This window comes from Eisenbergiella tayi, assembly GCF_001881565.1.
Lineage (GTDB): Bacteria > Bacillota > Clostridia > Lachnospirales > Lachnospiraceae > Eisenbergiella > Eisenbergiella tayi.
Genome location: NZ_MPDJ01000003.1, coordinates 327537 through 382300 on the forward strand (window position 1 = coordinate 327537; position 54764 = coordinate 382300).

At 46.4% G+C, this 54764-nt stretch carries 56 protein-coding genes; 33 read left to right on the forward strand and 23 right to left on the reverse strand.

Annotated elements, in window-relative coordinates; all coding sequences use genetic code 11:
• The first annotated feature begins 65 nt into the window (after positions 1–65).
• From BLA28_RS12695 to BLA28_RS12755, 13 genes are all read left to right on the forward strand, one after another.
• Complete coding sequence (locus BLA28_RS12695; RefSeq protein ID WP_069159018.1) at positions 66–1517, forward strand: aminoacyl-histidine dipeptidase; 1452 nt, start codon at positions 66–68, stop codon at positions 1515–1517.
• A gap of 15 nt (positions 1518–1532) precedes the next feature.
• On the forward strand, positions 1533–2567 hold the full coding sequence (locus BLA28_RS12700; RefSeq protein ID WP_069159019.1) for a threonine aldolase family protein: 1035 nt from the start codon (positions 1533–1535) through the stop codon (positions 2565–2567).
• A 200-nt stretch (positions 2568–2767) separates the two neighbouring features.
• A complete protein-coding gene (locus BLA28_RS12705) occupies positions 2768–3088 on the forward strand; it encodes a helix-turn-helix domain-containing protein (protein ID WP_169897245.1) in 321 nt (106 codons plus the stop codon).
• 53 nt (positions 3089–3141) lie between these two features.
• The gene (locus BLA28_RS12710) at positions 3142–3696 is read left to right on the forward strand and encodes an RNA polymerase sigma factor (RefSeq protein WP_069159021.1); all 555 of its coding nucleotides are present in this window, start codon (positions 3142–3144) and stop codon (positions 3694–3696) included.
• On the forward strand, positions 3693–4625 hold the full coding sequence (locus BLA28_RS12715) for a hypothetical protein (protein WP_069159022.1): 933 nt from the start codon (positions 3693–3695) through the stop codon (positions 4623–4625). The genes BLA28_RS12710 and BLA28_RS12715 overlap by 4 nt, the downstream gene beginning before the upstream one ends.
• Before the next feature lie 100 nt (positions 4626–4725).
• Positions 4726–5196 carry a hypothetical protein gene (locus BLA28_RS12720; protein WP_069159023.1) on the forward strand — a complete coding sequence of 157 codons (471 nt, stop codon included), beginning with the start codon at positions 4726–4728 and terminating at the stop codon, positions 5194–5196.
• Positions 5197–5414: 218 nt separating this feature from the next.
• Positions 5415–6239, forward strand: a complete 825-nt coding sequence (locus tag BLA28_RS12725; RefSeq protein ID WP_069159024.1) for a helix-turn-helix domain-containing protein — start codon at positions 5415–5417, stop codon at positions 6237–6239.
• 344 nt (positions 6240–6583) lie between these two features.
• Positions 6584–7978 carry an ABC transporter substrate-binding protein gene (locus BLA28_RS12730; protein WP_069159025.1) on the forward strand — a complete coding sequence of 465 codons (1395 nt, stop codon included), beginning with the start codon at positions 6584–6586 and terminating at the stop codon, positions 7976–7978.
• A 95-nt stretch (positions 7979–8073) separates the two neighbouring features.
• Entirely contained in the window at positions 8074–8967 is an 894-nt protein-coding gene (locus BLA28_RS12735) for a carbohydrate ABC transporter permease (RefSeq protein WP_069159158.1), read from the forward strand.
• Positions 8968–8981: 14 nt separating this feature from the next.
• Positions 8982–9830 (forward strand): carbohydrate ABC transporter permease, encoded by an 849-nt coding sequence (locus BLA28_RS12740; RefSeq protein WP_009250683.1) that lies wholly within the window; start codon positions 8982–8984, stop codon positions 9828–9830.
• Positions 9831–9866: 36 nt separating this feature from the next.
• Positions 9867–10865: a Gfo/Idh/MocA family protein gene (locus BLA28_RS12745; protein WP_069159026.1), complete on the forward strand. Its 999-nt coding sequence runs from the start codon at positions 9867–9869 to the stop codon at positions 10863–10865.
• Between the two features lie 20 nt (positions 10866–10885).
• Positions 10886–11914: a zinc-dependent alcohol dehydrogenase gene (locus BLA28_RS12750; RefSeq protein WP_069159159.1), complete on the forward strand. Its 1029-nt coding sequence runs from the start codon at positions 10886–10888 to the stop codon at positions 11912–11914.
• Positions 11915–12108: 194 nt separating this feature from the next.
• Positions 12109–12822, forward strand: a complete 714-nt coding sequence (locus BLA28_RS12755; protein ID WP_069153876.1) for a 3'-5' exonuclease — start codon at positions 12109–12111, stop codon at positions 12820–12822.
• Positions 12823–12913: 91 nt separating this feature from the next.
• Here BLA28_RS12755 and BLA28_RS12760 read toward each other — a convergent pair whose 3' ends face one another.
• The 6 genes from BLA28_RS12760 to BLA28_RS12785 form a co-directional block, all read right to left on the reverse strand.
• Positions 12914–13366 carry a helix-turn-helix transcriptional regulator gene (locus tag BLA28_RS12760; RefSeq protein WP_044968124.1) on the reverse strand — a complete coding sequence of 151 codons (453 nt, stop codon included), beginning with the start codon at positions 13364–13366 and terminating at the stop codon, positions 12914–12916.
• 59 nt (positions 13367–13425) lie between these two features.
• Positions 13426–14286: an exosortase K gene (gene xrtK, locus BLA28_RS12765; protein WP_141702987.1), complete on the reverse strand. Its 861-nt coding sequence runs from the start codon at positions 14284–14286 to the stop codon at positions 13426–13428.
• Positions 14276–16324 carry a VIT and vWA domain-containing protein gene (locus tag BLA28_RS12770; protein ID WP_069159028.1) on the reverse strand — a complete coding sequence of 683 codons (2049 nt, stop codon included), beginning with the start codon at positions 16322–16324 and terminating at the stop codon, positions 14276–14278. Before BLA28_RS12770 ends, xrtK begins: the two co-directional genes overlap by 11 nt.
• 161 nt (positions 16325–16485) lie before the next feature.
• Positions 16486–17346 (reverse strand): metal ABC transporter permease, encoded by an 861-nt coding sequence (locus BLA28_RS12775; protein ID WP_069159160.1) that lies wholly within the window; start codon positions 17344–17346, stop codon positions 16486–16488.
• Between the two features lie 5 nt (positions 17347–17351).
• Complete coding sequence (locus BLA28_RS12780; protein ID WP_069159029.1) at positions 17352–18065, reverse strand: metal ABC transporter ATP-binding protein; 714 nt, start codon at positions 18063–18065, stop codon at positions 17352–17354.
• Positions 18066–18079: 14 nt separating this feature from the next.
• Positions 18080–19159 (reverse strand): metal ABC transporter substrate-binding protein, encoded by a 1080-nt coding sequence (locus BLA28_RS12785; RefSeq protein ID WP_071699216.1) that lies wholly within the window; start codon positions 19157–19159, stop codon positions 18080–18082.
• A 274-nt stretch (positions 19160–19433) separates the two neighbouring features.
• Between BLA28_RS12785 and BLA28_RS33750 the strand changes: the two genes are divergently transcribed.
• The 4 genes from BLA28_RS33750 to BLA28_RS12805 all read left to right on the forward strand — a co-directional run bounded on the left by BLA28_RS33750 (position 19434) and on the right by BLA28_RS12805 (position 23144).
• The gene (locus BLA28_RS33750) at positions 19434–19607 is read left to right on the forward strand and encodes a hypothetical protein (protein ID WP_169897246.1); all 174 of its coding nucleotides are present in this window, start codon (positions 19434–19436) and stop codon (positions 19605–19607) included.
• A 333-nt stretch (positions 19608–19940) separates the two neighbouring features.
• Positions 19941–21905, forward strand: a complete 1965-nt coding sequence (locus BLA28_RS12795; RefSeq protein WP_069159031.1) for a glutaminase domain-containing protein — start codon at positions 19941–19943, stop codon at positions 21903–21905.
• Between the two features lie 165 nt (positions 21906–22070).
• Positions 22071–22484: a DUF3795 domain-containing protein gene (locus tag BLA28_RS12800; protein WP_069159032.1), complete on the forward strand. Its 414-nt coding sequence runs from the start codon at positions 22071–22073 to the stop codon at positions 22482–22484.
• Positions 22485–22634: 150 nt separating this feature from the next.
• Positions 22635–23144 (forward strand): GNAT family N-acetyltransferase, encoded by a 510-nt coding sequence (locus tag BLA28_RS12805; protein WP_069159033.1) that lies wholly within the window; start codon positions 22635–22637, stop codon positions 23142–23144.
• Between the two features lie 93 nt (positions 23145–23237).
• Here the strand turns inward: BLA28_RS12805 and BLA28_RS12810 are convergent, their stop codons facing one another.
• Genes BLA28_RS12810 through BLA28_RS12825 form a run of 4 tightly spaced genes read right to left on the reverse strand, consistent with a single transcriptional unit; the run spans position 23238 to position 25025 of the window.
• Entirely contained in the window at positions 23238–23798 is a 561-nt protein-coding gene (locus BLA28_RS12810; protein ID WP_069159034.1) for a YIP1 family protein, read from the reverse strand.
• 3 nt (positions 23799–23801) lie between these two features.
• Positions 23802–24068, reverse strand: coding sequence for a hypothetical protein (locus BLA28_RS12815; protein WP_069159035.1), 267 nt, complete (start codon positions 24066–24068; stop codon positions 23802–23804).
• A complete protein-coding gene (locus BLA28_RS12820; RefSeq protein WP_069159036.1) occupies positions 24061–24606 on the reverse strand; it encodes an RNA polymerase sigma factor in 546 nt (181 codons plus the stop codon). Before BLA28_RS12820 ends, BLA28_RS12815 begins: the two co-directional genes overlap by 8 nt.
• A gap of 11 nt (positions 24607–24617) precedes the next feature.
• Complete coding sequence (locus BLA28_RS12825) at positions 24618–25025, reverse strand: hypothetical protein (RefSeq protein ID WP_069159037.1); 408 nt, start codon at positions 25023–25025, stop codon at positions 24618–24620.
• 390 nt (positions 25026–25415) lie between these two features.
• Here BLA28_RS12825 and BLA28_RS34550 point away from each other — a divergent pair, with 390 nt between their 5' ends.
• A complete protein-coding gene (locus BLA28_RS34550) occupies positions 25416–26510 on the forward strand; it encodes a GNAT family N-acetyltransferase (protein ID WP_069159038.1) in 1095 nt (364 codons plus the stop codon).
• 46 nt (positions 26511–26556) lie between these two features.
• On the opposite strand, the gene BLA28_RS12835 is transcribed toward BLA28_RS34550, so the two are convergent.
• The 4 genes from BLA28_RS12835 to BLA28_RS12850 form a co-directional block, all read right to left on the reverse strand.
• Complete coding sequence (locus BLA28_RS12835) at positions 26557–28506, reverse strand: ABC transporter permease (RefSeq protein WP_081330196.1); 1950 nt, start codon at positions 28504–28506, stop codon at positions 26557–26559.
• Complete coding sequence (locus BLA28_RS12840) at positions 28493–29251, reverse strand: ABC transporter ATP-binding protein (RefSeq protein WP_069159039.1); 759 nt, start codon at positions 29249–29251, stop codon at positions 28493–28495. Before BLA28_RS12840 ends, BLA28_RS12835 begins: the two co-directional genes overlap by 14 nt.
• A gap of 108 nt (positions 29252–29359) precedes the next feature.
• Positions 29360–30376, reverse strand: coding sequence for a sensor histidine kinase (locus BLA28_RS12845; RefSeq protein ID WP_071699217.1), 1017 nt, complete (start codon positions 30374–30376; stop codon positions 29360–29362).
• Positions 30373–31038 (reverse strand): response regulator transcription factor, encoded by a 666-nt coding sequence (locus BLA28_RS12850; RefSeq protein WP_069159041.1) that lies wholly within the window; start codon positions 31036–31038, stop codon positions 30373–30375. Before BLA28_RS12850 ends, BLA28_RS12845 begins: the two co-directional genes overlap by 4 nt.
• 235 nt (positions 31039–31273) lie before the next feature.
• Between BLA28_RS12850 and BLA28_RS12855 the strand changes: the two genes are divergently transcribed.
• Both BLA28_RS12855 and BLA28_RS12860 read left to right on the forward strand, forming a co-directional pair.
• Complete coding sequence (locus BLA28_RS12855) at positions 31274–31684, forward strand: helix-turn-helix transcriptional regulator (RefSeq protein WP_009250660.1); 411 nt, start codon at positions 31274–31276, stop codon at positions 31682–31684.
• On the forward strand, positions 31681–32280 hold the full coding sequence (locus BLA28_RS12860; protein ID WP_025484902.1) for an ATP-dependent Clp protease proteolytic subunit: 600 nt from the start codon (positions 31681–31683) through the stop codon (positions 32278–32280). Before BLA28_RS12855 ends, BLA28_RS12860 begins: the two co-directional genes overlap by 4 nt.
• Before the next feature lie 72 nt (positions 32281–32352).
• Here BLA28_RS12860 and BLA28_RS12865 read toward each other — a convergent pair whose 3' ends face one another.
• Together BLA28_RS12865 and BLA28_RS12870 are read right to left on the reverse strand one after the other, a co-directional pair.
• Positions 32353–32886: a flavin reductase family protein gene (locus BLA28_RS12865; RefSeq protein WP_069153894.1), complete on the reverse strand. Its 534-nt coding sequence runs from the start codon at positions 32884–32886 to the stop codon at positions 32353–32355.
• A gap of 46 nt (positions 32887–32932) precedes the next feature.
• Positions 32933–34015 carry an NAD/NADP octopine/nopaline dehydrogenase family protein gene (locus BLA28_RS12870; protein ID WP_069159042.1) on the reverse strand — a complete coding sequence of 361 codons (1083 nt, stop codon included), beginning with the start codon at positions 34013–34015 and terminating at the stop codon, positions 32933–32935.
• 143 nt (positions 34016–34158) lie between these two features.
• On the opposite strand from BLA28_RS12870, the gene BLA28_RS12875 reads away from it, so the two are divergent.
• The 8 genes from BLA28_RS12875 to BLA28_RS34425 all read left to right on the forward strand — a co-directional run bounded on the left by BLA28_RS12875 (position 34159) and on the right by BLA28_RS34425 (position 42461).
• Entirely contained in the window at positions 34159–35121 is a 963-nt protein-coding gene (locus BLA28_RS12875; RefSeq protein WP_044971279.1) for a LysR family transcriptional regulator, read from the forward strand.
• Positions 35121–35807, forward strand: coding sequence for a response regulator transcription factor (locus BLA28_RS12880; RefSeq protein ID WP_069159043.1), 687 nt, complete (start codon positions 35121–35123; stop codon positions 35805–35807). Before BLA28_RS12875 ends, BLA28_RS12880 begins: the two co-directional genes overlap by 1 nt.
• Before the next feature lie 123 nt (positions 35808–35930).
• On the forward strand, positions 35931–36863 hold the full coding sequence (locus BLA28_RS12885; RefSeq protein WP_069159044.1) for an ATP-binding cassette domain-containing protein: 933 nt from the start codon (positions 35931–35933) through the stop codon (positions 36861–36863).
• Complete coding sequence (locus BLA28_RS12890) at positions 36857–37621, forward strand: alpha/beta hydrolase family protein (RefSeq protein ID WP_069159045.1); 765 nt, start codon at positions 36857–36859, stop codon at positions 37619–37621. The genes BLA28_RS12885 and BLA28_RS12890 overlap by 7 nt, the downstream gene beginning before the upstream one ends.
• Positions 37622–37670: 49 nt before the next feature.
• Complete coding sequence (locus tag BLA28_RS12895; RefSeq protein ID WP_069159046.1) at positions 37671–38651, forward strand: sensor histidine kinase; 981 nt, start codon at positions 37671–37673, stop codon at positions 38649–38651.
• Between the two features lie 28 nt (positions 38652–38679).
• On the forward strand, positions 38680–39945 hold the full coding sequence (locus tag BLA28_RS12900; RefSeq protein WP_069159047.1) for an erythromycin esterase family protein: 1266 nt from the start codon (positions 38680–38682) through the stop codon (positions 39943–39945).
• 175 nt (positions 39946–40120) lie between these two features.
• Entirely contained in the window at positions 40121–42055 is a 1935-nt protein-coding gene (locus BLA28_RS12905; protein WP_069159048.1) for a WD40/YVTN/BNR-like repeat-containing protein, read from the forward strand.
• 283 nt (positions 42056–42338) lie between these two features.
• The gene (locus tag BLA28_RS34425) at positions 42339–42461 is read left to right on the forward strand and encodes a hypothetical protein (RefSeq protein ID WP_278336248.1); all 123 of its coding nucleotides are present in this window, start codon (positions 42339–42341) and stop codon (positions 42459–42461) included.
• 4 nt (positions 42462–42465) lie between these two features.
• Here BLA28_RS34425 and BLA28_RS12910 read toward each other — a convergent pair whose 3' ends face one another.
• The 4 genes from BLA28_RS12910 to BLA28_RS12925 form a co-directional block, all read right to left on the reverse strand.
• Entirely contained in the window at positions 42466–43059 is a 594-nt protein-coding gene (locus tag BLA28_RS12910; protein WP_069159049.1) for a uracil-DNA glycosylase family protein, read from the reverse strand.
• Between the two features lie 75 nt (positions 43060–43134).
• Entirely contained in the window at positions 43135–44046 is a 912-nt protein-coding gene (locus tag BLA28_RS12915; RefSeq protein WP_069159050.1) for a helix-turn-helix transcriptional regulator, read from the reverse strand.
• 70 nt (positions 44047–44116) lie between these two features.
• Positions 44117–44686, reverse strand: a complete 570-nt coding sequence (locus BLA28_RS12920; protein ID WP_069159051.1) for a TetR/AcrR family transcriptional regulator — start codon at positions 44684–44686, stop codon at positions 44117–44119.
• Positions 44687–44700: 14 nt separating this feature from the next.
• Positions 44701–45588: an alpha/beta fold hydrolase gene (locus tag BLA28_RS12925; protein ID WP_069159052.1), complete on the reverse strand. Its 888-nt coding sequence runs from the start codon at positions 45586–45588 to the stop codon at positions 44701–44703.
• Between the two features lie 416 nt (positions 45589–46004).
• Between BLA28_RS12925 and BLA28_RS33755 the strand changes: the two genes are divergently transcribed.
• Both BLA28_RS33755 and BLA28_RS33760 read left to right on the forward strand, forming a co-directional pair.
• Positions 46005–46673, forward strand: coding sequence for a hypothetical protein (locus BLA28_RS33755; RefSeq protein ID WP_169897247.1), 669 nt, complete (start codon positions 46005–46007; stop codon positions 46671–46673).
• Between the two features lie 14 nt (positions 46674–46687).
• The gene (locus tag BLA28_RS33760; RefSeq protein WP_069159054.1) at positions 46688–47311 is read left to right on the forward strand and encodes a hypothetical protein; all 624 of its coding nucleotides are present in this window, start codon (positions 46688–46690) and stop codon (positions 47309–47311) included.
• A 127-nt stretch (positions 47312–47438) separates the two neighbouring features.
• Here BLA28_RS33760 and BLA28_RS12940 read toward each other — a convergent pair whose 3' ends face one another.
• Positions 47439–48362: a cation diffusion facilitator family transporter gene (locus BLA28_RS12940; protein WP_069159055.1), complete on the reverse strand. Its 924-nt coding sequence runs from the start codon at positions 48360–48362 to the stop codon at positions 47439–47441.
• A gap of 196 nt (positions 48363–48558) precedes the next feature.
• On the opposite strand from BLA28_RS12940, the gene BLA28_RS12945 reads away from it, so the two are divergent.
• Entirely contained in the window at positions 48559–49719 is a 1161-nt protein-coding gene (locus tag BLA28_RS12945) for a radical SAM protein (RefSeq protein WP_069159056.1), read from the forward strand.
• Positions 49716–50336 carry a TetR/AcrR family transcriptional regulator gene (locus tag BLA28_RS12950; RefSeq protein ID WP_069159057.1) on the forward strand — a complete coding sequence of 207 codons (621 nt, stop codon included), beginning with the start codon at positions 49716–49718 and terminating at the stop codon, positions 50334–50336. The genes BLA28_RS12945 and BLA28_RS12950 overlap by 4 nt, the downstream gene beginning before the upstream one ends.
• Before the next feature lie 174 nt (positions 50337–50510).
• Here the strand turns inward: BLA28_RS12950 and BLA28_RS12955 are convergent, their stop codons facing one another.
• Positions 50511–51419, reverse strand: coding sequence for a DUF2268 domain-containing protein (locus tag BLA28_RS12955; protein ID WP_069159058.1), 909 nt, complete (start codon positions 51417–51419; stop codon positions 50511–50513).
• Between the two features lie 309 nt (positions 51420–51728).
• Between BLA28_RS12955 and BLA28_RS12960 the strand changes: the two genes are divergently transcribed.
• Positions 51729–53228: a catalase gene (locus BLA28_RS12960; protein ID WP_069153909.1), complete on the forward strand. Its 1500-nt coding sequence runs from the start codon at positions 51729–51731 to the stop codon at positions 53226–53228.
• Between the two features lie 174 nt (positions 53229–53402).
• Here BLA28_RS12960 and BLA28_RS12965 read toward each other — a convergent pair whose 3' ends face one another.
• Positions 53403–54365, reverse strand: coding sequence for an RpnC/YadD family protein (locus BLA28_RS12965; protein WP_069159059.1), 963 nt, complete (start codon positions 54363–54365; stop codon positions 53403–53405).
• Positions 54366–54764: the final 399 nt, after the last annotated feature.

The window sequence follows — 54764 nt, forward strand, 5'->3', positions numbered from 1 at the left end:
GAGTTTGAGTCATTAGCGTAATTAATACACATATAAAATGACCGGTCAAAAGGAGAATATAGGATATGAGCAAAGTAAGCCAGTTGGAACCCAAGTCGGTTTTTCACTTTTTTGAAGAAATCTGTGAGATACCCCATGGCTCCGGAAATGTGGAGAGAATCAGCAATTACCTTGTGGATTTCGCTAAAGAAAGGAATCTTGCTTATTTTCAGGATGAGCTGAAAAATGTGGTTATTATCAAGGAAGCCACTGCCGGATATGAGAAAGAGGAACCTGTGATTCTTCAGGGGCATATGGATATGGTTGCGGTAAAGAAACCGGACTGCGCCAAAGATATGACGAAAGAAGGCCTTGATTTGGATGTGGACGGAGATTATCTTCTTGCCAGGGGAACGAGCCTGGGCGGGGATGACGGGATCGCCGTAGCATATGGGCTGGCTCTTCTGGATTCGGAAAGCATTGCCCATCCCCGTCTTGAGGTGGTAATAACCGTGGACGAGGAAACCGGAATGGAAGGAGCCAATGGAATTGATCTTTCTATGTGCAGGGGACGCCGGATGCTGAATCTGGATAATGAAGAAGAAGGCGTGCTTCTGACAAGCTGTGCGGGAGGAGCCAGGGTTCACGGCAGGCTGCCGGTGGAAACAGAGAAAAAGCAGGGCTGCCGGCTTCTGATAGAAATAGGCGGACTGACAGGCGGCCACTCCGGGGCGGAAATTGATAAGGGAAGAGCCAACGCAAATTGTCTCCTGGGAAGGCTCATACATTTCTGCAGAAAAAAAGGTGACGTCAGGTTTATGTCTGTGGAAGGAGGCAGTGCGGATAACGCAATCCCTTCGGCTTCCAGGGCGGAGCTTTTTGCGGAACAGGATAATTGTGCGGATTTGGAAGATTCTTTAGGGCAGCTGGAAAAAATACTGCAGAGAGAATATACGGTTACGGATTCGGGAATCAGGATCCGGGTATTGGAAAAAGGACAGGGTGAATGGAAGGTATTTACGGAGGAAAGCACTAAAAAGGCGGAGATGCTTCTCTTTATGATGCCGAACGGAATCCAGAGCATAAGCGCGGATATCAGCGGACTGGTGCAGACCTCTCTGAATCTCGGTATCCTGCGGACAGAAGGCAGGGAAGTGGAGTTGGATTACTCCGTGCGCAGTTCCGTTATGAGTGAAAAAGAAATGATTATTGATAAGGTTTGCCTGCTTTTGGAATCCCAGGGAGGAAAATGGGATATTTCAGGTGACTATCCCGCTTGGGAGTTCAAACAGAATTCGCCCCTTCGTGAAAAGATGGTGAAGGTATATGAAGAGATGTACGGAAAATCCCCCCGAATTGAAGCGATTCATGCCGGTCTGGAATGCGGAATACTTGCAGGAAAGCTGCCGGGACTTGATTGTGTATCCATCGGCCCTGATATGAAGGATATCCATACACCGGAGGAAAGGCTGAGCATTTCTTCCACTAAGAGGGTATGGGATTATGTTCTTGAAATACTGAAGAAAAAAGAGAATTAAGGAGCGGGAATTATCATGATTTTATTTCAATGTGACTATAACGAAGGCGCGCATCCCAGGATTATGGAAAGAATGATGGAAACGAATTTGGAGCAGTCCCCCGGTTATGGGGAAGACGCGCACTGCCGCCGGGCAGCGCAGCTCATCTGTAAGGCCTGCGGAAATGACAGGCTTGCTGTACATTTTCTGGTAGGAGGAACCCAGGCCAATATGACAGTGATTGATGCGGCGCTTCGTTCCCACCAGGGAGTGATTTCAGCAGGGAGCGGCCATATCAACGTTCATGAGACAGGCGCTGTGGAATCCCTTGGACATAAAGTCCTGGCGGTACCCCATAAGGACGGCAAGCTGACCGCGGCTCAGGTGGAAGAACTGTACCAGTCTCATATCCATGACAGTTCCTTTGAACATATGGTTCAGCCTAAAATGGTTTATATATCAAACCCCACGGAATACGGGACCCTTTACAGCAGAAAAGAGCTGGAAGAGCTGAGCCGGGTATGCAGGGAACATGATTTGTATCTGTTTATGGATGGAGCCAGGCTTGGTTATGGGCTGGCGGCACCTGATAATGAACTGGATCTCCCTTTTCTGGCAGAGCATTGTGATGTCTTTTATATCGGAGGGACTAAGGTAGGCGCCCTGTTTGGGGAAGCTGTGGTAATCGTGAATGAGGAACTGAAAAAAGATTTCCGTTATTTTATCAAACAAAAAGGCGGTATGCTGGCAAAGGGAAGATTGCTCGGCATTCAGTTTGAGACACTGTTTGAAGATGATCTATATATGGAAATTTCCCGGCATGCAATCCGCATGGCGGAAAAACTGAGAGAGGCTTTCCGGGAAAAAGGTTATCCCTTTCTTGTGGAGAACAGGACAAATCAGATTTTTCCTGTAATGCCCGATTCCGTGCTGGAAAAACTTTCCGGCAGTTATGGGTACAGTTATCAGGAGCGTGTGGATGATACCCACAGCGCCGTACGCTTTTGTACCAGCTGGGCTACCAAAGAAGAAAATGTAAATAGTCTCATTGAAGATTTGAAGAATTGCTGACAGACCGTCCTGCGGATAGAAATTGCGGGAAGGGAGAGGAAACGCTCCCTTCTCTTTTTTACTATATAACATAAAATCATAATTAACAGGAGCATTTTTGAAGTAAATACAAACATATAGTTTCTAAAAAGCCATTCCTAATCACAGTATCATAATAACGTACAACTTGGAAAAAACTGGAAATGGGAGGGATTGGCGGAATGGCAGCAACTCAGGTATTAGTGGAAATGGGAGAACGTCTTCGCAGGCAGCGGAAGAAAATGAAGTTGACACAGGAAGAGACAGCAGAACTGCTGGAGATATCAACAACCTTTTATGGGGAAATCGAAAGAGGCAACAAAAGGCTTTCCATAGAAAAAATATTGCTTGTATACAAAAAAATGGATTTAGATCCTACATATCTTTTGACAGGAGAGATGACTTCGAATAAAATGCTGGTAGAAATATTTAAAGACTGCCCTAAAGAAAAAGAACACATTTTGGAGCAGATTCTTATATATTTGAAAATGCTGTGTAAATAAGTTTGACTGAAGAAGGGTTACCGGGACAGATACGAAAGAGGATATGGTGGACAATGGATAATAGCAAGGAATTTTTTGACGAACTATATAATTCTGAGTTTACTCAGATAGAAAAATATGTCCGCCGTATGCTTTATGACAGTAATGCCGTGGAAGATATTGTGCAGGAAACTTTTTTTGAAGTTTACAGGAAAAGAGAAGAACTGATGAAGCATCCCAACATCAAGGGCTGGTTACGTGTGACGGCTAAAAACAAGGTGATGAAATGGGAAGAAAAGCAAAGAAAGTACAGCCTGGATTTTGATTTCCTCATAGATAATACTGTATCGGATTTAAACCCTAAAGTCGATGATTTTAAAATGGTGGAGGTCTATACTGCGGTTAAAGAAATTTTGTCAGAGGAAGAATTGGAGCTTTTACGCTGTTATTATGAATATGGTTATACTTCGCAGGAAATAGCACAGAAGCTGGGCGTCACAGAGACCTGCTTTAAAGTACGTATTCTCAGGATGAAGCAGAAAATACGCAACAGCATGCTGCTGCCATTTCTTTTTGGTGTTTGCGGAGTATTATATCAGCTGATTATATTCATAGGAGACAAGATATGACACAGTCGAAAGAGCTTCAAAATGAAAAATTGATTAATGATCTGTATGAAAAGCTGCATTGGTATACGTTTGAAGCCAGCGATGAACAGTTTGACGCCGAAGAAGTGGATGCCATCGTGCAGCTTTTGGATGTATTGGAGCCGATGAAAGAGGACCCGCGGTTTCCGTCTGATCCTGCGGCGGCCAGAGAGCGGTTTAACAGGCGGTTTGGGGTGGAAGAAGATAGGGCCGAGCGTTTAATTGAGGGAGTGGCTGATGTAGAAGGGGATGAAAGCGTTAAAATATCGAATAGTATGTCTGTGGCAGGGATAGGTAGTGGTAAGGCAGGGATAAAAAAAGTCTGGAAGAGAAAAAAGGTGTTTGTTCGAATAGGTGTAGGAGTTGCGGCCTGTCTGGTGTTGATGTTGTCGGTGAATGTGGGGAGTTATGCTTTGAAGAAGAAGTCGTTCTTTGAGGTAGTTCAGGATGGGATTGGCAGAACAAAACTTACTGTAACGGGAAATGAAGATATTCTGACAGAAGGTAAAAGTGAAATAGAATTTTCTTCGTGGAAAGAGGTTGAAAATTATTTAAATGTAGAGTTATTAAAGCCTGATTATTTGCCAGCCAATTATGAACTTGATACAATAACACTATCGAAATCTGGAGCTAGAACAGTACTTTTGGTTATATATGAAAACCGATTATCAAGTAATGACTTATCAATTGAAGTAGATTTTTTTGAAGGTGATTATTCTGAACGTATTCTGGTAAATGATCCAAACTGGATACTACTAGATGATATTCATGATGGATTAAATTCAGAATATTATATGAGTGATACATATAAGAGCGTTAAAGTTATGTTTACTAAAGACAAAAAAATGTATATATTGTTATGCCAAGAAACTGTGCAGGAGTTGAAAAAGATAGCAGAAAGTATGAAATAGATATATATATCCAAATTGATTATGTAACCTTTTTGTAGATTTTGCGAATACACAGATGTGTAGATTTGAGGAGGTATACAAAAGAAAAGAGGTTACGGATATGGGAAAAAGATACTTAGTTTTATTATTAGTCATCAGTATATTTCTGAATGTTCCAATGAAAATTAATGCGGCAGAAATTATGGAATATAATTCAGATATGCAGGTTCTTAGCAAATCTATTGTTAGTGGTAATCGTACAAGAAGTGGGGAACCCTTTTTATTTGATTGCGAACTGGCAATTGGTATAGCGAAAAATGGGCTTGGTGTAGAATTCACAACAAGATGTTCAACAGATGCAACTGAAATAGGAATCAAAGATGCAGTTCTTCAGGAAAAAACGCTTTTGGGTTGGAAAAATATACCTATTAAGGATTATTGTGATTATGACCAGCGCATATATATCGGAGCTGTAGTATATGTTAAAGCTGAGGCTGGAAAGACATACAGAGTGTCCTGTACACATTATGCTATTATAGATGATGTAGAACTTACGTTAGATAATTATACAGATGAAATAGTTTATAATTAATTTATTTTTCCTCAAATTTACATTGTATTTATTGTCAGATTAATTTTGATGATTATTCGTAGATAATGAACTGTCATAATGCAGATATGCTGTTATGGCAGTTCATTTTAATTTATGGATTATATGATTATATGAATACGGAAGCCTCATTGTAGAAACTACATATCAGTGGTATAATAAATTTCGGATATCATTACAAATGGCTCATAGGAGGAACTATGGATCAGCATATAGAACAGCTCATGCGGATGGCAAGTTTGGAAATAGAGGCATATGATATGCAGACGAGGAGAGAAATGTCTTCTCTGAATCGAAGAATGCCCTGTTATGTTATGTCGTATTTACAGTTAGGAACAGCTATATTAGAAATTTACGACGAGGTTTATGAAGTCGGACCGGGCAGTATTGTTATTATTCCAGAGAACGTGTTACATAGCCATTATAAAACGGATTGTAAGCCCGCCACATTTTTGTGGTGGCATTTTTCTTTTAAAATTCAATATACAATAGATGCCCTGAAATTGTTTAACTTTCCGGTGGTATCTTATCTGAAAAATCGTGAGGAATTTGAAAAGATATTTCACAGGTTTTACGATGGAAGCAGGGAAATGAATAAATTATCGGAATTGTTAATGCATAGGGCCTGTGGTTTGGAACTGATGGCATATCTGTTTGAAGAACTGATAACGGATAAAAGATTATTGGTTAATGCCAGGATACCCGAGGCATTCTGGCAGATTTTCCGTATGCTGAACGGTGAAGATATTCAGCGAATTACATTGTCGGGACTGGCGCAGCAGTTTCATATGAGTCCGACTTATATTTCTAATCGATTTAAACATTATTTCGGAATTTCTCCTATCGCAATGAAAAACAGAATCTTATTTGAAAGGTCTAAGTTAATGCTGACGGACAGAGATATGACGATAAGTGAAATCGCAGAGGAGACAGGATTCGAAAGTATTACCGGTTTTACTCACTTTTTTTCACAGAGGGCTGGTCAGAGCCCCAGTGAATACCGTTCCCAAAATCGTCACTATTAAAAGCTGCTGATTATATAAAAATTGGACAAGTTTAAGAGCAGAATAAGGCAAGTGAAATGTATGGATGCATTAACTTGCCCTTTTTTTATACATATGAATATATTTATATTCAGCGATAAGAAAAAATGCACTATATTTTGAAATATATAAAAATAAATTATGCGAAATGACGAAGGAAAATATTGTTATAAATTATTTTCTGCCTGATTAAATAAATACTATTATGGATCAGAATATGTATTTTGAACAAATAACGAATAAGAATAATCATTCCAAAGGAAATCAGTCAAACCTATAATTAGTCTATCACATAAAAACAAGGAAGGTTATGAAAGGAGTCAACTATGAGAAGAAAAAGATTGCTATCTGTCACAGCATTGATGCTTACTGCATCTATGGTTTTTACCGGATGTATGAGCAGTACTGTGAAGAAGAACGCAGAACAAAACGAACCGGCATCTGCTCCGGAGGCAGTGGCAGAGAACAACACATCAGAAGCTGTATCAGATGAGGAAGGTGAGGCAGAGGAAGCCTATACTGATATTGTATTATGGGACGATTCTACGGATGGAGACGCTAATACTTTATTTCAGGAACTGGCAGATGGCTTTGCAGAGAAATATGGCGTGAATGTGGAGCGTGTTGTCATAAAGGGTGAGGACCTGCGTACAACGGTAAAAGCTGCTATTAATTCAGGGGAAGGACCTGATATCTTCACATATGACAGTGGTGCAGGGTATCTTGGGGTACTCGCAAAGTCAGGACTTGCCTATGATTTGACAGCAGTGGCAGAACAGGATAGCTGGAATGATTTGTTTAAAGAAAGTGCATTGGATGCTTGTACCTTTGATGGGAAATTATATGGTGTTGGAAACCAGCTCGAATCTGTCGGAGTATATTATAATAAGGATATATTTGATAAATATGGATACTCAGAGCCTTCTACTTATGAAGAATTTGAAGCAATATGTGCGGAATTAAAGGAAAACGGCGAACTGCCATTGATGCTGGATGATTTGGATCAATGGCCAGGTTATCATTATGAAAGTATATGGCTGAATGCGTTTGCTGGGTGTGATGCAGTATCTGATGTCCTCGCATTAAAGAGCCAATTTAATCAGGATGATTTTGCGCTCGGGCTTGATAAGCTGCAGGAGATTGTAAAAAATGGCTGGACCATTGAATCGCCGAATGCCATGGGGCATGATGATGCCAGAAAAATGTTTCTTTCCGGCAAGGTGGCCATGTATCCGACCGGTACTTGGGAAGTAGGAGCTTTTGGCGGTGAAGAAGGATTGGGGGATAAGTGCGGCTTTTTCTTCCTTCCCGCTCCGGAAGGAAAGGAAACAACGGGTGTGTTTGGTCTGGGACAGGCAATTGTGGTTAACGGCAAATCCGCGAATACATATACGGCTGTCAAATTCCTGGAATATATGTTCAGTGATGAAATAGTAAATAAATGGCTGGATGCAGGTTTTATACCGGCTACAAATAATACAGATATCACAGCATGTGATGTTACCCCTTTATTTGCCGATGCAGCGAATACCATTGTGACTGCGGATAAGATGGGAAGTAATCTGGATGTTTTGCTGCCTTCCAAAGTAAATGAAGTGACGGCTAATAATATACAGGAACTTCTGGCCGGGAAAAAGACCGGAATGGAATGTATGGAAGAAAAACAGAAGATTCTTGATGAAGAAGTGGAAAAAGGTAATTTTGAGGCGATTGTGAATTAAAAAGGATTGAATAAAAAGGCGCAGACTGCCTGCGGTATGTTAAGACTTAAATGCTGCGCCTTTTGTTTTGGCAGGGAGGAAAGGAGAGATACAGCGTGAATATCTCCATTAAACAAAGGCGCAAAATTGGAAAATGGTGCAGAGCTATGCTTTTTGTTGCACCTGCATTATTATGTTATATTATTTTTTCTATAATTCCTATTTTTAATACCATTGAGTTGAGCTTCTATGAGTGGGATGGGGCTTCCGCTTTAATGAATTTTGTGGGGTTAGATAATTATAAGGCTATTTTTCAAAATGAGATTTTCTGGAAAGCCCTCAGCCACAACATATTCTGGATTCTGTTCACTGTTTTTATACCCACAATTTTTGGTATTATTCTGGCGGTATTGCTGAATCAGAGTTTTGTAAAAGGCAGACTTTTATTCCGGGTTATTTTTTATATGCCTGCTATTGTTTCCATGGTTGCCGTTGGAATCGTCTGGAACTGGATTTTGAATCCGGAGTTTGGCATACTTAACAGGGCGCTCAAATTTATCGGCCTGGATTTTCTGGCATTTAATTGGCTGGGAGATGAACATACAGTTATGTGGGCGCTTCTGATTGCCGGAAGCTGGGTCCATTATGGTTTCTGTATGGTAATTACCATGGCAGCACTTTCCGGCCTGGATGCATGTTATGTAGAAGCGGCAAAGCTGGAAGGCGCAAATCCTGTACAGACATTTTTTTATGTGACACTTCCCCTGCTTAAAAATACATTTACACTGCTTGTATTGAATTCATTAATCGGTTCTTTTAAGGTTTTTGAAATTGTCTATATTATGACGAAAGGCGGGCCGTATCATTCCTCTGAAGTTATTTCGACATTAATGTACCGTACTGCATTTATGGACAGTGAATTCGGAATGGGATCCGCAGTAGCGGTGGTACTGTCGGTTATTATAGCAGTGTGTTCCGCTGTTTATATGAAATACTCAGAAAAAGAATAGGGGGTGTAATGATTATGAAGGAGCGAAAAAAATATCCGGTTAGAAAACTGGTAAAACAGATATTTACATATGCTGTCCTGATAGCTACATTTTTTATTTCCATACTCCCCTTATACTGGATGTGGCAGGCCGCACTGGTGCCGACAGATCGATTGAACATGGATCCGTTCGCCCTGCCTGTGAAAATCACGTTTGACAATATTATAAAAGCATGGACCGTAGGTAAAATGAGTACGTATATGATAAACAGTGTTTTAGTTGCGGTTCCCAGAGTGGCAGGGGTATTAATTCTGTCCTCATTGGCAGGTTATGCATTTGGAAAGCTTAAGTTTTGGGGACGTGATAAAATATTTTCCTTTATGCTTTTTGGAATGATGATACCTGTTCAGGCAATGGTAATACCATTATATTATAATCTGCAGAATCTGGGTCTGATTAACACCAGGTGGGCGATGGTTATTCCGTATTTTGGTTTATCGATGCCATTTGCCATATTTATGATGAGGGCTTTTTTCAAAGATTTACCGGAGGAGTTAATCGAGTCGGCTTCCATTGATGGATGCAATGAGTTCACTACATTTTATTATATTATGATGCCGCTCATTAAACCTGCATTATCAGCACTGCTGGTATTTGAATTTATGTGGTCCTGGAATGACATGTTTATTCCCATGCTGGTAGTGTATAATGATTCAGCGAGGACTCTGCCTTTGGGGCTTATGTTCTTTTTCGGAAAATATACGGTAGATCATTCTTTGGTTGCGGCAGGTGTAACCATATGTACATTGCCGGTTGTTATTGTATATACATTGTTTCAGAAGAGTTTTATTACGGGAATAACTGCGGGAGCAGTGAAAGGATAAGCGCAGAATAATTGAAGAAGACGGGAGAACGAAAAAATGGATAAAGTAAAGGTTGGAATTTTAGGCGCAGGTGGTATGGGAAATGTGCATATTGAAAATCTTCTTAAAATAGAAGAGGCCGAGGTTAAGGCTGTATGTGATATCGACGGACAGAAGGCAGAAAAACTGGCAGCTATGGCTGGTGCTGCGGTATATGCTGATTTTGATGAGATGCTTGAAAAAGAGGAACTGGATGTACTTTATATCCTTTTGCCGCCTTATGCACAAGCAGGACAGTTTGAGAAAGCTGCGGATAAAAAAATACATATATTTATCGAAAAGCCTATCGCCATTACAAGTGACAGAGGAAAAAGCATGGTGGATGCGGCAAGAAAGAACGGGATAAAAACACAGGTAGGATTTCATATGAGATATGGAACTGCTGTCAGTAAATTAAAGAGATTAATTGAAGATGGATCAGCCGGAAAACCTGTATTATTTAATGGAAGATATCAGTGCAATTCCCTGCATGCGCCATGGTGGAGAGATGTAAATTTATGCGGCGGACAGATTTTTGAACAGGCGATTCATGTATATGACATCTGTCGTTATATGTATGGACATCCGAAAGCGGTGGCAAGTTTTATGGGAAATGTATGCCATGCGGATGTGCCGGGCTATACAGTGGAAGATGTAAGCGTATCAATCAGCAGCTTTACCACTGGCGCGCAGGCATCTATCACGGCAAATAATTGTTCGGTTCCCGGCAGATGGGATGCTTTATTTGATATGATATTTGAAAAGGTCAGTGTTTTTTTCAAAAGCCCGGATGAAGCGGAATTCCATTATATAACCGGCGAAGGGGAACGGGTGGAATATTTTAATGAACCGGCTGATCATAAATTTTTGGAAGACGAGGATTTTATCAGGATGGTCAAAGAGAACAGAACGGAATTCTGTCCGGTAGAGGAAGGGCTGAGAAGTCTGCTGTATGTGGAAGCTTCCCTGTTCTCAGCTAAAATGGATGGAGAGAAAATGCGTGTGGAAAATTATTAAGAATGTGGGGAGTGGATGAAATGAGAGAATTACTGGCAAATGAAAATTATATTCCTCAGCTTTTTGAATATGAGGAAAAACCTCTTGAAAAAGGTGAAGTACGTGTAAAATGCATATATGGGGCTCCAAAGCATGGAACAGAAATGACAGGGATTAAGGAACAGCCTTTCGAAGAAAAATACTATGATGAAGAGATGAAGATATTCCTGCAAAGGGAAGAGAAGGTCAGTTCTGTATACAGCGGTTTAGGCAATATGTGGGTAGGAACAATAACGGAAGTAGGAAGTGATGTGGAAGCGTATCATGTAGGAGATCAGGTGGTCGGCTACGGGAATCTGGCACAGACACATACGGTTAATGCGCAGGAACTCCTTGTAATGCCGGAAGGGATGACCTGGAAACAGGCAATGTGTTATGATCCCATGCAGTTTGCATTAAGTGCAGTCAGAGATGCGAAGTTAAGGCTGGGAGATACCGTATTGATTTCCGGCCTGGGCGCTATCGGACAAATGGCGGCACAGGCGGCAAAAGCAGCAGGGGCTTCTCTGGTTGCGGTATCGGATCCGATTGAAATAAGGCGAAAAGCAGCTTTGGAAAACGGAGCGGACATCGCATTCAATCCGTTAGAGTGTGATATGGGAATGGAACTGCGTAAACTGACAAATGGTGTGGGAGTTGATGTGGTGATTGAAACGAGTGCCAATTATAAAGCTCTCGAACAGGGAATCAGGGCACTGGCCTATAATGGAAGCATGGCATTGGCAGGCTGGTTCAAAGAATGCCATATTCCCATACATCTGGGCAGGGAAGGGCATTTCAACCAGCAAAATATTTTCTTTTCAAGGGCCTGCAGCGAGCCGAACAGGGATTACCCAAGGTGGGATTTTGACCGGATATGCAAAGAAAGCTGGAAACTGCTGGGAACAGGGAAAATACAGTGTGAGAACATTGTATATCCAATTGTAGATTTTAATGAGTGTGACAAAGCGTACATTCATTACATCATCGAACATCCGGATGAAAGTATTAAAATGGGTGTAAAATTCTGACAGCAATACAAATAGGCCGCTTCTGTCTCCAAGGCAGGAGCGGCCCTTTCATACAAAAAACAATGGCCATATTATCCTTTCACTAAACGAAATAAAGACAAAATGAAATAAAAAGTAGAATAAAACCTGTTTCTTCTTTTCCTTTTCGTAGTATAATAAAGCCATCCAAAAGAAAGGAATGACCACAAAAGAAAATGTTAAAATCATACATAGCCTTCGACCTGGAAACAACAGGGCTGGATCCGGAGCAAAATGAGATTATAGAAATCGGCGCCCTTAAAGTAAGGGATGGAAAAGTGGAAGAGAGATTTATGGAGTTTATCCGTCCCTGCCAGCCTGTTTCCAAGACGATAACGGATCTTACGGGGATTACCAATGAGATGGTGGCGGATGCGGAGGACAGTAAGACTGTTATTCCCGCTTTTCTGGAATTCTGCGGGAATGATGTGTTAGTGGGCCATAATATCATATTTGACTATAGCTTCATGAAAAATCAGGCGGCCATTCTGGGCTATGGCTTTGAAAAGCAGGGAGTGGATACTCTGAGGATTGCGCGGAGGGTACATAAGGATATGCGTTCCAAAAGCCTGGAGGCCTTATGCTCCTATTATTCCATAGTGAATTCCGCCGCTCACAGGGCTTATCATGATGCTCTTGCGACAGCAAAGCTGTACCAGACGCTGGCGCATTATTATGAAGAAAAGGAACCCCAGGTCTTTCAGCCGGTGGTTCTTAATTATAAGGAAAAGGGAAGGGAGGAAATGCCTGCGACGAAAAAACAGGTGGATTTTCTTATGCGCCTGGCCGTACAGAAAAAGGCGGCTGTAACCTGGGATCCGGATAAGCTGACTAAGAGTGAGGCTTCCGGATTAATTGAAAGCCTTCTGTCCGGACAGGGAGGAAAGTAATCGTTAATTGCTTTTGAAAAAGGTTCTGTAAAGCAGCTGTACCTGCCGTATTTTCTATGGAAAAGAAAATACGGCAGGCAGGAAAACAGGTTTACTGGCCTTTTGCATTCCAGATATTTGCCAAAATATCTTTTAGTACAAGGAAGGCGTCGATATCATTATATCCATACTCTTTTTTTAAACGATCTGTCATTTCTTTTAATTGGTCCGCGTAATCCTTGATATTAACCTCATTCTGATAGGAGGTTAAAATCGGATATTTTTTACCCCAGACCTTTGTCCAGTCTACTTTCTTTTGTGTTTCTTCGCTTGTGTTTTCAATGACCTGTTCTATTTCTTTTAAATTTACGTCAAAGTCAATCAGTTCATCTAAAGACAGATGATACAGGAGCGCCAGTTTCTTTGCCTGGCGTATGTCAGGAAGGGTTTCATCTGTTTCCCATTTCGAAATAGTCTGCCTGCTTACCCCCAGTTTTTCAGCCACCTCTTCCTGGGATAAGCCGCTTTTTTTCCTTGCGTTAAATAAATTGTTTCCTAAGTTCATATATCTTACCTCCTCGTTTCGTATGAGATAAGTATAAGGGGGAAGGAAAAGAAAATCCATCAATTATGTTTTGCATTTATGCAATTATTATTAACATTCCTGAAGTTCTGTTTTTTCCTTTTAACAATGGAAAAAAAGGAGGGCAGGTAGGCGAGGAGAATAAGAATCAGGCATACGGTTCCCAAGGTGAGGGTATATTCTGTGAAATTCCTTTCGTTGCCCGCGTAGGCTCCATTCAGGAAGGGGATTCCCAGCGCAATGGCAAAGTACCAGAACACGGGCGGCAGGCATTTGCGCAGTGTACCAAGGATGAGGGAGGAGAAACGGCCGGGCTGCCGCACAGGGGCTTCTGTTCGGTGTATTTCCTCAGGCTTTCCCGCTATCAGGACGGCAAGGTTTCCGGCCGGTCTGTATAGGATAAAGAGGGCGGTGAAATATACGACGGCCCCTGTTATCGTATGGAGCCTTTCCGCTGTCATCCACCCGTTGTCCCACATATTCTGCGGAAGGGCCAGGGGCAGATAAATGGAGAGGACGATCCGAAGGCCGTTTATCAGGATCGTGTAAATGTAGGAAATAAGGAAGCTGAGTATGGTCCAGCATATTCCTTTTTTTCGTGTGGGCATTCTGTGTACGAAGGAGTAAAGCAGCGTTGCTGCGGTAATGAGCATGAACTGGACGCCGGAGCAGGAAGGGGCTATGATGAAACGGAAGGAATGGCTGACATAGCCGGAGCCGGGTTCATAGTCAAAAGGAATCCCGCTGAGGATTCTGACCCAAAGGGAGGTCGGGGCCAGAATCCATTTAAGGTCGGGGACGGAAGCTTTGCTGTAAAAAAGCTTGATGCCCAGAATGAAGAGCAGGCCTGTCAGGTAGAAAATCCCGTTTTGCCGCAGCATTGCTTTTGCATTATTTTTCATCTTGCGCTCTTTCTTTACTGAAAGCAGGTTTCTTTTTACTGTTTTGGTACCAGACATTTAGAAGCACTGCGGCGGCCATGAGAAGGACAAGAAGGAGGCTTCCCGGTTCCGAGCCGACAGTGTAGCCGTTTCCTATGGCCCATTCGGATACATTCATGGGGATAGGAAGGGGCTGTTTTACATCGGTACTTTTTCCTTCGGTGTTGCGTACTTTTTCGGTAACGGCAATGAAGGAGGTATAGGGGGTCATCATGCTGTAGCGCAGTCCCAGTTCCGTCACTTCTTTTTTGGCATTGGCCTGGAGGTCTTCTGTCATTCCGTAATCAGTCAGCCGTTCCACTCTGGTGCGTGCCCACAGGTATTGTATGATGTTATTGGCCTCCAGGGGAATCGCGGCAGATACAGGAATATCTTCCGCATAGTCCCGGCCGCCGGTCTTGCCGGTTATGTGTATGGTTCCGGATGGCTCTCCTTTCCATTTGCCGAAAAGGACGATGGGTCTGCTGGCAAAGAGGGTGGAAAGGGTGGGAGGCTCGATATCATAGACGTCAAAGCCGTCATAGGTTACCTGAACATCGGTCAATACGGGGGACTGTATATAAGTACGGAAACGATCGGCAGTGGCGGCGGCTTCCGAAGGATCGGTTACCACAAAGGATTCGCCCAGGCCGGTTTTGGCAATCCCGTCAATCAGATAGCGGTTGACGGAGCTTCCGATTCCGAAGGAGAAGAAATTGGTGGTGCCGATGTTCCTGCCGATGATATCGAATATCTCTCTTTCACCGGAGATATAGCCGTCGGTAATGGCAATGACGCTGCGCGCTGCGCCGGGGGAGGCAGGAATGGCGAGTGCCGTTTCCAGGGCAGGAGCCAGTTCGGTACCGCCGCCGCCTTCTTCATTGTCAATGAGGGCAAACGCCTTTTGTACATTTTCCGCTGTGGCAGGTACGGATTCCGGTGACATCTGAATAAGGGAATCGGAAAACAAAATGACATTAAAACGGTCGGTTTCCCGGAGGCTGCCTGCCAAATTCCGGATGAGTTCTTTTGAGGTATCAAGAGGAAAGCCGTACATGGAGCCGGATACATCCAGAATAAAAATATATTCTCTGGGAGGAATCGTTTCAGGAGTATAACGTTCCGGTGGCTGGACCATGAGCAGGAAGAAGTTTTCCGATTCTCCGGTACCCAGCATCAGGCCGCTGCTTATTTCCGTGCCTGTGAGCTTATAATCCAGGATAAAATCCCGGTTCCCGGCAAATTCTTCCGGATTGGAGAGGGAGATCCGGGCGGAGGTCTGATTGTCCCATGCCACATCAATTTTGTGGGAGCCGCACTGCAGATCCGTAATGGGTACGCCTGCGGAAAGATTGACATTAATGTTGTATTTTTCCCTGGGGGTATCTCCCAATCTCAGAAAAGGGCTGGCAATCCATGTTTCCGCCTTCAGGCTTTTGGGAACGGAAGGGCTTGTATAACGGGGGCCGGCCACGGTGGGAAAGACGAACTGATAGATGCCGTCGGTGGGAGTAATCATTTCCGTATAATGCAGTTCAATGCGGATGATATCACCGGGCATAACGTTTGCCACGTCCATGGTAAAGACATTGGGCCGCTGCTGTTCAAGCAGGGAAGCGCTTTTCCCTTCGCTTTTAGCCTGCTCATAATCATGTCTTGCTTCTTCCTTTTCCTTTATTTTGGCAGTGATGATCTCATCCCCGATTTCCATTTTCATGCCATGGATGGTTACTCTGGAGGAAGCCGGAAAGACATAGGTGGCGTTTATCGGTTCCTGGCCTTCGTTGGAATAGGTCTGAGTGACGAAGGTTTCGGCAAAAATGCCGTTGATATTTACAGACACATTGGTTTCCTTCAGCGGGAAGCTGTCTGTCGCCGTATCCATTCCATCGATCAGAAAGTATGGAGCGAGAGTGGCGTCGGTATCGTCATCGTATTGTGCTCCGCAGATAGTAGTAGAGTGTGCAAAGAACAGTAAAAGTGTAAAAAGGATGCATAGCCGGTGTTTCATTTTTCTCATGATATTTACCCCTCATTCGTCTGGCGGACTGCTGAAATTAAGTATCCGCCGTTTCTGTTTTTTCTCCGCGGAGGCTCCGGTCAGTTAAAAATGACTTTGCCTGCGGCGTTCTTTAAGGGTAGCGTATCATGTGCCGGCATCATAAAAGCATCAAATGTGCATCATTTTTGTATCATGGAAAACCGAACGCCTCCTTTCAGGATTCCCAATAGGGAAAACAGGGCAAAGGCCGCGATGTCAACGGCTACGATGGTGGATCCCACCGGCGTACCGGCCAGGATGGATATGAGGATTCCCGTCAATGCGCAGATAACGGAAAGTATGGCGGAACATATGGTAACGGACCGAAAGCTTTTAAACAGGCGCATGGCTGACAGCGCCGGAAAAATCACCAGGGCGGAAATAAGCAGGGAGCCCACCAGATTCATGGCCAGTACAATGATAACAGCGATGATGACTGCGATCAGAAGATTGTACATACCGGCTTTTACACCGGTGGCCTGCGCGAAGCCTTCATCGAAGGTGACGGCAAAAATTTTATTATAAAAAAGGATAAAGGTGATTACCACGATCACGGATAAAACGGTGCAGAGCCAGACTTCCGTTTTTGTCAGAGTCAGGATGGAGGTGGAGCCGAACAGGGTGCTGCACACGTCGCCGGATAAATTGGACGAGGTTGAAAACAGGTTCATCAGCAGATAGCCGATGGCCAGCGCCCCGACGGAAATCATGGCAATCGCGGCGTCTCCCTTTATTTTGGTATTCTGACCTGTGCGCAGCAGCAGTATGGCACAGAGTACCGTAGCAGGCAGGACAAAAAGCATGCTGTCGCTCAGGTTCAGTACGGCAGCTACCGCCATGGCCCCGAATGCCACATGGGACAGGCCGTCCCCGATAAAGGAGAAGCGTTTCAGGACAAGGGTGACACCGAGCAAAGAGGAGCAGAGGGCTATCAGAACACCTACGATAAGGGCATAGCGGACAAAGGGATACTGCAGATACAGTTTCAGAGTTTCTATCATTGTGCTCATTGCATTTCTCCTCCTTCCGGCATGGTAAAACGCCTGCCGATGTCACTTTCCATATATTCCTGCTTTGTCCCGAGGAAGATTTTTTCCCCCATATGCAGGATATGGGTGGCATAGGTCAGAGCTGCGCCTATATCATGGGAAATCATCAGTATGGTAATGCCGTCTTGCCGGTTCAGTCTGGCTATCAGAGCATACATTTCGGAAGCCACCTTCGGATCCAGGCCGGATACCAGTTCATCCAGAAGCAGCAGCTTCCGGGTGGCGCAGAGAGCGCGGGCTAAAAGGACTCTTTGCTGCTGGCCGCCGGACAATTCACGGTAACAGCGGCCGGAGAATCCTTTGATCCCCAATTTTTCCATGTTTTCTTCTGCAAGTTCTTTTTCCGCCTTCGTATAAAACGGCCTGCTTCCGCAGCGCCCCTGGCACCCGGAGAGAACAATTTCTCTCACGGATGCGGGAAAATCCCTTTGTACAAGGGTCTGCTGGGGAAGATAGCCAATCTCATTCGTCTTAAGGCCGTCACCTGTAAGGATGCTTCCGCTGACGGGCGGCTGCAGATGAAGCAGGGTTCTCATCAGCGTGGATTTACCGGAACCGTTTTCGCCTACAATGCAGAAATAATCGCCTGCATTTACACGGAAGTTCAGATTGCGTACGATAGCCTTGCCTGCGTAACCCAAGGCAAGATCCTGACAAATTAGCTGAGACATAGCAATTTCCTTTCTTACTGCAAAGCTTCTTTTAATACATCCAGATTGCTTTCCATAATGGAAAGATAGCCGGTGCCTGCAGCGACGTCGTTGGACGTGACGGACTGCATGGAATTAAGCGTTAAAATGTTCTGATTTTTTTCTTTGGTATTCTGTATAATCGTCTGTGCTATTTTCTGATCCGATGATTCTATGGTAAGAACGGAGGTAAGGTTGAATTCATCCACTTTATCGGCCAGGAAGGTGATTGTCCGGAAGCTGGCTTCTGTTTCCGCAGAGCATCCGGCAAATGCGGCATAATAGCTGAGGCCGTAATCATCCACAAGGTATCGGAAAGGGAATCTGTCGCCAAAGAGCAGTGTTTTCCGGGAGGCGGAATCAACCGCAGACTGATAAGCGGCGTCCAGGGCATCCAGCTTTTCGCTGTAAGAGGTCAGATTGGACCGGTAATCGGCTGCGTGGTCAGGATCAATTTCTGTCAGGGCGTTGGTGATAGCTTCGCAGAGAACCTTTGCGTTTCTGAGAGACAGCCAAACGTGTTCATCGTATTCGGGGCCTTCTTCTTCCTCTTCGTGCTCCTCGTCTTCCCCGTCACCGTGTTCCTCCCCGGCTTCCATGCCTTCTACGATTTCCTCCTCTTTGACGGCATCGTCCAGCACATCCAGAAGATCAATTACCTTCATATCTTTATTGGCTGCTTCCTGGAGAGCGTCAGACACCCAGCCGTCGGACTCGCCGCCTACATAAATAAACAGATCGCAGGTGGAAATTTTCAAAATGTCCTGTGCGGTGGGCTGGTAGCTGTGCAGATCGACACCGTTGTCCAGAAGCATAGTGAGGTCGGCGTTTTCCGCATTGTCTCCGAGAATCTCCCGCACCCAGTCATATTCCGAGAAAATAGTGGTCACGATGTTGAGATGTTTTTCGGGAACGGACTGTGCATCGGCTGTTACCATGGCAGAAGAAGCTTCGGAAAAGTCTTCCCCGGAAGATGGGGCAGAAGAGCTTGCGGCAGTATTATCCGCAGAGCTGCCGCAGGCAATAAGGCCCGTTAAGGCCAGAAGGGCAGCCAGAATAAACATACATTTTTTCATAGAATAAAAACCTCCATAATTTTGCTGATTAAAAAAGGGTGCAAAAATAACAGGGTATCTGACTATACCTGCCTGAAAAAAGAGTATAGGATACCCCTGACCGGAAATCGATTTTTATTCAATTATTCAGTCGTACCTTATGGCTTACCAGTGAAGCTGCGGGGATGAAGTGAAGAGCCCGCGGGAGAAAAGAAAGAAACAGTAAAATAAGAAATGCCCCGGATACCGCGCCGGAAAATCCGGTGCCAAGCTGCCGGAGGCTCTGCTCCGCATTATGAACACAGGCACAGACAGGGCAGTCCTCGCCCGTACAGTTATGATTGAGTTCATGACCAATAAAGGAGATGGAAAAAAGTGTGATGAAAAATATGACCCCACAGATAAGCAGAGCAAGGCTTCTTTGCTTCTTGGTATACACTGTTTTCCTCCTTTCATTGTGAATGTCTGAAAGCTGATTTTTTATTATAGCACTTCAGCCGGTAAAGTCAATACGGAACATGGTTGTAATACGGTCGGAAACAAGCTTAAAATGGCAGCGGGCATACAGGAAGGCAAGCCTCTGAGGATGGATGGGTATTTATAAAATAAGTTATAAAATGCGTGTATTCCTCACTCATATGCGGGAAAAACCTATTTATTGCCGCCGTAAACGGTTGTAAAATATAACTGTTTGATGTGTGTCCGGAATGTCAGATGCGCAGAGCGGCATAAGGGACAAGCGGAAATGATAATTTTTAATGTATAACATGTGGCGCGGACAGCGCGGAAAAGGAGTGACAGGATGAAGGTAAAAAGGGCAGCCAGCATACCGCTTATTTTGCATGATCCGTATTTCAGCATCTGGTCCGGAACGGATAAGCTTTATGATTCCGATACCGTACATTGGTGCGGAAAGAGACAGAAAATCAGAGGTTACATAACGATTGACGGGGAAAGCTTCTGCTTTATGGGGGATAAGGAATTTCATCAGGTGATTCCCCAGACCGGTATAGAGCTTACGGCGACAGGGACAAAATATACCTTTGAAAATGAAAAAGTAATATTGACGGCGGCATTTACCTCCCCGCTTCTGCTTGAGGAACCGGTGCTGGTATCCAGGCCGTGTACTTATGTGGATTTCGAGGTGGAGAGGAAGGCAGGAGAGGCCGATGTGACCATAGATGTGCAGATCTCGGCGGATCTAGTGCGTTTTACACAGGGAGCGGTAGTGGGAGGCTCTTATCGGACAGATGCCTTTTCCTATTCGGTGATGGGGAAGGCTGAGCAGAAACCTCTGGGACACAGCGGGGACAATATCACAATCGACTGGGGATATGTATATCTGGCGGTGCAGGATGCCTTTTCACAGGTGTGCTTCGATAAGGCAAACGAACAGCTTACGGCTTCGGTGAAGCTGGGAACACAAAGGGGCTGCGGAACGCTCGTGGCAGCCTATGATGATCTGCTGTCCATCAACTATTTCGGAGACTGGAAAAAGGCCTATTGGACAGAAACCTATGCCACGATTCTGGATGCGGTGGGAGCCAGCTTTGCGGATAAGGACAGTGTACAGGAAAAATGCAGGAAGCTGGATGCAAAGATTGAGGAACAGGCGGCGGCTATCGGCGGCGAGGATTATGTATTGCTTTGCTGCCTGAGCTACAGACATTCCATTGCAGCCCATAAGCTGATTGCGGATAAGGACGGCAATCTTGTTTTCCTTTCCAAAGAGAACGATTCTAACGGCTGTCTGGGGACGGTGGATGTGACCTATCCTTCGGTGCCGCTTTATATGCTTTATAATACGGAATATGTAAAGGGTATGCTGCGTCCGGTATTTACCTTTGCCGCCTGTGATGTATGGGAATTTGACTTCGCGCCTCATGATGTGGGACGTTTCCCTTACGCTACAGGCCAGGTGTACGGACTTGCGGGAGAAAAGAGCGGTTCCGCCTTTGACGGCAGCAACGGAACTGTGTTCCCGTTTTTCTATCAGTATCCTGCCGGAAGCCGGATTTATGATTTTAAATACCAGATGCCGGTGGAGGAATGCGGCAATATGCTGATACTGACTGCGGCGGTCTGCAAGCTGGACGGTTCACCGGATTTCGCGGCGCCTCATATGGAAGTACTGAAGAAATGGTGTGAATATCTGCTCACCTATGGTGCGGATCCGGGGGAACAGCTGTGTACCGATGACTTTGCAGGCCATCTGTCCCATAATGTAAATCTTTCTGCCAAGGCGATCATGGGAATCGAAGCCTTTGCCCTGCTGGCCCGCCAGATGGGACAGGAAGAGGTTTATAGGGAATATCATGAAAAAGCTGTGAAAATGGCCGGGGATTGGGAAAAGAGGGCCGATGCCGGGGATCATACCGCTCTCTCCTTCGGTGACAGGGATTCCTGGAGCCTGAAATATAACCTGGTATGGGATAAATTCTTTGGAAGCAGCCTGTTCCGGGAAGAGGTGTACCGGAAGGAAATCGATTACTATATTAAAAAGAGTAATGTCTACGGTGTGCCGCTGGATTCCAGGAAGGAATACACAAAGAGCGACTGGATTCTCTGGTGTGCTTCCATGACTGACGATAGGAAGAAGGTGGATGCGCTTATCGCTCCTATTGCAGCTTATGTGAACGAGACCCCTTCCAGGGTGCCTTTTTCTGACTGGTATGAGACTGTTACCGGCGAATACTGCCATTTTATTGCACGAAGCGTGCAGGGCGGGATTTTTATGCCTATGTTGATACATAAGAATGGAATTTGACGGATTCCTTCAGATTGATTGGGGTGGAAGAAGGAATATTTTTTGAACTTGAGCCGGGGCGGCAGTCCCGGCTCAAGCTATAGATACAATATCTTCGTATTGTTGTTATGCATTAATTCATGTTATAATTTTAGTTAAATCAGAAGTCCGGAAGGAGCAGCAATTATGAAAATGCCAAAAGAAAATATGGATATCAATATGTTTGCCCCCTGCGGAATGAATTGTATGGTCTGTTATAAGCATTGTTATCATAAAAAGCCATGTGCAGGCTGTCTGAACAGTGATACGGGGAAACCGGAACATTGCCGTAAATGTAAGATAAAGGATTGCATTGGGCTTAAAGAGGGGAATTACTGCTTTGAATGTTCCGATTATCCCTGCAAGCAGATAAAAAATCTTGAGAAAAGCTATAACAAAAGATATCAGGCAAGCCTCATGGAAAACAGTGAATTTGTCCGGGAGCACGGTCTGGAGCTTTTTATGGAAAAGCAAAAAGAAAAATATACATGTGCTAAGTGCGGCGGTATAATTTCCATTCATGACAGGGAATGCAGCGAGTGTCAGGAAAAGATGAAATGATTATATTCTAAATAGAAGAAAAAAGTATAGTTTACATACAGTCGGAGCCTGGGCGGATGCCCCGGCTTTTGCAGTGCCATATCATCTTATGGAACATGGGATGTGATCCGGTTCCCGGATAAGCCCATATATGCGATCAGGAGTGAAATAATGGGAAATATAGTTACCAGGCGTTTAAGAATTAAAGAATGGCAGCCTTCAGATGCTCCGGCGTTATATGACATTTTTCAGGATCAGGAAATAAGACAAAGTGGGATTTGTTTTTGTTCTTCAATAGAAGAGTGCCAAAGAATAATAGAAAAATGGACAGAAAAGAACGAAATGAAGGCCATTTGCAGAAAAGAGGATAATTGTCTCATCGGCTTAATCGGGTTAAATGATATGGGACGGTATGAACAGTATAAAGAACTGGAATATGCCATTGCGGCAGATTACAGGAGAAACGGTTATGGAGCGGAGGCGGTCAGAGGCATGCTGGATTTTGGCTTTCGAAAGCTTGATTTATCAGTAATTGCGGCATGGGTTCATGCTGCTAATATTAAAAGTGCACGTGTGCTGGAAAAGTGTGGATTTACACTGGAGGGACGGCTGAGAAGACATGGCCGTGACAGAGGAGACACATTGTGTTATTCCATATTGTCTGAAGAATTTCTTAATTGAAAACAAGGCGGTTTTGAATAGGAATCCGCCTTGTCATATTACATCTGCAGAATGTATAAATTCAATAATCGCATTTCCTGTACATTATCCTGTTTATATGATTGGAGTCTTTAATCCTATATACCCATTGAATGCTGTTAAAAAAGCAATCATTACCGCGTTTACTAAAAAAGCGCCTGCCAGTTTGCCTCCCTGTAAGGCGGCTGCTTCCTTCAGGAAAATGATATACAGGATAATCTTCCAAATCAGGATTCCCACAAAAACAATGCTGAGAACCATGCTCCACAGCAGGCTGTTCCAGAATACATAGAAATAGGCTTCTGTGACTGCCACGATAAAGGAACAAAGGATGTTGGGGAAAAAGGATAGTCCCCATGTGTTAATGTAAACCGATAATGCGGTCTTGCTTCCGAAGCATTTACAGATAAGCCACAGTATACAGCTTATCAGCAGATAGCCTGCGATCCCCCATAGGGCAGTACGGAATATGTGAAATAAATCAGCATGATATCCCGGATTGGAAAAATGATGCAGAATCGGGTCGAAGACAGTGACTATAATAATTGTGGCTGCCACAAACAGCCAGGCTATAGCTCTGCTTTGCCGCCGGTAAGCGTCGGCTGGCCTGTTTAGGGCTTCTAAAAAGTTCTTCATAATTTAGCCTCCGAATATGCTTAAAAACAAATTTGTGTATTTAGTTCCGAATAAGAGGGTGCATATCACCGTTTGTACGGTGGAAATACCGAAAGCGAATCTCCATGGATAGATAGTAATAATGCCGCGGAGCTTATCCCAAAGAGAAGCTTTTTTTCCTCCTTCTGACAAAATATAGTTCAGCATGTTATCCTTCTGCCGTTTTGTTGGCTGTTCGATTTCGTTCAGCGTATCAAATGCGTTTTTCAATGAGTCTTTATTCTCAGTCATTTGGTACCTCCATTTCCCGATATTGTCTGATAAATGCGCTTCTGGCCCGTCCGAGCATGCTTTCCACGGACTTGGGGGATTTATCAACAATTCGTGCAATTTGTTTCACACTGATTTCCTCAATATATTTGAGTGAGAGTAATATCTGATACTGCTTCGGCAGCTGGCTTAGACATTCCCTTACCTGCCGGTTCTCAAAGGTAACCTGCATACAGATATCGATATTCTGCTTCGGGTCACTTAACTGATCGGACAGCTGATCATCCAGGGGAAGGATTTCCGTCTTTTGGCTATATTGTCTTCGGTAATAGTCAAACAGTTTGTTTTGGGCTATTTTGAAAATCCACGTTTTTTCTGAAGACAGTCCTTTAAAACCCCATAACCCTTTAAAAACATCGAGAAAAATATCCTGTGTCAGATCCTCGGCCAGAGGAACATCAAAACCGGTACGCAGTAGAACATACTGATATACTTCGTCCACATGTTTTCTGTATATTGAGATGAAACGCCGTTCTCTTGCTTCTTTAGCCTGGTTCATAGGCATACACCTCATTTTACGGTAATTTCTGTCGAGATTAGAAGCTCATTATTGTAGAATACTTCAAATTGTAAGCTTCCCTTCTTTACATCGTCAGCTTCCAGCCGGTAGATAACAGCGCCGGATTTATCTGTGATTGTTTCCTGCGTGTCGGATTTTATTTCTTCTCCGTTCAGGTACCATTTTCCCGTATATTCCATACCTTTTGGAGATTCAATAAAGTAAATGCTGGCATAGATGTCTGTTCCGGCAGAAACCTGTTCCGGCTGTACGGCATCTTCAATATCCTCTTTTGCTGTGTATGGTTCATTTGATACAACAAGGCTTTCGACGGTATTGAGCTGTCCGCATCCGGTGAGAAAAATGGTAATCATTGCAAGTGCAAAACATGGCCGGAATATTTTTTCGAGCGCTTTCATTGTGCAGTTGCCTCCTTTTTCGTTTTTTGTGTAAACAAAGCCATATCTCCTTTCCGGAGCTGATTTACAGTTCCTAAAAGGGTAGTCGTATAGAAGCCTGAAATCATTCGCATGATTCAAAAATATTTACTGAAGGGATAATCACGATGAAATTTTTCTGACAAATATATGTATTTGAACATACATGAAGGAATGAGAGTACGGGGCAGCAGCCATAGAAATAAGCTGCTTCTGAAATAATGATTGCGGCATATTTGTTGACATTAACAAATATGTCCACTAAAATTTTAAGTAAGTAATTATGGTTTATCTTATGACAGCTTGATTTAACTTCAGGATTACTCTTAATTTTGAATTACATATTTATTCAGCTATGAAGGGAGGTAAGATATGGAAATAATTGAGGTTTCAGACAGAACGCCGGAATTAATGGAACAGCTTCTTATTATTTGGGAAAATTCTGTAAAAGAAACGCATTTGTTCTTAAGCGAAGCGGAAATTGCTGATATCAGGAAATGTGTTCCCCAGGCATTAGCGGGCGTGCCCCATTTAATTGTGGCAAAGGATGATGCAAATGAGCCGGTTGCATTTATGGGGATTGATAACAGGAGACTGGAAATGCTGTTTGTAAGCCCGCAAATGCGGGGGCAGGGTGTTGGAAAGAAGCTTGTTCTCTATGGAATTAAAGAATATGCGGTCAACGAAGTAACGGTAAATGAACAGAATCCGCAGGCAACAGGCTTTTATGAACATATTGGTTTCAGAGTTTACAGAAAGACAGATATGGACGAACAGGGAAAGCCTTATCCGCTCCTATATATGAAATTGTATATGGATTCAGAGACTGCAGGGAAGAAGAGAAAAAAAGCAGTGACGGCAGTGTTTATCGTTGCCGCCGCAGTTGTAGTGGGAGTGGCGGCAGCCGTAGTTTTTTTAATCTCTCTTTTTACAGAGAAAAATGTAGTCACTGATATCAGGGAATATGAGAAATATTTTGGGCCGCAGGGGATACATCAGTCGAAAAATACGGATGCATGGGAGAAAACCAGGGAATCCTATCTGGTTCTGAATTATATATTTCCTGAAAAGCTGCCTGAGTCGGCGGATGTGGAAGCTTTCTATTATGAATATTATAATCCATGGGATCCCTGTTATCTGTGTTATCTGGTATATAGCTGTGATGAGGAAGACTATAAAGCGGAAACGGAACGTCTGAGGCAAATCAGTATGCCCAAGGATTATTTGATTTACGGCTCAACCGGATTTCCTTATCCGCTGCTTGCCGTGGATAGCAGCAGCTATGGTTATATATATGCCATGACAGATGAGGCTCAGAATAAAATAATCTATGTGGAATTAACCTTCTGTAATTATTTCACGGATATTCATTATGAGAGGGTGATACCAAAGGAACATCTTCCGATAGGGTTTGATGCGAAATCGGGTAATCCATACAGGGAGGAGTATTTGTCTCAGTTAAAATAAAAGGGACGGCCGCACTTCAACAACAGTGCGGCCGTTTCTGCATAGTCTAATCTTCATCAGGAAGTACATTCTTTTTCAGACTGTTATATGCCAATCCGATATAAAGAAGGTAAATGGATAAAAACAGGGCGAGTATGATTCCCACAATAGCCAGGAGTTCTGCCGGTCCGGTCACAACACCGGGATCGAAGGAGCTTCCCAGGGCGAGGATAAAAGGAATGCCGATTAACAGCGGCGGTATGGCGGGCATGGTATAAAAGATAAGGAACTGACGTCGCAGCGCCTGTTTCATTTCCTGCCTCTCCATTCCCAGCTTGTGAAGCAGTTCAAACTGCCGCCGGTAACGGCCGGTTTCACTGAGCTGCTGAATGGTAAGGATGGTAGCGGATACCATGGTGAGCACAAGCGCCAGGTAAAAAAGAGGAAAGACGGTGATGGCATAAGTGGATGCATTTTCGTGTTCTATTTGGGTTTTACAGAAAATAGTATCGTAGCCGGAGATGATTTCATCCCTGTTATCCCGTATTTCATTTATCCGGTTATATTGCTCCATGGTCATGGGTTCTTCTGTCATGGCAGCATAAATATTGTGGCTGACAGGAAGCGCTACGGCCGCATCATCGGGAATAATGAGAAGGAAACCGCGGCCGTTGCCGTCCCACAGAGACTGGGTAAAGCCTTCGCTGTATACGCCTCCCGGAAGCAGTGTCTGATCATCTATGGTGAGCGGTTCGGTGTAGCTGTCCATTCTTTTTTTCAAATAGGGCATGCAGTGAATGAGATACTGTCCGGGCTTGAGGGAAACCTCCGGGTAACCGAGCATGGCGCGCAGGGCCAGGTAATCGCTGGCCTTCATTATGGTATCATAATCAAAGGTCTGCCAATAATCGCCGCCCGATATGACATAGCGGGTCACCTGTGTGTCTTTGCCCCGGTAAATGTCATACTGCCGGGATTCCCGGATGGGGACATTGCCGTCAATATAGGCCAGATATTCATCAAAGCGTGTGGAATCCCGCCCGGAGGAGGAGATAAACAAATCAAAGCAGGTAGTCTGTTCGTTCCGATCCTGAAGCAGGACGTGGAACAGCATTCCTGCGCCTTCTGTGATAAGGGTTGCCGTTAACAGCAGGGCTATTGTGGCCATGACAACACCCATTGTGGCAAGCTTGGCTGACAGGGTACGGAAAATCAGCAGCGTGTGGCCTTTGTATTTTTTCCCGGGGCGTTTGTCGAAATAGGCGGGTACGCCGGAGGAGAAGCTGATAAAAAAGCCGTAAAGGAAAACGATGATACATGCGGATCCCAAAATACCCAGCGGAAGGCTGCGCAGGAGCAGCAGGATAGTGCCGATCAGGCCTGAAATGATGGATATAACGAATATTTTCCGGCGGCTGCGGCTTTTTTTCAGAAGTTCTTTTTCATTTTGGCGATCAGAATAAATCAAGTCACAGATTTTCATGGTACGTATGCGCCGGCGGCTGCGGAAGAGGGCAAACAGGTACACCAGAGCAAAATAGAAGATCGTTAAAAGCACGGTATTCAGCGAAAAAGAAAAACGGAAGGTATAAGGCGCCCGGAACAGAGTGAGCATGACCGCGCGCAGGGCCTGAAAAATCAGATTGCCCAGAATCGTTCCCAAAAGCAGGGCAATTCCGCCTACTGCCAGATTCTCCAGAAAAAACAGCCTTGCAACCTGGCTGTTTTCCAGGCCGGTCAGGATATAGGTGCCCAGCTCCCGTCCGCGCCGCGTCAGCATGAAGCTGATGGTATACTGCACCAGCCAGCCGATGATGCAGACTACAACTATGCTGGCAAGTACGATTATCAGGGGCATAACATCCAATGCCGCCGACAGTCTCCGGATTTCCTGAGAAAAAACCAGTCCGTTGAAGGCATAGATCAGGGCTGCCGACATCACAATCGTGACAAAATAAACCAGATAATCCCGGGCCTGCCGCCGGGCGTTCCGAAGGGAGAGTTTAGATAACGTCACTGATATCACCTCCCAGCAAGGCGAGAACATCCAGGATTTCATGGTAAAACACGGTCCGTGAGCGTTCTCCGCGGATGAGCTCGTTGAACAGGCGGCCATCCTTTAAGAAAAGGATTCTGGACGCATAGCTGGCGCTGTAGGCATCATGGGTGACCATGAGAATGGTGGCGTTCATATCCCGGTTTATCCGGGTCATGATTTCCAGAAGATTTTTGGAGGATTTGGAATCAAGGGCGCCGGTAGGCTCATCTGCCAGAATCAGCGACTGCCCCGCCACCATGGCACGTGCGCAGGCGGCCCGCTGTTTTTGCCCGCCGGATACCTGATAGGGGAATTTGGAGAGGGCGTCTTCGATACCAAGCTTAATCGCCACATCATGGACTTTTTTCTGAACGGTAAGAGCATCCGCATGATTGATAGTGAGGGCCAGACCGATATTTTCTTCCAGGGTCAGGGTATCAAGGAGGTTAAAATCCTGAAAAACAAAGCCCAGCCGTTCCCGGCGGAAACGCGCCAGTTCACCGGAGGGTATTTCCGTGATATTTTCCCCGTCCAGCAGGATACTCCCGGCACTGGCCGTGTCAATGGTGGAAATACAGTTGAGCAGTGTGGTTTTGCCGCTTCCCGAAGCCCCCATGATAGCGATGAATTCGCCGTCCTCCACGTCAAAGCTGATCCGATCCAGCGCTTTTGTGACATTGTTTTTGCTTCCATAATATTTCTCTATGTTTTTTATGTGCAGCATAATCGTGTCTCCCTTCTTTCAATGGTATAAGAGCAGGATACCTCATAAGCAAGGGCGGCGGTATCGAAGTTATATTGCACTTTCTTACATTTTTGAAAGGTTTGTGTGTCAGTCAGTCTGTGGAGTTATGGATTCCGGGGAAGGGAAAGTCAGGATTACGCTTGTTCCCTGTCCTTCGGCAGAATGAATCTGCAGATCGATTTCCATGGATCCGGCAAGGCGGCGGCACAGATACAGTCCCATACCGGTGGAACCGCCGCGTGACCGTCCGTTGCTGCCGGTGAAGCCCCGTTCAAAGACCCGGGGGAGTTCATGAGATGGGATGCCGATCCCGTTATCCTCGACGGTAAGCTGTATCTGCCGGCCCAGCTGCCGGGCGGACAGGGTGATGACCGGAGTACCGGTGCGGTATCGGACCGCATTCTGCAGAAGCTGTCCTAAGATAAAGCATACCCACTTGCCGTCCGTATACACGGTTTGTGCCAGATCCCCGGTTTCGATCCGCACACCGCTCTGTATAAGAAGAGACTGGTGCTGTTCGATCGCCTCTTCCGCGATCCCGGCGAGATCGGTCCGTGAAATGATAAAGTCATTTTCAGGGCTTTCCGCCCGGGCATAAAAAAGAACCCGCTCCACATGATTATCGATTTGGCTGAGTTCCCGGGAAAGCTTTGCCCTCAGCCGGGGATCGGCGCTGCGGCAGATCAGCCTGGCGGCCGTAATGGGTGTCTTGATTTCATGAACCCAGCTTTCGATATATTCCCGGTAGTCCCGCTGCGCGCAGCGGGCGTCGGATACGGCTTCGATCATGGCTTTGCCCGACCGGCGCATCAGCTGATAAATCCGGCGTTCATAGGCGTTATGGGGAGTGGGCACACATTCGGAAAACAGGTGCTTCTGATCGAGCCCGTCCATAATAGACTTCAGCTCATCCAGATGAGAACGTAACTTCAGAAAATCATATGCCTGCAGGATAAGAAACAGCAGGAACCAGACGATAAGGATGATGATCAATATGCCGGCCTGTGTGCCGGTTGCCAGCAGAAAAACGGTCATGACAGCCATGGATACCGGCTGAAGGACGAGCCGTCCGAGCCTGTCGGATAAGAATTCTTTTAATGTCATAGCTGATACCCCAATCCGCGCCGTGTTCTGATGTAACCCGGGAAACCAAGTTCCTCCAGCTTTGTCCTGAGACGTGTTATGTTTACGCTCAGTGTGTTATCATCAATGTAAATATGACTGTTCCATAATAATTCGATCAAATCGTTCCGTGAAATGATTTCACCGGGATGATTCATGAGATGCGCCAGGATTTTGATTTCGTTTTTCGTCAGCTCCGCAGTCCGTTCACCTGAGGTAACCACACCCTTTGAGAGACAGAGGCTGAGCCCGTTTACGTTCAGCACATCAGGTTCCTGCTGTCTGCTGCTCCTGCGCAGAACGGCTTTGATATGGGCAAGCAGAACAGGGATGTTGTAGGGCTTGGTAATATAGTCATCACCGCCCAGACTCAGCGCCCGCAGCTCGTCCATGGCGGAATTGCGGCTGGTGACGAAGATGATTGGGACGCCTGTTTTGCTGTGGATATCTGCGCACAGGGAGAAGCCGTCCCGCCCGGGAAGCCCGAGATCGAGAAGAATGAGATCAGGGCCGCTGTCCGTGACCTGTTCCGGTATATTAACGAAGTCATTTATAACCAGGGCCTGATAGCCTTCATTATTCAAAAGGATAGCCAGTTCCTCCCGGACGGACGGCTCATCCTCGATAATCATTATTTTCTGCATAGGGCACCACCTTTATTTCTTTTGCCTCCATAGTAACACAGAACAATCGTTTTGGGCAATTTCTATTAAGACATACGGTTTCCTTTTATGGTAAAATGGGAACAGTTCAGGCAGGATTGAACTGCGATACAAAAAGAAACCGTTTATGGGATTACTGTACCGGAGCCTTGCCGTGAGACGTACAGGGGTATGGGCGAAGTTTGAGTAAAATAAAAAAGGAAAGAGGCTTTCATATATGAGTAATGAATCAGCGGTCAGAAGCGTGCTGCAATACATCCGGGATAACCTCAATGAAGATCTGACATTGGAAAAAATCGCAAAAGAACTCAATTATTCCAGGTTCTATATAGCCAGGGCTTTTGCAGAAAATACGGGCTGTACCATATATAAATACATTCAGGGGCGGCGGCTTACGGAAGCGGCGGAAAAGCTGGTATATACAGATATACCAATTGTGGAAATCGCCTGTGAAGCCAGCTATAGTTCCCAGCAGGCGTTTACGCTGGCCTTTCACAAGCTGTATGGATGTACGCCGCAGGAATATAGAATAAAAGGTGATTTTTATCCCAAGCAGACGGAGATATCCATGTGCAGCAGATTTTATTCTGCGTCCTGCAGGAACAAGGCGGGGAGGATGGCGGCATGAGTACAGCGATACCCTACGTGATAGAACAGACTAAAAATGGGGAGAGAAGCTATGATATTATGTCAAGGCTTTTGTCCGACCGTATTATTTTTCTGGGAACACAGGTGGATGATGTTTCGGCAGAGCTGATCGTGGCGCAGCTGCTGTTTCTGGAATCCCAGGATCCTGAAAAGGATATCCAGCTGTACATTAACAGCCCGGGAGGCTCCATTACGGCCGGGTTCGCCATTTATGATACGATGCAGTATATCAAATGTGATGTTTCCACTGTGTGTATCGGGATGGCGGCGAGCTTTGGTGCGGTTCTTCTTGCGGGAGGAACGAAGGGAAAACGGATGGCGCTTCCCAATGCGGAAATTATGATCCATCAGGCGGCGATCAGCGGAAACGGGATACAGGGACCGGCCAGTGATATCAAGATTCTGTCGGATCATATGCAGAGAAGCAATCAGAGGGTGATACGGATCCTGGCGGAAAGTACGGGGAAAACGGAAGAGGAACTGAAGGCGGATACAGACAGGGATTATTATATGTCCGCGGCGGAGGCGCTGGAGTATGGGATGATTGATCAGATATTTGATGGGAGAAGGCGTTAAAAGACCTGATAAGAAACTGATAAAAAGAAATAACAAAAAAGGAGAAAGTTAAGCAGCTTTCTCCTTTTTGTATCAGTCCTTCACAAGAATATCAGTGATTTCCGCAATATACAGCAGATGATAACCTCCTCCGGTTCCGTCCGCATGATTATCTCCGCCGTACCACTTCTGTGTAAATTCCTTATCCCCGAGGAAATCCTCTTCCTTCAGCGGCGTGACGCAAAGCTTTTTACACAGAATAGCCATCCGGCATTCTTCAAAATAAGGAACTTCGCCGGAATGGGCTACTGTAAGCCCTGATTCCTTAACCTTATCCTGGTCACGGCCGGAAACAGTCCCGCAGTAGCCAAGCATCTTCCGGCAGCTGTTGTCGAATACTGTGAGTGAAAAGACATCGGAGGCGTCCAGGAATTCCCGGGTAAAGCGTTCCGGGCGGACTGCGCACATTACAACCGGCTTCTGCCATAAAATACCTGCCGTAGCCCACGCCACGGTCATGGGATTGACGCGTCCTTCTTTTTCGGCAGACATAAGGAACCAGTCTTTGCTGATCAGACTGAATATATTTTCCGTCATCTGTACGGGTTTGATTGAATGAAATGCCATGATTCAAGCTCCTTCCATAAGCTGTTGATTCCCCTGGCGGGGGATTTTATTTACCGGTTTCCAGATATTCTTTTAATTCTTCCTTTGTCATGCCTTCTATTCCCAAATCCTGAAGAGAGTGCCCTTTTGTCCAGCAGTCATAGCCGAGAAGGGCAGAACCGATTGTGATCATGGACCCGATGACCGGCACATCTACGTTCATGGCCCGGGCGAGCTTTGCCCAGGGGGCCAGGCCGTAGGGGATATCTTCTGCATAGTAGCGGCTGTTGGTATCGGCAGGCCCTTTTATTTTGGCAAAATTGGGATCACTGGCAATCGCCTCACCAATATCGTCCGTTACGATTGAACCGCCGACTCCGTGGGCAACGATATCACTGGCATAGCCGAAGCTGTCCAGCAGTGCGATACGTTCCTTGTCGATGGCCTCTGTGGTACGGGCAACACAGGGGGTAAAGCCCTCTGTATAGAAATAAAATTCGCCCTTTGCATATTCAATCCTTCCTGCGTTCAGAATGCAGCCCGGAACATGGATGATGGGATTCAGACTGGAAAGTCCGCAGGCGATTACGCTTTCCACCGCTTCCAGAGAAGGATAGAAGGTGCGGAGCTTCTCCACGGTCTCCTGCGTTCTGCATGCGGGCATCACACCGACTTTGAGGGGATTAAATAGGCTCATAATCAACGTGCTTCCGGGCCCCTGAAGGCGGGTGGCATAGGGCAGGGTGTTTGTCTCTGCAACGACCACATCCTCCAGTCCTTTTTTCCTGAATTCCTTCCAGAAAATAAGACTGTCGAAGGTACCGGGCATCACCATAACAGTCTGGCCGGGATGTACGAGTTCCGCCAGCGCTCTGGCATAAACGTCATGGGCAAAGGCGGGTACCGCCACAAAAATAAATTCCACATCCTGTATGGCTTCACGCAGATCGGATGTCACCATGCCGATTTTGACGGTGGCGTTTCCGGCAGCTCCTGCCATTGTGATTTCGTGGGTGTCAAAAACCTTTTTAATATTACCTGCAAAACGTGCATCTTCATACATATGTACGCAAAAACCGCGGTTGGAGAGATCCGCCGCAGCGGCATGTCCTCCGTTTCCTCCTCCTAATACAGCAACCTTAACAGCCATATCCACACATCCTTTCCTAAAAATTAATATTTTACTGTATTCATTGTAACGCTTGCATATGAATTACGTATCATATAAAATTGCTATCAGGATATATAAAAAGAATATGACATTTTTTCATCCGGTCATTGTGGGAGGCGTCTATGAATCTTCAGCAATTAAAATATGTACTGGCTATTTATAAAGAAGGCTCCATCACAAAAGCGTCCCATGCGCTGTTCTGTGCACAGCCGAATGTGAGCAGCGCCCTGAAGAGCCTGGAAAGCGAACTGCATATACGTATATTTGACCGCACGCTCAACGGTGTGGAACTCACGCCGCAGGGAGAGGCCTTTATTTCCTATGCGGTAAATATCATGGCGCAGGTGGAGCGGCTGGAGAACATCGGGAATGAATCCGTGGAAATCCCGGCGTCCCTGGGGATTTCCGTTTCCCGTGCCTCCTATTGCACGCAGGCGCTGTCGCTGTGGATGAATGAGGAAATCCGTCCGGAACAGCCGCTTTCCCTTCATTTCTGTGAAACAAATACAGAGAAGGTGATCGATCAGGTTTTCCGGGCGGAAAGCGATTTGGGGGTCATACGCATTCCCGCTTTTTATGAAAGCTACTACGGACAGCTGCTGGCAAACAAGAATCTGTGCCATACGCTTCTGATGCGTTTTCAGATGCTGCTGGTCATGCGCCGGGATCATCCCCTGGCAGGGAAGGCGGATATCACTCCGGATATGCTCAAACGGTACACGGAGATCGTGCACGGTGACCACCGCAACCCTTCCATGACTATGGCGCGCATCGATCCGCTTTTGCAGGAGACGCCGCCGCGGCGGATTTATGTCTATGACAGAGGGAGTCAGATTGATCTTTTGAAAACGCTTCCGGGCGCTTATATGTGGGCATCGCCCATACCGGAGGATATTCTGGAGGAAGCCGGTATGATTTTGCGTTCCAGTTCCATGGCAAAGGTCTATAACCTGGATTTGCTTATACGGAGGAAAAACAGTCCGGAAAACACTATGGCGAAGAGCTTTGCAGACTATCTGAAGAAGTATGCGGAGCGGCTTGCAAATGAGGCAGACAACTGCAGTGCAGAAAAGGAAATAAAGTGATGAAAGAGGAGATTTTAATAGTTGAGGATGATGTCGATATCAGCGGATTGCTGAAGCGGATTCTGGAGGATGCGGGCTATGAGACGAAGCAGGCTTATTCAGGAACGGAAGCGCTTCTGTGCTGCGAGAAAAAACAGCCTGATCTCATCATGCTGGATCTCATGCTTCCGGGTATGACAGGTGAGGAGCTTCTGCTGACGCTGCGGGAGGGCGGCTGTGATATCCCTGTATTGGTATTGTCAGCAAGATCGTCGCTTCAGGATAAGGTAACTCTGCTGAAAGAGGGCGCGGATGATTATATCACAAAGCCCTTTGAGCCGGAAGAGATGACGGCGAGAGTGGAAGCAGCGCTCAGGCGGAGAGGGCATCATGAAGAAAAAAGCGGTGCAAAGGTATATTCCTATAAGGAGCTGAAACTTTATCCGGAAGGACGAAAGGTTCTTGTATTGGACACGCCCCTTTCACTCACCGCGTATGAATATGAAATTTTATTTCTGCTAATCCAGAATCCGGAAAAAGTATATTCCAGAGAGCTTCTATATGAGCAGATATGGAAAGGCGGGTACTACGGCGAAAACAATACGGTGAATGTACACGTCAGCAATCTGCGCAGAAAAATAAAGGAAGCCGGAGCCGGGGATGAATATATCAGGACGGTATATGGGATCGGCTTTAAGCTGGAATAATCTTTATCACTTCTTTAAAAGTTCTTAAGTACTATTTATAATCCAATGCGATATACTTCATTTGCAGCAGGGAAGCGCTTCCCTGCCGGCAAATGCCTGAAACCCCTGAAAAGGAGGAACCGAATGAAAGATTTTGTGGTGCAGACCAGGCAGGCTTCCAAAGCCTACGGCTCTTTTTATGCGCTGAAGCAGGTCTCCATGCATGTGAAGCAGGGCGATATTTACGGACTGATAGGCGACAACGGAGCGGGCAAATCAACCCTTCTTAAGCTGCTGACGGGCCTTGCCCGGGCTACCGAGGGAGAAATCCGGCTTTGGGGGAAATATGAGGAAAAGGAGCTGAAACGCTGCCGGAAGCAGATCGGCGCCATGGTGGAACAGCCGGGCCTTCTGCCCGGATTATCCGCAGAAAAAAATCTGGAATATTATCGGATCCAGAAGGGGATTCCGGGCAAAACATGCGGAGAGGAGGTTCTGAAGCTTGTCGGATTATGGGAGCGGAGAAAGGATAAGTGCGGGAAGCTTTCGCCGGGAATGAAACAGCGGCTGGGCTTGGCGATGGCTATGCTGGGAGAACCCAGGTTCCTTATCCTGGACGAACCTGTTAACGGTCTGGATCCCAGTGGGATCCGGGAATTCAGAAGCCTTATGCACCGGCTCAATGAAGAAAAGAATGTTACGATTCTGCTGTCCAGCCATATTCTGGCGGAGCTGCAGCAGACAGCCACTGTTTTCGGATTTTTAAGCAAGGGAAGGCTGCTGGAGGAGATCACCGCGGCGCAGCTGGAAGAACGATGTGCGGACTGTATCATAATCCGGGTTGTGGAAGCGGATACCGAAAGGTACGCGGCACAGCTGGAACGTTTTTTCCCGGAGGCCCGTTACCGGGTACTGGCGGATAAATCCATACGGATTACCGGTAAGGACATGGAAGAAGAGGTGGTCAGCCGCCTGGCCTATGAGAACGGGATTCTCATTACCGCGCTGGAACGCCGCAGATATACTCTGGAGGATTATTACATGAATCTGAAGAACGGAGGTGCGGGGGCATGCTGAATTATATGAAAAGCGAAGGCTACCGGATCTTACACAGCAGGGGCATGTATCTTTTTACCGGAATTACGGCAGCAGCGGTATTTTTTCTGAACTGGCTGCTTTCCTGCCAGGGGCAGATTCCCTATGCAACGGCACATTTTTCGTTGGGGATGCTAGTGGGAAGCCCCATGCTGTATTGTTACATGGCATTGTTGGCAGCGGGCATTATGTTCGGAGAAGACAGGAAAAACGGGATGATGAAAAATGCTGTGGTTTATGGCATTACGGGACCTGTCATATTTATGGGGAAATGTATGGTGGGAATCTTCGCCGCGGCCTGCAGTCTGATTGTAATTATGACGGCCTATGTGGGAAGCGCCCGGCTGTTCCTGCCGATGGAAGAAATGGAGCTGAGGGCCGTGCTGCTGGAAATACCGGCGATGTCTCTTATCGCCGGGGCGGCAATGATGCTGGGGATCCTTGTGCTGGATGCGGTGGAAAAGACGGCGACAGGTATTGTGGTGTGGTTTTTTCTTGTGATCGGCATACCCAGGGGGCTGCTGTATCTCAGCCATGTGCTGCAGTCGGAGCTTCTGAAGAAAGCTGCGCTGTTTTTCCCGGAAAATTTCCTGGCAGAGGAAGTCAGGGTCACTCTCGGCGGATATGCCATATTGTGGGATACGCCTCAGGGGATGATGAAATGCCTGGTATCCGGAGCAGCAGGAATTCTTGTTTTCACTGCGGCGGGGATACTTGCCTTCAGGAATAAAGAATTGTGAGAAAGGGTTACAGGATGGCAGAAATGCCGTATTGGGTAAAGGTAGAAAAATGATATATGTGATATTGGCAGCATTGGCATTGGCAGCTATCTGTTTCAGCATCCGTTTTTATGCCCTGAAACACTCTATTCGGGAGGCCTGCCGGGAGCTTGAGGAAATCAGGAAGGAACCGGATCAGGATCGGATCCTGCACATTTCTGTGCCCGACAGGAGCATGGAAAAGCTTCTGCAGTCCATGAATCTTACCTTGAAGGAAATAAGGTCGGAGGGGCAGCAGTACAGAAAGAGAGAAAAGCAGTTTCAGGAGCAGATAGAAAATATCAGCCACGATCTGCGGACTCCGCTGACGGTTATCCTTGGCTATCTGAGGCTGCTGAGGGAAAAGGAAGGAACGGAATATAAGGGAGCGGAACTGGAGGAAATACTCGGCTTAATGGAACGTAAAGCCCGTTTCCTGGAACAGCTGGTCAGCCGGTTCTACAGCTTCTCCAGACTGACAGCAGGGGATTTCCGGCTGAAGCTGTGCCGGATTGATGCGGGAAGAATTCTCAGGGAAACACTGACGGACAATTATCGTGTGCTGCAGGAGACCCGCCTGACTGTGGATGCGGATATTCCGGAGCATCCGGTCTGGATATGGGGAGAGCAGGAGGCGCTGGAGAGGATTTTTTCCAATCTCTATCAGAATGCGGGCCGGTATGCGGAGAGTTTTCTTCGCATTTCGGTTAATGAAAAAAAAGAACAGACGGAAATTTATTTTGAGAATGATACAAATAGAATTACGGAGGAAGAGGCAGAACATCTTTTTGAACGTTTTTTCGTGCCTGATAATTCTGAAAAACAGGGGAGCACAGGGCTGGGATTAACCATAGCCAGATACCTTGCGGAGGCCATGGGAGCGTCGCTGGAAGCGGAGCTGACGGACGCTGCGGGCAGTGAAACGGGAAAAAAGGGGAGTGCGGCAGGAGTGATTCGCTTCACGCTTCGTTTTTCAAAAGGACAGATCAGTGCAATATCGGAAAAAGACTAAAATAAGAGCAGACAGGAGAAAAATTTCGATGAAAGCAAAAAACAGGAAAGTAAAACGTATGACAGCGATTTTTATGGCGGCGGCCATGAGTATGACACTGCTGGCCGGCTGCGGCGGCAAATCCCTGACAGAGGAGGAGCTTTCCTTCTGTCAGACAGATATCGGAACGCTTACGGCGCCGGATCATGTAAAGATAGTCGGACTGGGGGAATCCAGTCATGGGGCATCGGAATATCAGCAGATGAAGGCTGAGGTATTTAAGGCTTTAGTGAAAAATAACGGCTGCCGTACCTTTGTGATAGAAGGTGATTTTGGCGGGGGACTGAAGGTGGACGCCTATATCCATGGCGGGGAAGGAACCGCGCAGGAGGCGGTGGCGGAGCTTGGATTTGGGATTTACCGCACAAAGGAGCTTGCCGAACTGGCGGATTGGATGCGCAGCTATAATGCGGAGGCGGCGGAAGGCCGGGATCTTCATTTTTACGGGATGGATATGCAGAGATACGATAATAATAAAGAATATCTCTTTTCCGTATTGGATGAGGCGACCCCGGAACTGAGTGAAGAATATAAAGAGATATTTTCCCAGCTGACGGATGATAACCGGTACGTATTGGATAATTCTGTGCTGGAGCAGGCAAAGACTGACGCCCTGGCCCTCCTGAAGGCGATGGATAAAAAGGAGGAGGAAATCACAGCTGTTTCGGGGAAAAGGGATTTCGCTTTTGCCAGAGAATGTGCAAACAGTATTTATGAATCCAGCGAGCTGTGTGCCAGCGGAACGGACTACAATTCCCTGCGGGATGGGCATATGGCGGAAAAGGTGGAATGGTTTGTCAGCCAGGGCGACGGCAGCCTCATTTTCATTAATGGACATAACGGGCATATCGGTAAAAGTTCGGTTTCGGGCTATACCTGCCTTGGCGCGCATCTGACGGAAGCCTACGGGGATGGCTATTTCGCAATTGGAACCGACGCTGCGGCAACCCGGTTTAATTCACAGAAAGACAGCGGCGGATTTGAGGTTATGGAAGTGAAAAATAAAAACGATCTCAACAGACAGCTGGATAAGCTTCAAGGTGATTATTATTATCTGGATTTTTCGGAGGTATCGGAGGACAGCGGCTGGCAGGAAATACTGAATTCTTCACAAAAAATAACGTCACTGAATGTGGGGATTGCAGGCTGGCAGAAGATTTCGAAAATGTTTTATACACAGGCGGTGGTTCCTTCCGCAGATTTTGATGGTATGATAGTTTTCAGGGAGGTTTCTCCTACTACGATAGTTGATTAAGACAGGAATTTTTTACAAGGCGGCGGCACTGTTGATTGGTGCGGCCGTTTCTTTTTTGGAGTGAGACATACGGAGATAACGGATTGCATGCGGTAATCATACAGAGTATAATTAACAGGAAATGATTTTGTTCCCACTGGGGATTCGGATATGGAATATTGAGGTAGTAATTAGAATGAGTGAAGATAATATGAAAAAGAAGAATATCGGAAAGATAATCTGCACGGTAATACTGAGTCTTGCCATAGCAGCGTTAGGTGGGGCAGCCGCGCTTTACCGCCTGCTCATCATCCCGGGAGGCTCTGCCCGGCTCCTTCCATGGATGGAATTTGCAGTATTTGCAGGCCTGTTCCTGGCGGTGTTATGGATTCTTTTCCTGTGGCTTCCGATTGGGAAGAAGGAAAAATGGATCTTATTCGGAAACAGTATTCTGTCAGCCATATTGGCCGTAGTCTGTATTGCGCTGATACTGCCCGAAAAAGTGAGCATACAGGGAACTCCGGAGGTGATAAATCCTATTAGGGGGATCGGTCTGGATGAAGGAGAGGCATGGAACGAAATCGAAGCTGTACAGGGAGACGAAACAGAAAACGTATTCCAGGTTAAGCTGAATCAGTACCTTGGACAAATAGAACAGGGGAAACAAGGCCCGGAAGAATCTGTTATTAAGGAAATGCGTTTCCTGGCCGAGCGCAATCCTTTCGGGGAGGGTTATGAGCCGTCACAGACAGGAATCTTTTTTGTAGAAACGACAGATGCGGAAGAATGCTGGAATGTGCGGAATATATTGAAGGAATTTCAAAGCTGTTACCAGATAAACGGGGTGGACAGTGCCGTTCAGATTGACTCTGTCCGGTGTCTTGCGGGGGATCAGGCAGATGGACTGTATGAGGTGAATACGGCGGAATACCTTGTCTCACCAGGAATTGCGGGACAGGTGGCGGACGGAAGTTTCATGGAAATGAGATATGATTTCCGTCTGGTAAAGACACCGGCCGGATATTACGTTTATTGTTTTCTGAATGGCATGGACGGCGGATGGGGGCTGGAAACAGCGGCGGGAGAAGCTTATAAACTGTCGGACAAAGAGGAATACTACTTTTACTTGCCGGGGGAATATGATACGTCCGATATGTATAAGTTTGCCAAATCACCGGAAGAGGGGATGAAGGAACTGTATCAGGCAGTGCTGGGAGATCGATATCCGAACGCTTCGGAAGTGGTTTATGATGGCTTCCCGGCCATGCAGCTGGATGATTCCGGTTTGCTGTTTCTCCTGTATGACGGGATCACGAAGGACTGCCTGCATTACCGTTACCGGGTGGTGAGTTCACAGACGCCGGGGCTGCATAGATACGGCAGACTTGAGACACAGGAAGCGTATCAGGCCGCGATAAAGAGAGGAATGTCTGATATTGCCGCGGCGGACAGGACGGTTAAGATGGTAAGGGCCTCAGAAACGAAGCAGACGGCGGGAGCGGAATCGCCGACCGGAACGAATCCGGCGGACGGAAAAGCGGAAAACAAGAAAGACGTACCGGTTCAGGGAAAAGAAAGCAGCGGGCCAAGGGAGGGTGAAGAATTATGGGATACCTATAATGGCGACTATGCCAGGGAAGTATCTCTGAAGGAACAGGGGATAACCTTCCGCATGGTGGTGCTGGATGCTGCTTTGGGCAGCCGGTTTTATGGCCTGATAAAAAGCTATGACGGCGGGAAAACCTGGTATCAGGTAGGAAAGGATCCGTTTCACTCCCAGACCGGTATGGATATCGACTTTACCTTTTTCGATGAGGATTTCGGATTTGCCGCGCTCGCCCATAATGGCGGTGACAGCGCAGATCTGTATGTAACGGAGGACGGAGGATTTTCCTACAGTCTTGTGAAAATGGAAGAAAAACTGGTGACGCTTGACGGGGACTATACCTATGCGCCCTATGATTATCCGAAAATGCCTTATCTGGAGAACGGAACTCTTTATGTCCTCTGCGGTCAGGGTGCCGACGGGGATTATGACGGAGGCGATGCGTGGACATTGGCGCGGTACCGGTCGGAGGATCATGGGAAAAGTTTCCGGTTCGATGGAATTGTGCCTGGAACCGGCAGGTAGTGGGGGAGGGCGAGTTATGGTATAGGAACGCCGCCTGTGCAGTCTCTCCCTGGCTGTCCCCGGCATCCTCCGCCGTCTCTCCGGCCGCGTACACTCTGCTCCTCCAGTGCCAGACAAAAAAAGGGGCTGTTTCTAACTGTTTTATTTCTATACTTTACTGCCAACGCGGCTTAAACTCCTCCCTTTGGTCGTCAGACAGCGCCGCTAAGGGCGGGCAGTAAAGTATAGAAATAAAGCAGTAAGAAACAGTTCCCTTTTTTTGAGATGGCACTGGGGGAGCAGAGTGTACGCGGCCGGAGAGGCGGCGGAGGATGCCGGGGACAGCGGGGAGAGACTGCACAGACGGCGTTCCTATACCATAACTCTGGGAAGTACGGGTGAGATGGGTATGTGCTTTGAGGATTAAGGGGTTATTGGATTAGGTGGAGCATGGTGGTTATGTCTTGGGAGGCCATTTGGGCTTTGGATTTTTCTATGAGGATGTTGCCTCCGGTTATGATGTAGGAGGGGATGATCCGGATGGTTTCGTAGTAGAGTTCGGTGGTTCTCAGTTTGTAGGTTGAGGTGGAGGGGACTGCGTTTTTGCCGGTGGCTTTTTTGGTTAGCATGTTGAAGGCTTTTTTGGCGACGTCGCCCATGAGCATGATTACTTTGGTGTTTGGGAAGAGGGAAAGTTCTTTTTCCAGATAGGGCAGGCTTGTTTCGATGGTGCTTCTTTCAATGGTGTAATCGGATTTTGGGGTTTTGACGGCGTTTGTGATGTAGATGCCTGTTTGCAGGATGTCCTGGATGTTTTGGGCCGGAAGGCCGGCTTTTTGGAAGAGGGGAATTGTTGTTTTGAGGTAATCTGGGTCGGGGGAACCGTAAAAATCCTGGGAAGGGTCGGAGGGGACTACCTCGTTTATCATGATTGCCTTGATTTTCTCAGGATCAAGGTCTAAATCGTTCAGTTGTACGGGGAGGGCGGCGGGTATTGTTTTTTCGAGTTCTGTTTTTATATTCATTTTTTTCTCCTGTCTGTGCGTTTCTGTACACTTATGGCCATTGGCGGCTGTGGGGCTGAAAGGTTTTTTCAGCGGTTACGTTTCTTTGTAGTGGTTCAGGGCGGCTTCGTATTTTTCGATGATTTTTTGTTTGATGTATTGGGGGCGGATGATGGTTACTTTTTCGCCGAAGGACATGAGAAAGTCGTAGATCCAGTCGGTTTCGGGCAATGTCAGGTTAACGGTGTATCCGTGCTGTGTTTGGGTGATGGCGTCGTCTTCCAGCTGGTCATACAGTTTGAAGCCGACTTCAGGGGGAAACTGTAATTCCAGATTAATTAAAGGTCTCGTATCCTGGGGCTGGGAAAAATTGTTTTGGTCTGTTTCGGGGATTGCGTCAAAATGTGTTTCGGTTAAAAATAAATGTTTGATGCGGGTGAAGCGGAACAGCCGGCAGCCATTGTGCGAAAGGCAGTACGCATGGAGGTACCATGCTTTATCTTTGTAAATTAGTTTCTGCGGGAGGGCTTCGCGTATGCTGGCGGTGCCGGAGGAATTGAAGTATTCAAAGCGGATTTTCCTCTTTTCGAGGACGGCCTGTTTCAGTTGGATAAATAATTGATTTTCATGTTCAGCGGCACTTCCCCAGCGTGAAAAGTCGATCTCTATCCAATCGGTAAGTCCTGTTTGAAAAACGGCGCTGAGTTTTCTCAAAATATTGTCGATATCAGGATATTGTACGGCGGAAAGGCTTTGTATGGCTGATAAGATTTCCTGTTTTTCTCCGGATGAAAAAAAGGTTTTATCAAGAATGTGGCCGTCGAGAAAACGGATGCCGCCGTTTCTTCCTGCGGTAACGTAAATGGGAATGCCGGCGCTGCTCATTGCGTCTATATCCCGATAGATAGTTCTTACGGATACTTCGAATTTTTCAGCCAGCTCAGGTGCGGTGGCTTGTCCTTTGTCCAATAAATAGTATAAAATCCGGAACAGTCTGCTTTCCTGCAATCAATCACCTCCATAATGCTGATATGATTATACTATAAAAACCCTGACACGTGATGGCAAGGTTTTTATTTCAGCTGTTTCCGTTTTCATATACGATTTCTTCCATCAGTATTCCCATTTGTTCCGGTGTTTTCCGGGGATTTTCTTCGCACCAGATGAGTGTGAGCCGCCAGAAACCGGCCAGTCGGAATTGAAAAAGATACCTGTATTTTTCCAGATCGGCAGAAGGCGTTATCCGTTCATATTCCGGGGGGATATGTTTTATTTTTACCGCAGTATCGCGGATGAGGGCAGGCATATCATCCTCGAGGAAATACAGCAGGTGCTGTTTTTTCAGAAGGAGGAGGATATCAATATAGTTTTCCCAGAATTCGAAATATGACTGCGCGATGCCTTTCAGATCGGCCGCATGGTTTTTAAGCAGGGTATCAGCAAATTCATCCATGAGCAGGGCTGAGGTATATTTCATCACATCATCTTTTGTCTGGAAGCAGCGGTAGAAAGTCCTGCGGCTGATATTGGCCTTCTGTGCAAGGCGGCTTATTGTGATGTCGTGATAGTTTTTGTGTTCAAGCAGTTCGAACAGCGCTTTTACGATGTATTGGCGCGGCTGTTTTTGTTCTCTGACCGGTATTTTCATAGGGGACTCCTGTTCTATGGATTTCTTTCTGTCAGAAACTTCTCCAGGGCGGATAGATATGTTTCACGGCTCAGCAGCATTGCGAGGTGTCCGCCTTTGAGGCCGGGGATGACGGCGGGCTCCGGCATCAGGCGGATCAGCGCATCCTTCAGGCTGTCACAGAATATATGGTCTTCCTGGGAAAAGAAAAGCAGGACTTCTTTGCGGAAGGGTTCGAAGTCTTCCGGTTTATGGGTTCCGAATTCGGTGGTCAGATCTCCCAGGAGGGTATCCATATGGACAAGATAGTCATTGGAGAAGTCTTTTTTCAGAATGTCAAAAACAGCGCCGGCGATTTCAGCCGATTGTTTCTCTGCGATGGTTCGTCTGCACATCAGTTTGAAGAGAGGGAATAGGAGAAACATGGGGAGGTATTTATCCATTCTGATATTTTTCTTTATTTTATCCGGGTTAATCATGGTTACAATATTCTGCATTCCTTCATAATCAATATCGTTGGACAGGGAACAGGTACCTGACAGAACCATTCCCTTTATGATTTCAGGATGGCGTTTTGCGGTGATCTGCGCCAGGAGTCCTCCATAGGACTGTCCGATCAGGTAGATATTCCGGGCGCCGATTTGTTCGAACAGTTCAGCCATGGCATCGCAAAGGGAAGCATTTGTGGGGAAATCCATGGGATAATTGAAGGTTATAAGGCTGTATTTGGGAAGCAGGGAATCATACAGGTAGAATAAACTGTCGCCGATCCCGGTTCCGCCGGCCAGAAATACAAGGGTGATGTTTCCGGATGGGCTTTGATTGTTTTTGTAGTATCGGTATGTAAAGCTGCCATGCGTCAGCCTGGCGGTGCGTAAGGGCGCTGTTTTATCAAATTGTGTGTATTTCTCTTTTAAGGTCATGGCAGAGCCTCCTTATTTGAATTGGGGATTAGAAGAAACTAACTTCTGGATAAAATAAAAGTTGTTACTGTACTTTGGGACCTATGAGGACTGTGGGAAATCGAGCCGGGGAACAATAACTGGAAAGCAGCGGGGCAGAAATTCTTTTTAATGGATTTGAGATGGGTACAGTATACTATATGGGGAAATTCTTTTCAATTATCCGGGATAAAGGCGGCACAGATTTTTGATTTTGTGCCTTTTGTTTCATGATGGTTTGGGACAGGGAGGATTCGGGTTTGCCATTTTTTCTTACTTGACATGAGAAATTGATTATAATAATGTTAAAGGTATCAGTGTTATTGTGATATAATAAAGATAACGGATATGAGTACATAATACGCATGCGCGGGCAAAATATCAGGAAAATGAAGTGTTTGTATGATAATAAAGAGAAATGCAGGAGGGATTTATGGGTAGAAACAGCGGCGGCGGAAGCCGCAGAACGGGAGGTTCTTCATCCGGAGGAGGTTCCTCATCCGGAAGCAGTTCCTCTTCAGGAGGAAGCCCTTCTTCAGGAGGCCGTTCTTCAGGGGGCGGTCGGATCAGCGGAGGGAGAACGACACGAATATCTTCCGGCAGCAGTTCCTCATCGGGGAGCAGCCGTCCGGCTTCAGGAAACAGCGGTTCTTCATCGGGGAACCGATATTCATCAGGGAACAGCAGCCGTTCGTCATCAGGCGGAAGCGGCCGGTCGGGAGCAGGAAGCAGCCGTATATCGTCAGGGAGCAGCACAGCGTCAGGGAGCAGCACAGCGTCAGGGAGCAGCAGGAGTTCTTCCGGTTTCTCTTCGGGGAATACGTCATCTTACGGGCGTGAAAGCCGTAAGTGGGGGGCGGCCCCGCCGCCCGGCCAGTCTCCTTATAACAGACCGCCTCAGTATAATGGCTGGAATAATGGCGGATACCCACCGCCGCCACCTGGAGGAAATCCGCCGCCCGGAGGATATTCATCGCCGCCGCCCGGACCGCCGCCAAGGGTATCTAGACCGCCCAGACCACCGAGGGAAAGGTGGTTTCGTAACGGTTCTGGTTATGGCGGCGTAAGACCTGCCCGTTCCATGGGATGTCTTGGAGGCTGTCTCACGCCTTTCCTGATTTTGTTTGTGATAGGAATTGCTGTTGTGGTGATTGTTTCTTCGGGCGGCCGGAAATCGGCTCCTAGTGGAACCCGCGAGCAGCAGAATGTACAGGAACAGGCGCCGCCGCCTATACAGCAGAAGGCGGAAACGGAGTCAGACGATCAGTCTTCAGAGGCTGCGGTACCTACCGTGGCAGAGTACTTTACCGACAAGATGGGGTGGATTAAGCAGGCTGATGTACTGAATGCCGGAATGGAGGCTTTCTTTAAGAAAACTGGTGTAAAACCGTATCTTTATCTTACAGATAATATCAATGGCAATACAGAGCCTTCGGATGAAGAGATGGATACGTTTGCAGGTGATCTATATGATAAGCTTTTTACTGATGAAAATCACTTCCTGCTGGTATTCCAGGAATATGGTGACTATTATATGACATGGTATGTGTCCGGCGGTGACGCCGCTGAAATTATGGATGAAGAGGCGGCGAATATTGTTCTGGATTATGTGGATGAATACTACAGTTCTGATATGGGTGAGGAAGAATACTTCAGTAACGTATTCTCCATGGCCGCAGGTAAAATTATGGAAACCAGGCCATAAATACTGTTTATGCAAGTGAACAGCGAGCCAGACGGATGCGCTGTTCATTTTGCGACTGCAGCAGGCAGAGACGGAAGACAGCTATTTTCCGTCTCTGTCTTATTTTAATTTAATTATATGGAAAAGCTCAGGGAGCAGATGCATCCATCGGGATACTGTCAGATGTCATATCAGGATAAAGCGTGGCATCCAGCTGAAGTTCGTCTTTCAGCCGTTTTATTACCGTATTCTGAATGGCAGATGCTTCCGCGGAACGGGGGGATTCCCGGAACCTTACTTTGATGAAGGCCAGTTTTTCTTCCGGACCGTAATCATGCAGGTTGATGTCTTCCACCTCTTCAAAAAGAGTGTATTCGGAGAGAAGCTGCCGGATTTTCCGTTCTGTTTCCGGAGTGACTCCTTTTCCGAGAAGAAGTACGAGATTTTCTTTGAAGGAAGTAAAGCCTGACCACAGGATAGAAAAGGCTACAACGATTCCGAGAATGCCGTCAAGAGGAATGCTGGTAAAAGGGATCAGCAGGATTCCGGCCAGAGTTACCGAGGTTACCAGGGAATCGGAAAGATTGTCGTTGCAGACGGCCCTCAGTGCGGCAGAATCAGCCGATTTATTCAGCCGGTTTACATACCAGGCCATGGCAAGCTTGAGAAGGATACCTATGATTAACGGCAGTATTATGGATGGCGAGACGAGGACATTCATTGGGTGAAGAAGCCGGTTCAGGGAGGATTTCCCCACGGAGACGGCGGTCAACAGGATGAGGATGGAAATCAGAAATCCGCAGATATATTCCATGCGTCCGTGGCCGTAAGGGTGAGTGCGGTCTTTTTCCCTTGCCGCCAGGGTGAAGCCTGTTATGGTTAAAAGGGAAGAACAGCAGTCAGTAAGATTGTTCAGGGCATCCGCCGTAATAGCTATACTTTGGCTGAAATACCCGGCGATAAGTTTTATCAGAACCAGCAGCAGGTTCCCGACAAGCCCAATCCATCCGGTTTTGCGGCCGATGAGGTCACGGCTGCTGTTTTTTTCGTAAACAGGGTATGTTTGTTCCATAGTTTTGCTCTCCTTTCTTATAATGCTAGGTACCTTGTGAACTATAACTTATCACTTTGCAATTAAAATGTCAAGGTACCTAGCTAAAAAAGAAAAATAGCTTTTGCTTAATGTATATATTTTACTTGACAGGCTAGTGAATACTAGCTATTATGAAAGAAGCTAGTATTCACTAGCTAGAAGGGATGTGTAAAATATGAAGGAATATAATCTGGAGTCCTATTTAAGCAGAGGTGTGGCCAATATAGTAAAGGGAATTCTGAAAGCATCTGCCGGAAATCCGAAGGAAAGTTTTTTTCTGATGCAATATGCAAAAGAGAGCCTGGAGGCCGGCAGGCTGAGGAAGGAGGCGGAAGAGCGCGGGGAACATATACCACCGTTCCTGATTGCCAGTATTACGCAGCAGTGTAATCTTCATTGTAAGGGGTGCTATGCCAGAGCCAATCACAGCTGCTTTGACGGCGCAGTCCGGGAGAATCTGACGGCAGGACAGTGGGGGAATATTTTTGAACAGGCAGCTGAGCTGGGAATTGGATTTATTCTGCTGGCGGGGGGAGAACCCTTTATGCGCCGGGATGTACTGGAAGCGGCTGCAGGACAGAAGAAAATTCTTTTCCCTGTTTTTACCAACGGAACCATGATAGATGCAGACTTCCGGAAGCTGCTCTGTGAAAACAGGAATCTGATTCCCATACTGAGCATGGAAGGAGAGAAAGATACAACCGATGCGCGGAGGGGAAAGGGAACATATCAGAAGCTGCGGCAGACCATGCAGGAACTGCAGGAAAACGGTATTTTATTCGGGGCGTCGGTTACCGTACAGAAGCAAAATATGCAGGAGGTGCTGTCCCGGGAATTCACAGAAGCTTTGTTTCTGGCTGGCTGCAGAGCGCTTGTTTATGTGGAGTATGTACCTGCAGATCGCAGCTCCGCCGATCTCGCGCCGGATGAAAAGGACAGAGTATACATAGAAGACAGGCTTCGTCAGCTAAGGGAAACGCAGAAAGAGCTGTTATTCCTTTCTTTCCCGGGAGACGAGAAAAGCTCAGGCGGCTGTCTGGCGGCCGGAAGAGGGTTTTTCCATATCAATCCGACGGGAGGAGCGGAACCGTGTCCGTTTTCCCCTTATTCGGATACGAGTCTTGCAAATATTTCCCTGAAGGAAGCCCTGCAGTCTCCCTTGTTTTTGCTGCTGCGAAGCAGCGGGAATCTGATGCAGGAGCATAACGGCGGCTGTGTGCTTTTTGAGCAGGAAGAGCAGGTGAAGAAGCTGCGGGATAAGGCGGCAGCCATGTTTCCGGCAGGGGGGTGTATCACTGCCGGCAATGAGAATGGAGAGAAAGAGGCTTGGGCATGACGACGAAAGAGAGAATAGTTCAGGAAGCGCTTAACCTATTTTCCATAAAAGGATTTAAGGGGACGAGTGTTAAAAATATCGCGGATGAGGTAGGGATTAAGGACAGCTCCCTGTATAAACATTTCGGCAGCAAACAGGAGATTTTCGATACGATAGTCCTGGAGATGAAACAGCGCATGAGCCGGCTGGCGGAGCGTATGAAGCTGCCGGAGGAAGAGGATTATGTGAAATCGGCACAGGCCTATGGGGCGCTGTCCCTGGAAGATCTGCTCGCCTTAAGCCGGAACATCTTTCTTTTTTATCTGAAAGATGATTTTATGTCCCGGTTCTGGCGTATGGCGAATATGGAGCAGTATCAGAATTCAGAGGTTTATGAGATATTCCGCCAGATTTTTATGGAGGACAGCATTATGTATCAGGCGGAGTTATTTGGTGAAATGATGAACCAGGGGATTTTTGTGAAAGCGGATCCTGTGGCTGCAGCCATGAATTTTTATACGCCGATTTTTTTCCTGCTGAGCAAATATAACGGCAGGGAGGATGGGGAAGAAGAGGCTCTGAAGACGCTGGATAACCAGGTGAGGGAATTTTACCGGATTTACAGGTGTCAACAGTGAATTTTCGGCTTATTATGTTATAAACGGCGGAAGATTTTGAAAAAGTAAAAAGCCGATGATAGCTGATAGAAAAATTTTACAGGGAAGGAAGAGGGGCGATTCGTTTTACCCCGCTTCCTTTTCTGTTTTTGTTATTTGAACCTATTTTAATGACGGCAGTCCTGGCATAACGGTTTAATTCCAAAAATCTTCTGTTTCTTTCAGGATATCTTCGGTCGGCAGGATAGTCGCTTCGTAAAGATTTTTGCCCGTCTTTTCAAGAAAATGGCGGATTAAGGCATATCCGCATGCATAGCCGGCACAGTAGGGCATTCCCACAGGAGTGCCGCCTCGCATGGCCATGATGTCATCGCCGTACAGATAGGAGGAAAGGAGCTGGAAATCATTTTCCTGTAAATGCGCTTTTATGGCAGGCTTAATTACAGTCCTCAGCGTTTCCGCAGAGGTGTTTTTTACCCATATTCCAATCTTATCTTCTCCGTAAAGACTTGCTGCAAAGTTTTCGGCAAGGCCTTCGGATACCAGCATATCAGCCAGAGTAATGGAGGGGCTCCACTGCATGAACTGCCATCTGACATTATGGTTTGTCTCGTGGGCCAATGCCACCGGCAGCATTTGCATCGCGTGTTCAGCAGGGATAATGGTACCTGTAAGGTAACCGGGGATGCCGCCGTCCCCGCAGTAGTCACCGGTCATTTTTGACATGGGATTTTCCGGATCGTTCAATAGGACGGTAAAAATATAATCCTGCACAGGCAGCTTAATTCCATGTTGTTCAAAGCCGGAAAGGGAAGTTTGTATGCTGTTTTCACAGCTTTCCCAGAAGGCATCATCGCTGATCCTTTCGATTTCGGGAAGGCGGGCCTCCGTAATCTGAGAAGGAGAATAGCCGCCGCTCATAATGCCTGCAGAGATAACATCACAGCCGCCTTCCTTCTCCGCTTTCAGCGGGATCCCCATACAATTCCACTTGAATGCAAAGGGCTCCATTAATTCATAACGGTAAATATTATCTTTTTCCTCCTTTGACGCGCCTGCCATTCTGCGGTAGATTGCGTCGGAACGGATTGCTTTTATATTCATAATCAGTACCTCGATTCGTAATTTAGTATTGGGTTCGAACCACAAGAATACCCTACACTATTACGCTGCGTCAAAGTCAAGCTTTTTGCAGGAGGCTTATAACATCATTTTTAACTGAATAAACGAATATAACAGAATGATAAAAAGAATTATTAAAATATTTAGCATGTTGTATGAAAAATAATATGACAAAATAAAACCAGAAAGCAATTTGCATAATTAATATGTAAAATATCTTGTTTTACTTTGTGATGTATGATATTATAATGATATTGATAATTATTACTGATTAAGAAAGGAAGGTATTTTATGGAGAACAAGAAACTGACCAATGAGGTTGGGGCACCCGTATCGGAAAACGAGCATTCCCTGACATCCGGCCCAAGGGGGCCTGTAGCACTTCAGGATGTCTGGCTGCTGGAAAAACTGGCTCATTTTGACAGAGAGGTCATTCCGGAAAGACGTATGCATGCCAAGGGGTGGGGCGCATACGGTACATTTACCTGTACCCATGATATCTCTCAGTGGACGAAAGCCAAGGTCCTGCAGAAAGGGGCGACAACAGACCTTTTCATCCGGTTTTCCACCGTGGCGGGCGAACGGGGCGCTGCCGATGCCGAGCGTGATATCAGAGGGGTTGCGGTTAAATTTTATACCGAAGAAGGCAACTGGGACCTGGTGGGAAATAATACCCCTACATTTTTCCTGCGGGATGTACATAATTTCCCGGATTTGAACCGGGCCGTAAAACGCGATCCCCGGACGGGAATGCGTTCCGCACAGAATAATTGGGATTTCTGGACTCTTTTGCCGGAAACGTTCCATCAGACCACCATTGTTATGTCCGACAGGGGAATTCCTGCAACATTCCGCAACATGCACTTTTTCGGAGAGCATACCTTTGCTTTCTATAACCAGAAGAATGAAAGGGTATGGTGTAAGTTCCATTTCAAGACACAGCAGGGAATTAAGAATCTGACCAATGCGGAGGCGGAGGCACTGATTGCCAAAGACAGAGAAAGCCACGGCAGAGATTTGTTCATGGCCATAGAAAAGGGAGATTATCCCCGCTGGACGATGTATGTTCAGATCATGACGGAGGAACAGGCCAGGAACCATTATGAAAATCCTTTTGATATTACCAAAATATGGCGTCATGCGGAATATCCCCTTCATGAAGTGGGGGTGCTGGAGCTTAACCGGAATCCGGAAAATTATTTTGCGGAGGTGGAGCAGGCCGCATTTACACCGGCGCATGTAGTTCCCGGAATTGGCTTTTCTCCCGATAAATTCCTTCAGGGCAGGCTGTTTGTTTACGGCGATGCACAGAGATACCGTCTGGGAGTCAATTATAATCAGATACCGGTGAACCGCGCCAAAGTGGAGGTACACGATTATCACCGTGACGGTTTGATGCGCACCGACGGCAATTACGGCGGAGCACCGGCGTATTCACCTAACAGCCAGGGCGAATGGGCGGCGCAGCCTGACGTTATGGAACCGCCGCTGAATCTGGAAGGCGCGCTGTATGCATATGATCCCCAGGACGATCCAACGGATGACTGCTTCCGTGCCGGCGGTGATCTCTGGCGGGTAATGGAACCGGATAAGCGGGATTTGCTGATTGAGAATACGGTGGAAAATATGGAAGGCGTGACAGAAAATATCAAATACCGCCATGCGGTACATTGTTACTGGGCGGATGAAGAGTATGGACGCCGCATGACAGCCGGCCTTGGACTGGATATGGAAAAAGTAAAGGAATTGGCGGCGGGAAACCATAAGACATTGGTTCAGGCAACGATCTGATAATCAGCCCGTGATGGGACATCCTTATTGTGGATTATCTGCTTTGAAAGGAAAACCGATAGGCAGTATGTCCCCTGCCTGCTAAAAGGTAACAGAAGTCTGTAATTACAAATCCTTGCATTACCTTTAAAACAGGTATGCAAGGATTTGTCCGTATCAGACTTAGAGGAGTAGTTAAATATCCCCTGAAAGCTCCGCTTTCTCTATAAATTCCGGGAGAGTACCGGCTCTGGCGGCTTCCTTATGCCATTTTTTCAGGAGGGTAAGATTAGTTTCTGAGAGAATCCGTTTGCGTAAGGCAGCAGGTATAACGTCCAAATCCTCCAGAAGTTCCAGAATGGCCTCGGCTGTCCCTTCTGCCTTTCCTTCCGCTCTCCCGGCTTCTACTCCTATACTATATTCATCGGCACGGATTTTTTTCAATTCTTCTTCTTCATTGTATTCAAATATCGACACCGCAATCACCTCCGCCCTCTGCGCGGATAAAAAGTCCGCCAGTATATCATTACGTATACATTCCGTCACCGCCCGGTCTACGGCTTCCGCAATATCCATCTCTGCCGCATATTTTCGGATGCATTCCACAAACAGGCAGTATTCCCTGAGAGTTCTGCATTTTTCCATCAGTTCTCGGTTATTCCCGAGATTGATGTTAAGCATTGTCACCGTAACCTCCAGTTCGGGGGAGGTTACCTCCTTTTCAAACGCATCGGACAGCTTTAACAGCCTGCTTTCCGGCTGCTCCTGCGTCCCATTATAGAATACCACGAAGCGGGGAACGGGGATTTGTACCAGATTACTGGAATAGAGTGTCTTTCCGACTACATACTTTTCCAGCTGCCTGGCAATATAAAGGAGATCCCGAAGCGGCATATTAGGGTTAAAAGAGGACTGATGCTCGTATAAATTCATTTCCGAATCAAACAGGAATGAAACATCATTCTTAAATCCCATATAAATTGCGTTTTCCAGTGTACAGATCTCCATATCGTCGGTATTTTCATATGCGGTTCCGTTAAGTGCATTGTATAACTCCAAGAGTTTTTCCTTATCATTGTACAGCATACGAAAAACTGTATCCTTGTGGTTCCTCACCACGTGCAGTTCATTTCCTTCTATAGAATAATTTTCTTCCATAGACGTCTCCTTTCTAAAATTGTGCGCAGGAAACTGTCTGAAAGAACAGGACATATACATCCTCTGTTCAGCAACCCCTGCTTGTTTAAAATGGATTGTAAGCATAGAGTTTCTGAATAGAAATAGAAAATAGATGGCCTGAGCCTGGATTATTAGAAAATTATGCTTGTCTTTACTTTACCATATTGTTATCAATTCTGCAATAATAAGAGAATATAAAATAATTTATTTAAAAAGATTATTTCATTGCAGTCCAGCAGTCTTCAAGTTTTCTGTGCCGTTGGCCTTATGGTTCCGCCTGCCCCCGTCTTCCCTGCCCTGTCTTTCTGTACGGCCCGCGGTTCTGCAAGGTTCCTGTCAGGGCACGCTTTCGCTCGGATAAATACGCAGCGGTACTAA

Bases quoted from the DNA above. Each gene is read 5' to 3' on its own strand.
- BLA28_RS12875 (WP_044971279.1), top strand. From the start codon at position 34,159: ATGAATCTTCAGCAATTAAAATATGTACTGGCTATTTATAAAGAAGGC.
- xrtK (WP_141702987.1), bottom strand. From the start codon at position 14,286: ATGAAAAATAATGCAAAAGCAATGCTGCGGCAAAACGGGATTTTCTAC.
- BLA28_RS12710 (WP_069159021.1), top strand. From the start codon at position 3,142: ATGGATAATAGCAAGGAATTTTTTGACGAACTATATAATTCTGAGTTT.
- BLA28_RS12700 (WP_069159019.1), top strand. From the start codon at position 1,533: ATGATTTTATTTCAATGTGACTATAACGAAGGCGCGCATCCCAGGATT.
- BLA28_RS12730 (WP_069159025.1), top strand. From the start codon at position 6,584: ATGAGAAGAAAAAGATTGCTATCTGTCACAGCATTGATGCTTACTGCA.
- BLA28_RS12900 (WP_069159047.1), top strand. From the start codon at position 38,680: ATGAAAGCAAAAAACAGGAAAGTAAAACGTATGACAGCGATTTTTATG.
- BLA28_RS33750 (WP_169897246.1), top strand. From the start codon at position 19,434: ATGAACACAGGCACAGACAGGGCAGTCCTCGCCCGTACAGTTATGATT.
- BLA28_RS12925 (WP_069159052.1), bottom strand. From the start codon at position 45,588: ATGACCTTAAAAGAGAAATACACACAATTTGATAAAACAGCGCCCTTA.
- BLA28_RS12885 (WP_069159044.1), top strand. From the start codon at position 35,931: ATGAAAGATTTTGTGGTGCAGACCAGGCAGGCTTCCAAAGCCTACGGC.
- BLA28_RS12895 (WP_069159046.1), top strand. From the start codon at position 37,671: ATGATATATGTGATATTGGCAGCATTGGCATTGGCAGCTATCTGTTTC.
- BLA28_RS12940 (WP_069159055.1), bottom strand. From the start codon at position 48,362: ATGGAACAAACATACCCTGTTTACGAAAAAAACAGCAGCCGTGACCTC.
- BLA28_RS12960 (WP_069153909.1), top strand. From the start codon at position 51,729: ATGGAGAACAAGAAACTGACCAATGAGGTTGGGGCACCCGTATCGGAA.
- BLA28_RS12770 (WP_069159028.1), bottom strand. From the start codon at position 16,324: ATGAGAAAAATGAAACACCGGCTATGCATCCTTTTTACACTTTTACTG.
- BLA28_RS12815 (WP_069159035.1), bottom strand. From the start codon at position 24,068: ATGACTGAGAATAAAGACTCATTGAAAAACGCATTTGATACGCTGAAC.
- BLA28_RS12805 (WP_069159033.1), top strand. From the start codon at position 22,635: ATGGGAAATATAGTTACCAGGCGTTTAAGAATTAAAGAATGGCAGCCT.
- BLA28_RS12800 (WP_069159032.1), top strand. From the start codon at position 22,071: ATGAAAATGCCAAAAGAAAATATGGATATCAATATGTTTGCCCCCTGC.
- BLA28_RS12845 (WP_071699217.1), bottom strand. From the start codon at position 30,376: ATGACATTAAAAGAATTCTTATCCGACAGGCTCGGACGGCTCGTCCTT.
- BLA28_RS12840 (WP_069159039.1), bottom strand. From the start codon at position 29,251: ATGCTGCACATAAAAAACATAGAGAAATATTATGGAAGCAAAAACAAT.
- BLA28_RS12720 (WP_069159023.1), top strand. From the start codon at position 4,726: ATGGGAAAAAGATACTTAGTTTTATTATTAGTCATCAGTATATTTCTG.
- BLA28_RS12695 (WP_069159018.1), top strand. From the start codon at position 66: ATGAGCAAAGTAAGCCAGTTGGAACCCAAGTCGGTTTTTCACTTTTTT.
- BLA28_RS12745 (WP_069159026.1), top strand. From the start codon at position 9,867: ATGGATAAAGTAAAGGTTGGAATTTTAGGCGCAGGTGGTATGGGAAAT.
- BLA28_RS12780 (WP_069159029.1), bottom strand. From the start codon at position 18,065: ATGTCTCAGCTAATTTGTCAGGATCTTGCCTTGGGTTACGCAGGCAAG.
- BLA28_RS12965 (WP_069159059.1), bottom strand. From the start codon at position 54,365: ATGGAAGAAAATTATTCTATAGAAGGAAATGAACTGCACGTGGTGAGG.
- BLA28_RS12810 (WP_069159034.1), bottom strand. From the start codon at position 23,798: ATGAAGAACTTTTTAGAAGCCCTAAACAGGCCAGCCGACGCTTACCGG.
- BLA28_RS12850 (WP_069159041.1), bottom strand. From the start codon at position 31,038: ATGCAGAAAATAATGATTATCGAGGATGAGCCGTCCGTCCGGGAGGAA.
- BLA28_RS12825 (WP_069159037.1), bottom strand. From the start codon at position 25,025: ATGAAAGCGCTCGAAAAAATATTCCGGCCATGTTTTGCACTTGCAATG.
- BLA28_RS12905 (WP_069159048.1), top strand. From the start codon at position 40,121: ATGAGTGAAGATAATATGAAAAAGAAGAATATCGGAAAGATAATCTGC.
- BLA28_RS12755 (WP_069153876.1), top strand. From the start codon at position 12,109: ATGTTAAAATCATACATAGCCTTCGACCTGGAAACAACAGGGCTGGAT.
- BLA28_RS12705 (WP_169897245.1), top strand. From the start codon at position 2,768: ATGGCAGCAACTCAGGTATTAGTGGAAATGGGAGAACGTCTTCGCAGG.
- BLA28_RS12760 (WP_044968124.1), bottom strand. From the start codon at position 13,366: ATGAACTTAGGAAACAATTTATTTAACGCAAGGAAAAAAAGCGGCTTA.
- BLA28_RS12740 (WP_009250683.1), top strand. From the start codon at position 8,982: ATGAAGGAGCGAAAAAAATATCCGGTTAGAAAACTGGTAAAACAGATA.
- BLA28_RS12715 (WP_069159022.1), top strand. From the start codon at position 3,693: ATGACACAGTCGAAAGAGCTTCAAAATGAAAAATTGATTAATGATCTG.
- BLA28_RS12855 (WP_009250660.1), top strand. From the start codon at position 31,274: ATGAGTAATGAATCAGCGGTCAGAAGCGTGCTGCAATACATCCGGGAT.
- BLA28_RS12870 (WP_069159042.1), bottom strand. From the start codon at position 34,015: ATGGCTGTTAAGGTTGCTGTATTAGGAGGAGGAAACGGAGGACATGCC.
- BLA28_RS12950 (WP_069159057.1), top strand. From the start codon at position 49,716: ATGACGACGAAAGAGAGAATAGTTCAGGAAGCGCTTAACCTATTTTCC.
- BLA28_RS12910 (WP_069159049.1), bottom strand. From the start codon at position 43,059: ATGAATATAAAAACAGAACTCGAAAAAACAATACCCGCCGCCCTCCCC.
- BLA28_RS12890 (WP_069159045.1), top strand. From the start codon at position 36,857: ATGCTGAATTATATGAAAAGCGAAGGCTACCGGATCTTACACAGCAGG.
- BLA28_RS12820 (WP_069159036.1), bottom strand. From the start codon at position 24,606: ATGAACCAGGCTAAAGAAGCAAGAGAACGGCGTTTCATCTCAATATAC.
- BLA28_RS12945 (WP_069159056.1), top strand. From the start codon at position 48,559: ATGAAGGAATATAATCTGGAGTCCTATTTAAGCAGAGGTGTGGCCAAT.
- BLA28_RS12785 (WP_071699216.1), bottom strand. From the start codon at position 19,159: ATGAAAAAATGTATGTTTATTCTGGCTGCCCTTCTGGCCTTAACGGGC.
- BLA28_RS12725 (WP_069159024.1), top strand. From the start codon at position 5,415: ATGGATCAGCATATAGAACAGCTCATGCGGATGGCAAGTTTGGAAATA.
- BLA28_RS34550 (WP_069159038.1), top strand. From the start codon at position 25,416: ATGGAAATAATTGAGGTTTCAGACAGAACGCCGGAATTAATGGAACAG.
- BLA28_RS12775 (WP_069159160.1), bottom strand. From the start codon at position 17,346: ATGATAGAAACTCTGAAACTGTATCTGCAGTATCCCTTTGTCCGCTAT.
- BLA28_RS12795 (WP_069159031.1), top strand. From the start codon at position 19,941: ATGAAGGTAAAAAGGGCAGCCAGCATACCGCTTATTTTGCATGATCCG.
- BLA28_RS12880 (WP_069159043.1), top strand. From the start codon at position 35,121: ATGAAAGAGGAGATTTTAATAGTTGAGGATGATGTCGATATCAGCGGA.
- BLA28_RS12920 (WP_069159051.1), bottom strand. From the start codon at position 44,686: ATGAAAATACCGGTCAGAGAACAAAAACAGCCGCGCCAATACATCGTA.
- BLA28_RS12750 (WP_069159159.1), top strand. From the start codon at position 10,886: ATGAGAGAATTACTGGCAAATGAAAATTATATTCCTCAGCTTTTTGAA.
- BLA28_RS12860 (WP_025484902.1), top strand. From the start codon at position 31,681: ATGAGTACAGCGATACCCTACGTGATAGAACAGACTAAAAATGGGGAG.
- BLA28_RS12955 (WP_069159058.1), bottom strand. From the start codon at position 51,419: ATGAATATAAAAGCAATCCGTTCCGACGCAATCTACCGCAGAATGGCA.
- BLA28_RS33760 (WP_069159054.1), top strand. From the start codon at position 46,688: ATGGGATGTCTTGGAGGCTGTCTCACGCCTTTCCTGATTTTGTTTGTG.
- BLA28_RS12865 (WP_069153894.1), bottom strand. From the start codon at position 32,886: ATGGCATTTCATTCAATCAAACCCGTACAGATGACGGAAAATATATTC.